This is a genomic window from Vibrio sp. 10N.222.52.C3, assembly GCF_041474195.1.
GTDB lineage: Bacteria > Pseudomonadota > Gammaproteobacteria > Enterobacterales > Vibrionaceae > Vibrio > Vibrio crassostreae_C.
The window spans coordinates 1-42,237 of sequence record NZ_JBFRTQ010000048.1 but is presented as its reverse complement, the minus strand read 5'-3'; the positions used below and the strand labels follow the sequence as shown (position 1 = coordinate 42,237).

The following is a 42,237-nucleotide window of genomic DNA, read 5'->3' as shown; positions in this document are numbered from 1 at the left end:
GACGTTATGTCAGCCCCTTCGGGTATCTATACAGTGCTGTCGTTTAGTTGATTACCAACCTTTAACGACGCCACCTTGGAAGATGTCAGAAGCTGCGTTGTACACTTCTTCAGTTTGGTAAGCTTTAACGAAGTTTTGTACGTTTTCAGCGTTTAGGTTGTCTTCACGAGAAACGATTAGGTTTACGTAAGGAGAATCTTTGTCTTCAACGAATACGCCATCTTTTTGTGGAGTCAGGTTGATAGAGCTCGCGTAAGTTGTGTTGATGATAGATAGAGCAACATCATCAAGAGAACGTGGCAGTTGAGCTGCGTCTAGTTCAACAATCGTTAGGTTCTTAGGGTTACCCACGATGTCACGAACGGTTGCTAGAAGACCTGCGCCTTCACGAAGTTCAAGAAGACCTTGTTGCTCAAGAAGAAGTAGAGAGCGACCTAGGTTTGTAGGGTCGTTTGGTACAGCAATACGAGCACCGTCTTGGATTTCGTCTACTGATTTCACTTCTTTAGAGTAACCCGCAATTGGGTAAACAAACGTGTTACCAGCGATAGTTAGCTTGTAGCCACGGTCAGCCACTTGCTGATCTAGGTACGGTGCGTGTTGGAATGCGTTGATGTCGATAGAACCATCATCTAGAGCTGCGTTTGGTGTTACGTAATCCGTGAAAGTAACCAGTTCAACGTCTAGGCCGTATTTCTCTTTCGCTACTTTAGCTGCCACTTCAGCAACTTGCGCTTCTGCACCTGCCATTACGCCAACTTTTACTTTAGAAGTATCCACTTCTTTGTCACCACAACCTGCTAGAACTAGCGCTGAAGCTGCTGCTGCGATAGTTAGTAAACCTTTAAGGTTAAATTTCATAATAATCTCCTTTTAATAAATCTATTTAATTAGGTTCAGACGACTCTAATCTTTATGTGTGAGTCTTTATCTGTGGTCAACGCGGCGAACTAATGAATCACCGATTGATTGAATAATTTGTACCAGCACAATCAACATCACTACTGTCACAGCCATGATGGTCACATCGTAGCGGTGGAATCCGTAACGAATCGCGACATCACCTAGGCCACCACCGCCTACAGTACCGGCCATTGCTGAGTAGCTCACCAGAGTCACTAGCGTAATCGTTACTGAGTTGATGATAGTCGGTAGTGCTTCTGGAAGCAGAACCTTATTGATGATTTGTGTTGGTGTTGCGCCCATTGATTGGGCCGCTTCCACTAGACCTGTTGGTACTTCAAGTAGTGCACTTTCGATAAGTCGAGCCACGAATGGGATAGCGCCAATCGTCAGTGGAACAATCGCTGCTGTTGTACCGATGAAGGTACCAATCAGCATCTTAGTCAGTGGAATAATCGCAACCATCAAAACTAAGAAAGGTACTGAACGACCCACGTTCACAATCGCACCTAGAATCTTGTTTACTTTGGTGTTCTCTAACAGGCCACCTTTTTTAGTCGTATGCAGAATCACGCCTAGTGGAATACCGACCGCGAAGCCAACAATGCCTGCAACAGCAACCATGTAAAGCGTTTCGCCTGTTGCGCCTAATAGAAGGTTACCGTTAAGGCTGATCCAGTCAGCAATCTCGTTGAAACTAAAGGACATAACCAAGCACCTCTACTTTTACATTGTTGTCGCGTAGGAATTGGATAGCAGCATTATCATCTGCTTCATTACCGAACAGTTCAGCGACCATCATGCCGAACTTCACGCCACCGGCGTAATCAAGGTCAGAACTTAAGATGCTGACATCGATATTGAATTTACGTGCGATTTGCGTCATTAGCGGAGCATCAACCGTTGCACCCGTAAACTCAAGACGCACCAGCGGGTAGCTGCTGTTTACGCGAGTCTCTTGCAAACGTGCTTGGTAATCTTCAGGGATCGTCAGATCCAACGTTGAGCGAATAAACTGATGCGCTAGCTCTGTCTTCGGATGAGCAAAGATGTCACCGACTGTACCTTTCTCTACCAATTCACCGCCGCCAATGATCGCAACCTCGTGACAAATGCTTTTAACCACATCCATCTCGTGTGTAATAAGCAGGATAGTGATGTTCAGCTTGCGGTTGATTTCACGCAGCAGCTCAAGGATAGATTGAGTTGTTGCTGGATCCAATGCGCTGGTGGCTTCATCACATAGCAGTACTTTCGGGTCAGAGGCCAGTGCGCGAGCAATCGCCACACGCTGCTTTTGACCACCACTTAGGTTTGCCGGGTAGGTGTCACGCTTATCAGCAAGGCCAACCAGTTCAAGTAACTCGCTGACTTTCGCTTCAATAATCGCTTTATCTTTACCAGCAAGTTCTAGAGGCAGTGCTACATTGTTAAATACAGTACGAGAAGACAGCAGGTTGAAGTGCTGGAATATCATGCCGATGTTACGGCGCGCTTCGCTAAGTTCTGATTTGCTGAGTTTTGTTAGGTCGATACCGTCAACAATCACTTCACCAGAGGTCGGAGCTTCCAACATATTTACACAACGGATCAGGGTACTTTTGCCTGCACCAGAAGAGCCGATGACTCCAAAGATTTGACCTTGAGGAATGTGGAGGTTGATATCAATTAAGGCATTGATTTCTTTAGTGCCTTGATAAAAAACCTTGTTGACTTGATTCACTTTAATCATAGAGAAACCCGTGCAGGTAGAACAGAATAATATGTCGATAGCTCGCTCGATTTACAGACGATGCTATGGTGTTCTATGATCTAAGTCAATAGATATTTTTACGTCTAGACGGCTAAACGTCGATTGTATGGCTAAGCTAGAAACAAATCGTTAACGAACGCAAAACTAAATAGATAGTGATGAAGCAAATAAAGCGTGTAATAATTAATGATTAATAGAGAGTTGATAGAGAACAAAATTTTGTCTAAACCTGCTGTTTTTTTAGATCGTGATGGAGTGATTAACGTTGATCACGGCTACGTACATGATGAGCATGACTTTGAATACATCGATGGTGTGTTTGAAGCGGCGAAAGCGTTTAAAGATATGGGTTATTTATTGGTGCTAGTGACCAACCAATCTGGTATTGCTCGCGGCATGTTTAGTGAAGACCGTTTTCTTTCTTTAACGCAGTGGATGGATTGGAACTTTGTTGATAATGGTGTCGAGCTCGATGGCATTTATTACTGTCCTCACCACGCTGAGCACGGTATTGGTGACTACAAGCAAGATTGTGAATGTCGTAAGCCAAAGCCAGGCATGTTCATTTCTGCTCGTGACTTTCTGAAGATTGATATGGCTAACTCGGTCATGATCGGCGATAAAGCGGAAGACATGATGGCTGCAGAAGCAGCAGGTGTTGGTACTAAAGTCTTGGTAAGAACGGGTAAACCCATCACTGAAAAAGGTGAAGCGTTGGCTAGCGTGGTACTTGATAGCATTAAAGACGTACCCGCTTTCTTAAAAGGCTAAACGTTTTATTTATCACTAAGGTATGGACCTATCATTAGGCACTTACATTAGGTTTGTTCGAACCTGTGAATAGGCTAAGTGTCGTTGACTATATAAAGATGAGGAACGAAGTATGAAAGCTATGTTGGTAGCATCTCTATGTACAGTAGCATTGGTTGGGTGCTCTAAATCAGCAGCCCCTGAGACTGATAGCGCAACATCGAATGATCAATTCGCGACTTATCAATGTGAGTCTGACGTCTCGTTTGATGTGTCTTACCTTGATAATGAAAAAGCGGTACTACGCTTGCCTGATAATGAATACCGCCTGACTCAAGTTCCAGCGGGCTCAGGAACCAAATACATCTTAGATGATGGCACTTCAGAGATGATTAACAGCATCACTTTGCGCACGAAAGGTGACAATGCGCGTCTAGAACTTGGTCGCGTAGTCTATCGAAATTGCCAAAAGTAAGTCATAGTAAGAACTGCTAGTATTTACAAACAGTTAAGTGAGGGAATCTACCCTCACTTTTTCTTCTCTTCCCTTTAACGTTAGACTTTTTATGAGCAAAAAACTCACTATTCTTGATATTGCAAAGCTGTCCGGTGTTGGTAAGTCAACCGTATCACGCGTTCTGACCAATGATCCAAAAGTGAAACCTGAAACCCGTGAAAGGGTAGAAAGAGTAATTCAAGAATCTGGGTACACGCCTTCAAAGTCTGCGCAATCGATGCGCGGTGGCAGCCAAAAAGTCATCGGCGTGATTATCTCTCGTTTGGACTCTCCCTCTGAAAACAAAGCCGTTAGCACGATGCTGGCCGAGTTGTATCGAGCGGATTACGATGTCGTGATCATGGAAAGCCAACTTGATAGAGATAAAGCCAATGAGCACCTGCAAGTTCTAAAGCGTCGTAACGTTGATGGCATTATTGTATTTGGTTTTACTGACTGCGATATTCCGGCAATCGAAGCTTGGGAACACAAAGCGGTGGTGATTGCTCTGGATACCGAGAACGTGACGTCGATTAACTATGATAACCAACAGGTGATCAATAGTGCGTTGGTGCATTTATCGGATCAAGGGATCTCTGACGTTGGCTTTATCGGGGTTGATCCTAGTGATAAATCAACCGGTGAACTGCGTCTTAAGGCTTATCTCGATTGGTGTGAAAACACAGGTTCAGTGGCAAACTATCGTACTGGTCAACTTCATCACGAAAGTGCTTATCAGCTGGTGGATGAGGTGTTAACTCCCGCGACTCAAGCGATCGTTTGTGCCAGTGATACGCTGGCTCTTGGTGTAATCAAGCGTCTGCAAGAACTACAACGTGAAGATGTGGTCGTCACTGGCGTTGGTGGTAATGATCTTCTCTCTTTCTTATTCCCACGAGTATTTAGCATTGATCCTGGTTACCAATCTGCAGGTAAGTTGGCTGCTAATCTATTGATCTCTCAGCTTTTAGGCAATTCAGAGATCTCTCATCATACGCAATCTCCTATTCTATAATCCACTCAATTAAGCGAAATTGAACGGCTTAGATTAAAATTAGAGTGTGATCTCTTTCAATTAATGGGATTGTTCCCATTTTAATTTATCATTCATACGGGCATTATAATAACCGCAATTGGGAATGTTCCCATAAATCTAAGTCTGAGTGATTATAGCTTGCATGGTTTAGATGAGTAATTGAATGAAACCAGGGTGGGGTAGTATGAGTAAGATAGCGAAGCAAGACGTTGCGCGTCTTATCGAGTTAGTCGGTGGTAAAGAAAACATTGCGAGTGTCAGCCACTGTCTGACTCGACTGCGTTTTGTATTGAACGATACAGAGCAGGCCAACAAAGCTGAACTCGAAAAACTGAAGCTAGTAAAAGGCTGTTTTACTAACGCAGGCCAATTCCAAGTTGTGATTGGCACTGAAGTTGATGAAGTGTACGCACTTCTGATTGAACAGACAGGTAAAGAGGCATCATCAAAAGATGAGGCGAAGCTGGCTGCTCGTCAAAATATGAACTTCCTTGAGCGTGGTATCTCCCATTTAGCCGAAATTTTCGTACCACTGCTGCCTGCCATCATTACAGGTGGTTTGATTCTTGGTTTCCGTAATGTGATTGGCGACATTCGCATGTTCGACGGCAAAACCTTAGTTGAAATCAGTCAATTCTGGGCAACCGTTCACTCTTTCTTATGGTTGATCGGCGAAGCTATTTTCTTCTTCCTACCGGTTGGTGTGTGTTGGGCTACGGTTAAGAAGCTTGGCGGAACCCCAATTTTGGGTATCACGCTCGGTGTGACCTTAGTTTCACCACAACTCATGAACGCATACATGATAGGTAAATCGGTACCTGAGGTATGGGATTTTGGACTGTTTGTGATTGAGAAGGTCGGTTATCAGGCTCAGGTGATCCCAGCAATGTTAGCGGGTGTGGCTTTGGCGTTCATTGAAACCAATCTTAAGCGCATCGTCCCTGCTTACTTGTACCTAGTTGTGGTGCCATTTGTATCGATTATTTTGTCTGTGATTCTAGCGCACGCTTTCATTGGCCCATTCGGTCGTATGTTAGGCGATGGTGTGGCATTCGCAGCTAAAGCGGCAATGACAGGTGATTTTGCGATTCTTGGTTCAGTGGTTTTTGGTTTCCTATACGCACCTTTGGTTATCACGGGTATTCACCACACCACCAACGCGGTGGATCTGCAACTGATGCAAGACTTAGGCGGGACACCAATTTGGCCTTTGATTGCACTATCAAACATTGCACAAGCATCGGCAGTAGTCGGCATCATTATCTTGAGTAAGCGTGAAGGTGAACGAGATATCTCGGTTCCTGCGGCAATCTCAGCCTACTTAGGTGTAACAGAGCCTGCGATGTACGGTATTAACCTTAAATACAAATTCCCAATGCTGAGCGCAATGATTGGTAGTGCTGTTGCAGCCGCAATCTGTGGTAGCGCGGGTGTGATGGCGAATGGTATCGGTGTCGGCGGCTTGCCGGGCATCCTATCGATTCAACCTCAATATTGGTCGATTTACCTAGTCGCGATGCTGGTGGCGATAGTACTGCCTATCACGCTAACCCTGTTTTTCTACAAGCGAGCCCAATCCAAGGGTGAGTTAGAAACCGCGAACGCGTAATGCATTGAATAAGCGATGACTCCAAAATGAGTTATCGCTTTTTCTCTTAGTTATAGCTTTTTCTTTTAGTTATAACGGCTATTCGACCATGATTCACATGGTGATTTTTATTTTATATTTTCTGGTAAGTGAGTGTTAGAGATGGCGATGACTGAACATGATGAAAGCTGGTGGAAAACCGCAACCATCTATCAAATCTACCCAAAGAGCTTCTGCGACAGTGGCAGTAAAGGTACTGGCGACATCAAAGGGATCATTTCGAAACTGGATTACCTCAAACATTTGAGTGTCGATGCGATTTGGCTAACCCCGGTTTACGCATCTCCTATGATCGATAATGGTTACGATATCTCAGACTACTACGCGATTAATCCTCAATTCGGCACCATGGAAGACTTCGACCTATTGCTGTCTGAAGCGCACCAACGTGGTATCCGTATCGTGATGGATATCGTGGTAAACCACACCTCGACAGAGCATGCATGGTTTCAATCTGCTTTGGGCGACAAAAACAGTCCGTACCGCGATTATTATATCTGGAAAGACCCAGTAAACGGTCAAGCACCAACCAACTGGCAGTCTAAGTTCGGTGGTAATGCATGGGAAATGGATGAAGCCACTGGTCAGTATTTCTTACATCTATTTGCGAAAGAACAGGCCGACCTCAACTGGGAGAACCCGGTTGTACGCGAAGAAGTAAAAGACGTTATCAGCTTCTGGGCAGAGAAGGGCGTCGATGGATTCCGTCTCGATGTCATTAACCTGATTTCAAAGCAGCAAGACTTCCCTAATGATGATATTGGCGATGGTCGTCGTTTCTATACCGATGGCCCGCGCGTACATGAATACCTAAAAGAGATCAGCGAAGCGGTATTCCAGAAGTACGGTAGCGTGACTGTAGGCGAGATGTCTTCAACCACGTTGGAGCATTGTCAGCAATATTCAAACGTTGATAACAGCGAGCTATCGATGGTGTTTAACTTCCACCACCTTAAGGTCGATTACACCAATGGTGAGAAATGGACCAACGCTCCCTTCGATTTCTTACAGCTCAAGTCAATCTTTAACCACTGGCAAACTGGCTTGAACGGAAAAGGTTGGGGTGCACTATTCTGGTGTAACCACGACCAACCAAGAGTCGTGAGCCGCTTAGGTAACGACCAGCAATATCGCGTTGAATCAGCCAAGATGCTTGCTGCGTCAGTCCACATGATGCAAGGCACGCCGTATGTCTATCAAGGTGAAGAGATTGGTATGACCAACCCAGGTTACACCGAGATCAGCCAGTATCGTGATGTAGAGAGTACCAATATGTACGACATCATGGTGAATCGTGATGGTGTGGCTCATGAAGATATGATGGCGATTTTAGCGCAGAAATCTCGTGATAACTCTCGTACACCAATGCAATGGAACAGTGAGACGTACGCTGGCTTTTCGTTAGCACAGCCATGGTTAGATGTTGCGAATAACTACACTGAGATCAACGCTGAGCAAGCGTTGGAAGATAAAGATTCTGTATTTTACTTCTACAAGGCTTTGATTGAGTTACGTAAACGAGTACCGGTGGTTACTCATGGTAGCTATCAAGACCTACTGCCTGAGCACCCGTCGGTATTTGCGTACTCTCGTGAGAGTGAAGGACAAACTCTGCTGTGCATTAACAACTATTATGGTGAAGAGGCTGAATGCGTTTTACCTGAACGTTTTGAGATGGCAAAGGCTAAGAGCTTGTTGTCTAATTATCAAGTGAGCGAGAGTTTAGTGGCGTCTCATCATCAAGTTTTACAACCTTACGAGACTCGTATTCTCTTGATTGAAGGGTAACCTTGTTTCATTTCAATGAGCCTAATTTTGATTCCCCTTAAAAGATTAGGCTTCTACAAAGGCTTTGGAGTGCTCCCCAAAGCCTTTTTTGTTTTAGTGATGGCTGGAATATCGTGCCTCGAGTCTACTTGCGAGAAGTTTGAGCATCGAGTGCCAGCAACGACAGAGCAGGTAATGAACTCTAAGACGCGTAATTCACCGAGTAGCGAGTTGGTTTGTGGTTCATTGCCAATACGATGTTCAATACTGCGGTGCCTAATACAGAAACGGCAATCACCCAAGGTGACACGAAGAAGAACGATGCAAACAGAATACATGCATCAATACCCATTTGTGTTTTACCTACCGAGATACCGTAGCGGTCTTGGATAAACAAGCACAGTACGTTGAAGCCACCCAGACTAGAGCGGTGACGGAATAGGATTAGCATACCTAAGCCCATTAATAAGCCGCCGGCAACAGCACAATAGATCTCGTTATGAACTTCTAGCGAGATAACTAAGTATAAATGATCGGCAAACACAGATACTAAAGCCCCTGAGATGGCACTGCTTATTGCGAAGTGACGGCCAAATCGTTTCCATGCTAATAAGTAGAATGGGCAATTAGCAATAAAGTACAAAATACCAAAGGTTACCGGCATAAATTGACTCAAAAGCAGAGCCAAGCCAGTAGTGCCACCAGTAAGCAGGTTCGCTGACTGTAAAAAGAAGACGCCTAACGCCACTAAAAACGTGCCAGTGAGGATTGCTACCCAATCTTCTTTACGTGAGTGTTTTTCCATCGTTTTTATAATTACCTAACCAATAAAGGCGTGCATAGTAGAGAAAAACCTTAGCTTTCGGTAGCTAGAGGGGCAAAATTAAGGTAAACCTATGTAATCTGCGTTTTACAGGGTGTAAATCGTAAAATTGACAGTAAGCGTCATCTTTGGTTGGATAAGCTTAATAACCATGATGAATCTTATTTGTGATTATGAAAAAACTGCATGATAAAATTGCAATTAGCTCTTTATGACCTAGATCAAATTATGTAGAATGCGTCACATCAAAACGGTGACGGAAACGTTTGCTTTCGGTCGTTGTGTGGTTTTTTTGAAACTTTCAGTACAATCTGAGTCAGGAGATACAGATGCTTAAGCGTGACATGAACATTGCTGATTACGATGCGGATCTATTCGCAGCTATCCAAGAAGAAACTCTTCGTCAGGAAGAGCATATCGAACTTATCGCTTCAGAAAACTACACAAGCCCACGTGTAATGGAAGCTCAAGGTTCTCAGCTAACAAACAAATACGCTGAAGGCTACCCAGGCAAGCGTTACTACGGTGGTTGTGAGTACGTAGACAAAGTTGAAACTCTAGCAATTGAACGTGCATGTGAACTATTTGGTGCAGAGTACGCAAACGTACAGCCTCACTCAGGTTCTCAAGCAAATAACGCTGTATACATGGCACTACTAAATGCAGGCGATACGGTTCTAGGTATGAGCCTAGCACACGGTGGTCACCTAACTCACGGTTCTCCAGTAAACTTCTCTGGTAAGCTTTACAACATCATCCCTTACGGTATCGATGAAGCGGGTCAAATCGATTACGAAGAGATGGAAAAGCTGGCTATCGAGAACAAGCCTAAGATGATCATCGGTGGTTTCTCTGCTTACTCTCAAATCTGTGATTGGAAGCGCATGCGTGAAATCGCTGACAAAGTAGGTGCTTACCTGTTCGTAGATATGGCTCACGTAGCAGGTCTAATCGCTGCAGGCGTTTACCCGAACCCAGTGCCACACGCTCACGTAGTAACTACAACGACGCACAAAACGCTTGCGGGTCCTCGTGGTGGTCTAATCCTTTCTAACGAAGGCGAAGATCTTTACAAGAAGCTGAACTCAGCAGTATTCCCAGGCGGCCAAGGTGGTCCTCTAATGCACGTTATCGCTGGTAAAGCAGTAGCGTTCAAAGAAGCTCTAGAGCCAGAGTTCAAAGAATACCAAGCACGCGTTGTTGCTAACGCAAAAGCAATGGTTGCTGAATTCCTAGCTCGTGGTTACAACATCGTTTCAGGTTCTACAGAGAACCACCTGTTCCTAGTTGACCTAATCAACAAAGACATCACAGGTAAAGAAGCAGATGCAGCACTAGGTGCAGCAAACATCACTGTGAATAAGAACTCAGTACCAAACGATCCACGTAGCCCATTCGTTACTTCAGGTATCCGTATCGGTTCTCCTTCTATCACTCGTCGCGGTTTCTCAGAAGCAGACGCGAAAGAGCTAGCAGGTTGGATCTGTGACATCCTAGATAACATGGGCGATGAGTCTGTTATCGAAGCAACGAAAGCAAAAGTACTAGAGATCTGTAAGCGTCTACCTGTTTACGCTTAATTTTTCTGGCTCAAATAGCTTAATTTCTGTGTCAAAGGTGCTCATTTACATTCGTAAACTCCGCGCCTTTTCCTTGAACTAAAGCTATTTGATTGAAAAATACGATTTGAAAGGCTCCTGTTGGGAGCTTTTTTTGTTTTTTTGGGTATTACGTTGTCGAGCATGCTCACTTACATTCGTAAGCTCCGCGTGCTCTCCTAGAATTTCAAACAACTACTTTGAAAAATATTGATACTAGAGACTCCTTAATAGGGGCCTTTTTTGTACTTGGAAGTTTTAAAATTGTTGTCGAGCATGCTCACTTACACCCGTAATCTCTGCGTGCTCTCTTAGAATTTCAAACAACTACTTTGAAAAGCAATGATACTAGAGGCTTCTTTAAAGGAGCTATTTTTTGTATCTGGTGGCTGGTGGATTTGGGATTAAGAGTAAAGAAAAGCGGGTATTAAAAAGGGTTAATGCTTTCACATTAACCCTTTGGTATTTGGTAGTGTCGATTCTACTTTTTGATGCTAAGTAGGGTGCCTGACTTACACTTGAAAGAGTAGTAGTGGCGGCTTTCACTGAACTTACCTAGGCCTTCGCCATCACAGTAGTCGATGTTGATGTCACGCATCACTTCTAATGTGTCTTCGCTGTTCAAAGCGAATTTAGAGCCATCAGAACAGACGATACGAACTCGTTCATCATGGCTTACAGAGTAAATATCGACTTCAGTATTACACAGCTCAAAAGAGGCTTCGCGAAAGTTGTCTTGCTGAGTATTTGAAGCGCAACCTGCGGTGAGTGCGGCTGCGATAACGGCTAAAAGTCCGAGTCTTTTCATTGTTAATCCTTCACTATCATCAAGTTGAGTGATGAGTTTTATATGCTAGTTTGGGTAGCCTATACAACAATACGCTTTGGTTCAAGGCGCGTTCGTTGACTCTAAGATATAAAAGTATAGGTGCATACAGATAATTTATAATGGGTTTGCTGCGTGTTTCCTTATTACGTATCACCAACAAAAAAAGACCAACACAGAGGTTGGTCTTTAAATAGGAAGATTTTTTAAACGACTATCGAAACTGTTTAGCTTCTGGAAGATACTCAAAACCAGCAGACGCGAGCTTAGCGATTAAGGCTGCTTTGTCGATTTCGTAGAAGTTGACCACTCGATCCAAATCACCACCGAAGTCGTCACGTAGCTTCATGTTGACGATACTCATCAACATTACAGGATCCATTTTTTCAAAGTTAGCGAGGTTCATATTAGTCCTCGAAATCTGAAATCAGTAAGTTAGCAGCGGCAAAGGCTGCACGTTCACGAGCTTCTTTAGGAAGAGACTCATCGGCAGCAAGGTCATTCAATGTTTTTACCGCGCAGGTGATCGCTTTAGGGATATAGCCTTGGTCGCCACTGCCAATTTGAGAATACAGTTCACGCACCAAATCACAACAATCGTATACTTTCATTTTTATACCTAACCAAATGATAATTGATCTCAATATACACATAGAGATAAGCAAAAACAAAGTGGATCTGATCAAGTTCAGAGTTAGTTTGTCCTTGCTCAATATCTCACTTGGTTAGCTCGCTGCTTAGGCCGTTCTTTACGGCTTCGTTTGGTACTTGCCGATTAGCCAGAGACTTGTTGTTCAAGTTGATAGGTGACTTCATCAGCAAGATTGAGCTGTTTCGCGAGCTCTTTCAGGTACGCCTTTTCCATGAAATTCTGTTCGTCGGCCACAATCAAAGAGGCTAAGTAGATCTCACTCGCCTGTTGAGGTGACGTTGCCAGTTGAGCGATTTCGCTTGGGTCGAGTGGCTTATGCAGTTCTTCAGAGACCAATTTAGTCAGTTGATAATCAGCGCCCATATTCTCGACGGCTTGCTCTATCTTAGCCATCTCTTCTTCATCAACATGGCCATCAGCTTTAGACGCGGCAATCATCGATCGTAGAATCAGCACGCTGTGGTTTGCATCATTTTCATCAAACTGAGCCTGTTCGGCGTTAGGTGTCTGGCCTTGTTTGGACTGGTAGTCGTTGTAGACTTTATAAGCCAAAGCGCCCAGTGCTGCTGCGCCGCCAATCCCAGCCGCTTTCTTACCGATTTTCTTAGTCTTCTTAGAGCCCATTAACGCACCTAACAGTCCTCCGCCAACTGCGCCTGCACCGAAGGCTCCGAGTGTACTTTTACTGCTACTCTTGCTATTGCTGCCTTGAGAAAGGCCACTTAAACTTGAAGACCCTTGTGAAAGTTTCTGAGTACCTTGTTTTACGAGATCTGATTTAAGTGCTTGGTTCAGTAAGCTTTTGATATCCATCGATACCTCCAATGGTGAGCATGTCCAAAAAGTTGATGACACCAATATACGGATTTAAAGATGAACAGGGGATTAACTTACGTTATTTACTCTACTGATAAATAGAAGGGAGTTTGAAGCGAAATGACAGGCACAAAAAAGGCCACCTAACGGCAGCCTTTCAATGTTTATCTAGTCAGTAATCGGATTACTAAGCTAGTTGAGCCTTAAGGTGCTCGATAACCGTGTCCATTGCGATAGCTTCTTTATCACCAGTACGACGGTTTTTGTATTCGAAGTTACCTTCGTCCATGCTGCGATCGCCGATAACGATAGTGTGAGGGATACCCACAAGCTCGATATCTTTAAACATAACACCAGGGCGCTCTTTACGGTCATCGAATAAAACTTCGATACCCATAGCTGTTAATTCAGCGTATAGCTTCTCAGCTGCTTCTTTAACGCGCTCAGATTTGTGCATGTTCATTGGTACGATAGCAACTTGGAACGGCGCTAGTGCGTCTGGCCAAGTGATACCGAATTTATCGTGGTTTTGCTCGATAGCAGATGCAACAACACGTGAAACACCGATACCGTAACAACCCATTTCTAGGATTACGCTCTTACCATCAGGACCAAGCACGTTACAGTTCATTGCTTTAGAGTAAGTATTACCTAGTTGGAAGATGTGACCAACTTCGATACCACGCTTAAGCTGAATAGTACCTTGACCACATGGGCTAAGGTCGCCTTCAACAACGTTACGTAGATCTTCAACTTGAGCAAGCTCAACGTCACGACCCCAGTTGATGCCGAAGTAGTGCTTACCATCTACGTTTGCACCAGCGCCAAAGTCGCTCATTACAGCAACAGAGCGGTCAACGATGAATGGTAGCTCTAGGCCAACAGGTCCAAGTGAACCAGGACCTGCACCAACAAGTGCGCGGATTTCTTCTTCAGAAGCCATCTCTAGCGGAGAAGCAACCTGTGGAAGGTTCTCTGCTTTCACTTCGTTCAGTTCGTGGTCACCACGGATGATTAGAGCAATGATATCTGCTTCTACTTCATCAGATGCTTTAACGAATAGAGTCTTAACTGTCTTCTCGATTGCTAGACCGTGTTGCTCTACCAATTCTGCGATAGTTTTCGCATTTGGTGTATCAACCAGTTCCATCTCTTGAGTTGGTGCTGCTGCATCTTCAGTAGGAGCAAGTGCTTCTGCTTTTTCGATGTTTGCTGCGTAATCTGACTCAGTTGAGAATGCGATTAGGTCTTCGCCGCTTTCAGCAAGAACGTGGAACTCTTGAGAGCCGCTGCCGCCGATTGCGCCAGAGTCTGCCAATACTGGACGGTATTCAAGGCCCATACGGTCGAATGCTTTACAGTAAGCATCGTGCATCGCTTGGTAAGACTTTTCTAAGCCTTCTTTGTCGATATCAAAGCTGTACGCATCCATCATAGAGAATTCACGTGCACGCATTACGCCAAAACGAGGGCGGCGCTCATCACGGAATTTAGTCTGGATTTGGTACAGATTTAGAGGTAGCTGTTTGTAAGAGCTGATCTCGTTACGTACTAGACTCGTTACCACTTCTTCAGCTGTTGGGCTAAGAACAAATGGACGAGAGTGACGGTCTGTGAAACGAAGTAGCTCAGGCCCCATCTTTTCAGAACGGCCAGTCTCTTCCCAAAGCTCAAACGGTTGAACTACGGGCATCAAGATTTCAACGGCACCTGCATTATCGATCTCTTGGCGAACGATATTTTCGACTTTACGCAGTACACGTAGACCAGTAGGTAGCCAAGTATATAAACCTGAAGCTAGCTTACGGATCATACCTGCACGTAGCATCAGCTGGTGGCTGATAACTTCTGCGTCGTTTGGAGTCTCTTTCAGAGTAGAAAGAAGGTAGTTACTGGTACGCATTCTATGGTATCCGTTTCATCATTGATAAAAGAAAACTTGCTGTCGTTCGTAACCACAGCAAATCTGATATAGCCGCATATAATATCAGCCTATTTGGGATCTCAAAAGCGTTCAATGTCAGTTACATTGATGAAAAGCGTTTCAACCACGAATTTCACGTTAAGATTGAACAAATTTACCGCATATTCCTTGTTGTCAGGCTTACCTTTCTTATAGGCAGGGCGAGGATCTTGGCCTAATACTTCTTTGATCACCTGAATGATATGGCGCGCTTGTGGATGGCTTGCGAGCTTACTTTGCGCTTGCTGCGAAAAGTTAACGTCGAGCACTTCTGGTTCATCGGCGGCAAACCCTCCCAATGCATCCGGAATCGAATCTGAATAGGGGATATAAGGCTTGATGTCGATGATCGGTGTACCGTCTACTAAGTCGACGCTGCCGAGATCCAACCAAGTCAGTCCTTTCTCTTGAGACACACCTTTTAGTTCAACCGCAGACATGCCAATTCCATTTGGTCTGAATGTGGCACGTGACGCGAATACACCAATACGTTCATTCCCGCCAAGGCGAGGTGGCCTCACAGTTGGTTTCCAGCCTGCTTCAAGGTTCTTGTCGAACAGAAATAGTAACCAAACATGGCTAAATTGCTCTATATCACGAACAGACTCAAGGCAGTTTGCTGCATCAACCAATCTGACTCTTGAGGTGGATGTGGGTACCAACCTGGGCTGCCTTGGCACAGCGAACTTCTCTTTATAAGGAGACTCAATAAAGCCAACAGGTTCAATTGTGTACATAGTTGGGTGTTCTCTGATTACGATTAAGACGGGAAAATATCATAAAATCGCTTGTTTTTCTTTTGATAACAATTGTCACTTGTAGTGTTATAACATATCAAGTTGGTTATTTAAGGGGAATACAATGAAACCGAATATCCATCCAGATTACCGTCCCGTGGTTTTTCATGACACCATTGTCGATGAGTACTTCTTAATCGGCTCAACGCTAAAAACAGACCGTACTATCGAATGGGAAGTCGGCAATACTTGCCCTTACTTCACGATTGAGGTGTCGCCAAAGTCGCATCCTTTCTATACGGGCAAACAACGAGTGCTACATAAAGAGGGACGCGTTGCGAACTTCACTCGTCGTTTTGGTCAATTAGGTAAGGGAGCGAAATAGAATGAAAGTTGTGAAATCACTTAAAAGCGCGAAAAGCCGCCATCCTGATTGCCAGATAGTAAAGCGCAGAGGTCGTCATTATGTTATCTGCAAAACCAATCCGAGATTCAAAGCGGTTCAGAATTAGTCAGTCAAATTGATGTGACGCGAGTGTAAAAACGAGGGGAAAGTCAAACTTCATTCATTTGTCTGTTTTTCTTTTCCCTTGAGAAGAACCTGACAGGATATTGTGTATTAACTTATCGTATGGTGTGTTTTATTTTCAAGTGAATCAATGGGTTATACTATCACTTATATTTGTAGTGAATGTGTAGTTGTGAATTATAAATCTAGATTTTGTATTTAATGTAGATTTATTTGCTAATTAATTGTTCAAATAGAGTTAAAAATCGTCGTTTGCTACACATTTTGTAACATTTTGAATTTCTAATTGATAATTTTGTCGCGTACCCTTCGCTGGCAATTTGAACATTTTTGTCACAATTGCATAGGAATCACTACAAGGAGGGAACTGATGAGTTCATCAGCTTCAATAAAAAACAACTCGCCAAAGAAACCTATTTTTACCCGTTTTCTCGATGGTGTTGAATATTTGGGGAACCTATTACCCCACCCGATCACTCTTTTCGCAATCTTCTGTGTCGCTATTCTAGTTACTTCAGGTATCGCTGGATATTTTGAAGTCTCTGTTATGGACCCTCGTCCAGAAGGTGCTCCAGGTCGTGCTGCTGACGGCATGATCTACGTTGTAAGCTTACTTAATGCTGAAGGCTTACAGCTCATTGTTACTAATCTAGTGACAAACTTTGTTGGCTTTGCGCCATTAGGTACCGTGCTTGTTGCAATGCTAGGTGTAGCGATTGCTGAGCACTCAGGTCTATTATCTGCGGCGATGCGTGGCATGGTAATGGGCGCATCTAAGCGCATGGTTACGGTAACCGTAGTTTTCGCAGGTATTATCTCTAACACGGCTTCAGAGCTTGGCTATGTAGTACTTATCCCGCTTGCAGCAATGCTTTTCCACTCTTTGGGTCGTCACCCATTAGCAGGTCTAGCGGCAGCATTTGCTGGTGTATCTGGTGGTTACTCTGCAAACCTTCTAATCGGTACGGTTGACCCGCTGCTTTCTGGTATTACTACAACAGCAGCACAAATGATTGACCCGACTTACAACGTTGGTCCTGAATCAAACTGGTACTTCATGTTTGTTTCTACTTTCTTCATCGCGATTACAGGTGCATTTGTAACTGAGAAGATTGTTGAACCAAAACTGGGTAAATACAACGACGAAGAAGCGTCTGAAGATTTATCAAATGATTCAATGGGCAAGCTAACAGACGTTGAGAAGAAAGGCCTTAAGTTTGCGGGTATCGCAGTGCTAGCGGTTTCAGCGCTTCTTGCTTGGACGATTGTTCCAGCTGATGGTGTTCTACGTTCAGCAGCAGGTACGGTTTCAGGTTCTCCATTCCTGAAAAGTATCGTAGCGTTCATCTTCGTATTCTTCGCAGTTCCTGGTTTTGTTTACGGTAAAGTTACCGGCACAATGAAAACAGACCGTGATGTAATCAATGCAATGTCTAAGTCTATGTCTTCAATGGGCATGTACATCGTACTTGTGTTCTTCGCTGCTCAGTTTGTTGCTTTCTTCAAGTGGACTAACTTCGGTCAAGTATTCGCAGTTGCAGGTGCTACTTTCCTACAGGATATCGGCCTAACGGGTCCAATGTTGTTCTTCGCATTCATCCTAATGTGTGGCTTCATTAACCTGATGATCGGTTCGGCTTCTGCTCAGTGGGCAGTAACAGCGCCAATCTTTGTTCCAATGCTAATGTTAGTAGGTTACGCACCTGAAACGATTCAAGCGGCTTACCGTATCGGTGATTCAACAACCAACATCATTACGCCAATGATGAGCTACTTTGGTCTTATCCTAGCTGTAGCGACGCGTTACATGAAGAACCTAGGTATCGGTACTCTGATTGCAACTATGCTTCCATACTCAATCGTATTCTTGGTTGGTTGGAGCTTAATGTTCTACGTTTGGGTATTCGTATTTGGCCTACCAGTAGGTCCAGGTGCTGCAACGTACTACACGCCTTAGTTGTAGAGTAGGGGAAACCTTCTTCTAATTGATATTAAAAAAACCTGCATTGTTTGCAGGTTTTTTGATTTTTTATGGAGAGATAGAACTAGGTTAAGCTCGGATGAGCCAGCTAGCGTTTGGCTAGAATTCTATCTAAGTGGTTGGCAAACTCACGACGGTCGGTTTGAGAAAGGGCACTTGGTCCACCCGTTTGGATGCCACTTGAGCGCATGGTATCCATAAAGTCACGAATGTTCAGACGCGCTTTAATGGTCTCTTTGGTGTAAAGCTCACCACGAGAGCTGAGTGCTTGCCCACCTTTAGTGATCACTTCGTCAGCCAGAGGAATGTCAGAGGTAATCACCAGATCGCCGGGTTCAGTGCGTTTTACGATTTCATCATCTGCAATATCAAATCCGCTTGGAACTTGAATTGAGTGAATGTTATTACGCTTGGGTACGGGAACCAAATGGTTCGCGACAAAGGTACATTCGACCCCTGTGCGTTCAGCTGCGCGTACGATTGTTTCACGGATAACCTTTGGACAAGCGTCCGCATCAACCCATATCTTCATAGTGTTCTATTTCTCTGTTAGCTTATTTATCGGTCAACTTATTGCTCAGTTGCCTTATTGGCCAGTTAACTTATTGTTCAGTTAACTTATTACTCAGTTAACTTAGCTTCAAGCGTGGCAACGCGAGCGGTAAGTTCAAGGATTTGCTTTTCCAGTTGGCTAACACGATCAAGTGTCGGCTCTTCTTGTGTCGCGACTTCAACTTTAGGGACGCGATTGGCGCTTTTCCAGCTTTTGATAGTCATGATTAAAGCTGGCATCGGAACGGATGTGCTCATACGAGCTTTAACTAAAGCAACTGTCGGCTCTTTCCCTTGTGCTTGCAGTCCTTCAAGCACTGATTTCAACTCTTCAGACACATCTTTTGTCAGCATGTTGACCTCCATTTTTAGTCTTTGGTCATTTTACTCGCTCCGGTGAATGATAGCGAATCATAAAACCGCCCATAGCTTGTGAGAGATCTCTTACAAAGGCTGTGAGATAACACGAATACATCACTAGAGAGATTTAAGTGCATATGGTTAAGTTTTTGAATTTTAATTGTTTTATATAATTAACAACTTTATTGAATTGAAAGTGTGATGCAAATCTATTGTCCAAAATCCTAAATCGCGTAAATTAAACCTTGTCGGAAGGATTCTGACACGGAACAGGAAAGCACCAAGGATTTGGTTATCTTCAGGATGAAGATTTGGTTACTTCGGATTGAGTAGTCAAGCATGGAGCGTAAGGACATTGTAGGGATACAGCCAGTTAACAGGAAGTTAGCTGCAACGGAATGACAATGGACACCTTTAGGATTTAAAGGGTTGGATTAGCATCAGGACGATGTAAAGGACACCGCTCACGGAACAAGTGATGTGCGCTAACTAGGATTGTTAGCTTTCAGGATGATTGGACACCGCTAGGACGGCGAAGTAAAGGAAAGAGCTGAAGGATTACAGCCACTATTATGGATGATGCATGGAGCATTTATTAGTAGCCGGACTGCTGCGAGTAAGACCCTAGCCCTGACACTTCGGTGTCGGGGCTTTTCTTTTCCTGAGGCTTTTCTCTATCTAGGAGGCTCTTTTTAATCGAGAGCTTATATCTAAGGGCGCGACACTGCTTTTCTGCTAATGGTCAACACAAGGAGTGTTTTATGACGATAGCAACCTCAAGAACGCTGTTGGTACCTTATACCGAACAGCTACAACACGACTTTATCAAGTTGAATTGCTGCCCCATTAATCGTGCTGAAATGAATGGGCCGCACTCTATTGCCTCTGCGAAGCTCTTATTTCAAGAGATACTGCAAGACAACGCCGGCTTCTGCCGAGCCATTATCCACAACCAAACCCGTGAATATCTTGGACATGTCTTTGTTTCATCAGAAGAGGGTCAGCATGAGCTTGGCTTTATTTTGGATAAAGAATTTTGGAATCAAGGTCTTGCTAGTGAAGTGCTAAAACCTTTCTTTAGTTTGGTTTGTTTTGAAGAGCACTTAACGAATGTTGTTGCGACCGTTAATGTCGGTCATAACCCATCGATTAAGTTACTCGAAAAGTTAGGCTTTGCATTTAAAGAGACCAAACAAGATCAGTTTGGCCCTTATCATGAATATCGTTATACCGAGTTTTGCGACGTTACATTCTATGAGGCTGTAGCTCAAACCGCATAGAGCGGAAGCCGACCATAGTCAGTTTTCCTTGGTACAGATCATCACCCAATGCTGAAAACTCAAATTGGTACACAGTGTGCCAGCGCCAAATGGTGGTTAGCTCATGGCGCATCTTAAATTTATGACCACTGAAGGCAACGCTTAGTAGCTGCAAGTCGAGCTCTTTACATTTTCTCGCAATGGCAGTTTTCGCAAGCTCTGATTGCCTGCGCTGCTGCCAAAAGAAAAAGCAAAAGAAGCACAGCATCAAAATAGCCAATAAGTTATCTATCATTTAATCCATACTTCCTTTTATCTTTCTATTCCAATCGTGTTTTGAGCATGCTCTTACGAGCTATTGAACTGGTCCGTTACTTGAGCCAGCATGTGCTTCAGTTAATCCGGGATTGATTTACCCTGCTATTGAGACTTAGCCGCTTGTTGTAACTCAATCAATGCGTTGGCGAGCTCAGGTGATGGGTTCGAATTCAACAAGGGTAAAAATACCATTCTTAGTGTCGGAATCATCACCAAATCTGCAAATAACTGATTGAACAGGTTTTGATTGCCCGTTTGTGCGAGACGTAGCAAGAATTGCTCAGCAATCGCAGGGTCTTGTAGCGCATGCCAGCTGCGACCTGCTAAACCAATCAACACTTCTTGGTGGCTCAAGCGTGGACTAGCGAGAACTTGGTTAATGATGTTATTCGCGATCCCTTGTTCTGCACCGGAAAGGGCACGAACCAAGGCTGAAAGTAAGAACAAATCAGGCTCTTTACTAGCGATCTCATTCTCTGCAAGCTCTTGTAAGCGTTGCGCGAGTTTGTCATTGATTTGTGTGTGCTCAAGCGCGCCTAACGTCGCGTATAGCGGTTCTGATGGCAGCTTATTGATGGCTTTGCGAATAGAGACACCGTTTTGTTGGCTGCCTAAACGCGCGCACATATCGGTGATGCCTTGTAGTCCAACCGTTTTCCAGTTATCCCAACCAAGCTCACCTGTGAAGTAATGCTGAGCGTGCTCGTAATATTGGCTCGTCGCAAGGTCTAAACCTGCTCTTACTTGGCTATGAAATACAGCCATTTTGTCTTCAGAAGGCTTGAAGGTATAAGGGTTGTTTGACAGCTTTTGCTGTTGCTCTTCGCTGATGTCACCGTTTAAACGCGTGCCCATCGCTTCGATAACAAACTTAAGGAAATTGCCGACATCACCTTGATGTAATAGGCCTCTTTCGTCCAGTTTGAATTTTAGGAACCAGATCCAAGGTTGCTTGTGTTCGTTCCAGTAACTAATCGCTAAGTGAGCTTGTTTCTGAAGTGGAAATGGGTACGGCTGTTTCCCTTGCTCAACATCAGAGAATAAGGTGTTGTCGATCTTCTGAATACGGCGACCTAGGTCGTAGATATCGTACTGGCAACCGCTATTCTTTAGTAACTGAGTGAGCGTGTGAATCGTTTCCATAGTAATAAAGCTCCTAACTTTCTTTCCTAAATAGATGGTACTCTATGCCCCAATTTCAAGGTCACTAGATAAATAACTTGGTGAAAAATGACAGCAGCCACAAAGTTACCTCTTTTACTTCAACAACTAGAAGAACAAATGCGCCAATGTTCGCTATGGAGCACGCTTCCGCCTTCGGATGAAGCTCTGGCGAGCGTTGAACCTTTCGGGATTGATTCGTTACAACCGGAAGAGTGGTTGCAGTGGATCTTTATCGTTAAGATCAACGCAATGATGGATGCCCAAATGAGCCTACCGAAAGGCTTTGCTATCCATCCTTATTTTGGTGAAGTGTGGAAAAATGAGGCAGACAAAGTCGAACTGCTAGTGACAATTCAGAGCATTGATGAGGTATATGCGTAATGTTAGAGATCATTTATCAAGATGAGTATTTTGTCGCGGTGAATAAGCCTGCAGGTATGCTAGTACATCGCTCATGGTTGGATAAACACGAGACTCAATTTGTTATGCAAACACTGCGTGACCAAATTGGTCAGCATGTATTTCCTTTGCATCGTTTAGACCGACCTACATCCGGTGTTTTGGTGTTTGCATTGTCGAGTGAGGTTGCCTCTGAAGTCATGCCGATGTTCGCCAACCATGAGATGCAAAAGACTTATCATGCGATTGTGCGTGGCTGGATAGAAGAGGGCGATACGCTCGATTATGCACTTAAGGTTGAGCTGGATAAGATCGCAGATAAGTTCGCGAAAGAAGACAAAGAAGCGCAAGAGGCAGTGACAGTCTATGAACCGCTAGTAAAAGTAGAAGTGCCATATTCAACAGGACGCTTTCCTACGAGCCGCTACTGCTTGGTTGAGATGATGCCAAAGACAGGTCGCAAACATCAGCTGCGTCGTCACATGGCTCATCTAAGACATCCGATTGTCGGTGATACTTCACATGGTGATGGTAAACACAATCGACTGTTCCGTGATGATTTAGATTCGCATCGTTTGTTGTTGCACGCTTCTGAGCTTCGCTTTATCCATCCTTTCACAAAAGAAGAGTTGGTGATGAAGGCCAACCTTGATGAAACTTGGCTAAGGTTGTTTGAAACCTTTGAGTGGGATACTAACTTAATCGATGCTCAAACTTGCTTGTCTAAGTAAGTCTCGCGTGTTTAGGCAATCTCCAGTCTAAGTGAATAGAGAAAATAGAATAAAAAACAAAGGGCTGATAGTGATATCAGCCCTTTTTGTATCTGTATAACCTTAACGGCATAACTAATGTTGGTTAGTTAACAGTAATAGTTAGTCGCGGGATCATTTTAGCTTTTCTAGATCAGCTTCGATCTCAGCGATCTTGCTTGATACCACTTTCTCTAGATGGCGTAAGTCGGTAAGGATCCTCTGCTTCACATCCACCTCAGCCGTTGGCGTCGGTTTGGTGATTTTGTTGAGTTCATCAATCACAAGAGTGAGGTTGCGGTTAATCTCTGTCACTTCTTTGTATTGATTATTGCCACCGCTAACAAGCACACTTTTTACTTGTCGTGGGTACTTAAATTTAACGCTTTTCGCGAACAGTTCCCCTTTCTGCTTACGAAAGTAAATCTTCAGGATATCTTTGTGCGCTTCTTGGCGAAGGGAGTAACGTTCAATCTGTTTAGGTTCGTGGATACCTAAGCCAGTGAGGTTTGGATACATAAGCGACCTCTAGGTTATGAATGTAATACTTTTATGTAATTGACTTGATCAATGTAGCAGCCTAACGACGAGCTAGATAGTTGATATCTGTGAATTGATTGTAAGTTGTGGGCAAGATCGCTCTCTATCTTTGCCCACACTTATTTGGTTATTAAACCTGTTTTTAGACTGAATTCGCTTTCTAAGGTGCGAGTTCAGAAACGTGCTCGGTTAATCGTTCTCTTAGTGCCTGTTCTTGTTCTTCAGACAGCCTTCCTCCCGCTTCACTGGTCAGAATAAACAGATCCTCTGCTCGCTCACCTATGGTGGTGATTTTGGCACCGTGCAAGTTGATGTCTAGCTCCGCAAAGGTTGCACCGACTTGAGCCAATAACCCCGGCGTATCAAGAGCTCTTAACTCCATCAAGGTACGTTTCTTGCTCTTGGTTGGTAGGAACTCAACTAAGGTTTTGACCTTAAAGTGTTGCAAGTTACGTGGCGTGCGACGCGTCTTAATCTTAGTCGGGCGGCCATCAGTCAATACATGAGTCAGATGTTTAGCAACGGCTTTGTGTCTTGCTTCATCAATCGCTTCGCCGTGCTGGTCTAGTACGATAAAGGTATCCAAAACATGACCATCTTTGCTAACCATGACCTGCGCGTCATGAACGTTAAAGTTACGTCTGTCGAGTTCGGCAACCACGGTCGCAAACAGTGCTGCTTGGTCTTTACAATAAACGAACACTTCTGTGCCACCGCGCGTCGCTTTCTTACTGATCAGCACTAACGGTTGGCTTGGGTCTTCTAGGCGAAGTAAGTGCTCACAGTGCCAAGCGATTTGTTTATGTGTGTGACGCAAGAAATAATCGGCCTTAAAGCGTTGCCACAACACTTCAATCTCACGAGCGGTGAAGCCTTCTTTACGCAGCAGTGCTGATGCCATTTGTTGGTTGTGACGAATACGGTCTCTGACATCGACAGGGTTTTCCAAGCCGCGGCGCAGTGCTCGCTGCGTTGAGTGGAACAGCTCAGCTAACAGGGTTCGTTTCCAACTGTTCCATAGCTCAGGGTTAGTCGCACAGATATCGGCAACGGTTAAACAAACCAGTAGCTCGAGTGATTCTTCATCACGCACTTTTTTGGCGAATTCGGTGATCACATCTGGGTCGTAGATATCACGACGTTGAGCCGTTACTGACATCAATAGGTGATTTTGTACCAACCACGCGACTTGTTTGGCTTCAGGCTTCGATAGCCCGTGTTCAATACAGAAAGAGTAAGCCTCAACCGCACCTATCTCAGAGTGGTCTCCGCCGCGGCCTTTGCCGATGTCATGGAAGATAGCGGCAAGGATCAGCAACTCTTTCTTCTGTACTCGAGGATAGACTTCACAGCAGATAGGGTGCTTATCGTGGTTTTCGATTTGACCAAAGCGGTTGATGTGCTTGAGCAGGCGGATACTGTGCTCATCCACGGTGTAAACATGGAATAGGTCAAACTGCATCTGACCAACGATCTGGCTCCACTGCGGTAAGTACGCAGAGAGCACGCCCAATTTGTGCATTAAGCTAAAGGCTTTGTGCAGGGCATTAGGGTGGCGAACTAGATCCATGAACTTGTCACGAGCTTCAGGAATGGTATGCAGGAATCGGTTCAATCGACGGCGTGCCGTACGCAGTTGTCGCAATGTTGGTGGACTTACCCCTTCGATAGTCGAGTCATTGGCGATATGGATGAACATATCGAGAATGGTTTCTGGTCTTGCTTGGAATAGGGCAGGCTTGCGCGCTTCGATCAACGAACCTCGACGTTGGAAATCACTATCGAGAATTTCAGCGTCTTGGGTTTGACCGCCATTGATGATCGCTTGATCGAACAGCTTAAGCAGCATCTTATTCAGTTCAGCAACACGACGAAGGGTTCGGTAGAACTCTTTCATCATCATCTCAACACCACGGTTTCCTTCACCCGTATAACCCAGATGTTCAGCGACTTGAGCTTGATGCGCGAACGTTAAACGGTTGTCGTAACGGCGCAGTTCAATATGCAATGCAAAGCGAACACGCCATAAAAAATCTTGGCACTCAACGAGCTCACGATATTCAGCATCGGTCAGAAAGCCGTATTTGCTCATCTCTAACAAAGAGGTCGCGCCGAAGTGGCGACGCGCAACCCAGCTCAGGGTATGGATGTCTCTGAGCCCTCCCGGAGTCGATTTGATGTCCGGTTCTAAATTATAGGTGGTGTCGTGGTAGCGAGCATGACGCTCTCTCTGTTCTTGAATCTTGGCTTTGTAAAACGTCTCACTTGGCCAAAATGAATCGGAATGAATCTTCAGTTTTAGTTCTTGGAAAGTGTCTTCACTACCACATAACAATCGCGACTCTTGTAGGTTGGTCGCGACGGTTAAATCATCGGTGCCGATATCGAGACACTCAGTAATAGTTCGCACAGCATGGCCAACTTCGAGCTTTAAATCCCAAAGTAGAGTAATGAATTGACTGACCTTTTCACCAAGAGCTGGTGGTAGTGTTTTTTGCGAGACAATGAGAATATCAATGTCAGACAAAGGATGCAGTTCGCCACGACCATAACCACCCACTGCGACAAGTGAAATATGAGGCAGTTTGTTGAATCCGAAATTTTCCCACAAACGATTGAGAAGTAAATCCATGTATTCGGAGCGCAGTAGAACCAAATCGGTGACGGGATGGTGGTTCAGAAATTCATTTTTTTGATACTGCGTGAAGATCTCGAGCTGATTTTTTAATTCGCAGATTTCAATTTGTTCGTCATTGAACGTAAGAGGGCATTGATAAGGCATAGTCTGCTATCCGTGCAAGCAAATGAGAATAGTAAACAATTTAACAGAAGCTGATGGAAAATCGAAATTGAGTGGATAAAAAATATCCTCGACAATGCGAGGATATTTTTAAAAGGCTGATGCGCTCAGTTCGGTGAACTAAGCGTTCTTCATGATACGTGGGATTGTATCATCGCTGCGCAGTGTTAGTACTTCACAACCAGTATCAGTTACAACCAGAGTGTGCTCCCATTGAGCCGAGTTCTTGCTGTCTGCTGTGTATACTGTCCAGCTATCTTCGTCATCAAGACGACAGCCAAACTTACCCGCGTTGATCATTGGCTCGATAGTGAAGCACATGCCTGCTTTTAGCACGGTGCGATCGCTGTTCTTGTAGTGAACTACTTGTGGATCTTCGTGGAATTCAGAACCAATGCCGTGACCACAGTAATCTTTAACAATAGAGAACTTAGCGCGTGGGTTGTTCTTGTTGTTTGTTTTGATGTACTTCTCGATAGCAGTACCGATTTGACCAAGTTGAACACCTGGCTTAACTTGGCGCATGCCTTCGTAAAGTGCTTCTTGAGCAACCATGCACAGACGCTTGTTTGCAGGTGAAACCTCACCCACTAGGAACATCTTAGAGGTGTCACCGTGGTAGCCTTGAGGGCGAGTACTAAGATCGGCATTTGCGTCATCAGGGATGATAACTGTGATATCAACGTTCAGAATGTCGCCATCTTTGAGTACCGCAGGTTTGAATTGACCTGTGCTACCCGTCTCGTCTTGTGACGCGGGAATGCCGTGACACACAATATGATTGATAGACGTACAGATAGACTTAGGGAAACCGTGGTAATCGAGTGGCGCAGAGTATGCACCTCTTTCTAGAGCGTACTCATGACAAAGCGTATTGAGCTCTTCCGTCGTGGTACCCACTTGGATGTGAGGTTCGATCATCTCAATAATGTCAGCGGCCAGCTTGCCGGCGACGCGCATTTTTTCAATTTCTTCAGCAGTTTTAATTTTTACAGCCATTGCATATCTCTTAATTTGGTAGCACCTAAGTGTGCATATTGGGGCTATTCTATCAGTGCAGCAATTTAGCGCAACATTCCCATGCCCATACATTGCTGGTGGATACTGCTCAACGTGAGTGAATCGTGATCAATTTATTGAGACAGAAGTGAATGAATAGCGACACTATTTATAGGTGAAATTCGCCGATAGGGATCAGTATAGCAGTCGCTATTTTTAGAATTTTTTCTAGCCATAGATAGACAAAATATGGTATAAAGCGCGCCGGACATCAGGACTGTTTTCTCCAATTGGCGAAACAAGCTTTATGTCCACTAACTTATTTCTTTAAATCACACACATTCCGACACATGTTCCGGGGTGCCTCAACAACACAGATAACGGCTGAAAAGTGGTTAGTTGTTAGGGGTCGGATTCATGGGGGATGTGGAGGCCTAACCCCATAGAGGATTTTAAAATGGCAACTGTATCAATGCGCGATATGCTTAAAGCTGGTGTTCACTTCGGTCACCAAACTCGTTACTGGAACCCAAAAATGAAGCCATTCATCTTTGGTGCTCGTAACAAAGTACATATCATCAACCTAGAAAAAACTGTACCAATGTTCAACGAAGCTCTAGCAGAAATCGCTAAAGTTGGTGAGAAGAAAGGTAAAGTTCTTTTCGTTGGTACTAAGCGCGCTGCATCTGAAGCTGTTAAAGAAGCTGCTGTAAACAGCAACCAGTTCTACGTTAACAACCGCTGGTTAGGCGGTATGCTAACGAACTACAAAACTGTTCGTCAGTCTATCAAGCGTCTGAAAGAACTTGAAGCGCAAGCTCAAGACGGTACTTTCGACAAGCTAACTAAGAAAGAAGCTCTAATGCGTACTCGTGAAATGGAGAAGCTAGAGAAGTCTCTTGGTGGTATCAAGAACATGGGCGGCCTACCAGACGCTCTATTCGTAATCGATGCTGATCACGAACACATCGCAGTTAAAGAAGCAAACAACCTAGGTATCCCAGTTTACGCTGTAGTTGATACTAACTCTAACCCAGACGGCGTTGACTTCGTTATCCCAGGTAACGACGATGCAATCCGTGCAGTACAGCTTTACCTAAACGCTGCTGCAGACGCGGTTAAAGAAGGTCGTAACAAAGACGTTGCTGCTGTAGCTGCTGAAAAAGATGGTTTTGTAGAAGCTGAATAATAGCGGCTCTGAATCACGCTTGGCTTAGCTAATATAGATTTTGAAATCTTTATTAAATGTAAGCTAAGTTATAGTTAGATCGGGGGCCTCATTTTGGCCCCTGATTTTTACCTTATTTTCGAATCAACCGAGGAATAGAGAATGGCAACTGTAACTGCTGCTCTAGTTAAAGAACTTCGCGAGCGCACTGGCGCTGGCATGATGGAATGTAAGAAAGCGCTTGTAGAAGCAAACGCTGACATCGAACTAGCAATTGAAAACATGCGTAAATCTGGCGCAGCGAAAGCAGCTAAGAAAGCTGGTAACGTTGCTGCTGAAGGCGCAATCATCATCAAAGAAGAGAACGGTGTAGCTGTTCTTCTTGAAGTTAACTGCCAAACTGACTTCGTAGCAAAAGATGCTAGCTTCACTGCGTTTGCAGAAGAAGTTGCAGCTGCAGCAGTAGCTTCTAAAGCTTCTGTAGAAGAGCTACAAGCACAGTTCGAAGAAACTCGCGTTGCTCTAGTTGCTAAAATCGGCGAAAACATCAACATCCGTCGCGTAGCTTACGTTGAAGGTGCTGCACTAGCTTCTTACCGTCACGGTGAGAAAATCGGTGTTGTTGTAGCTGGTGAAGGCGAAGCTGAAACTCTTAAGCACGTTGCTATGCACGTTGCTGCTTCTCGTCCTGAGTTTGTTAACCCAGAAGACGTACCAGCAGACGTAGTTGCTAAAGAGAAAGAAGTTCAAGTTGAAATCGCTATGAACGAAGGCAAGCCTCAAGAGATCGCTGAGAAAATGGTTATCGGCCGTATGAAGAAATTCACGGGCGAAATCTCTCTAACTGGTCAAGCTTTCATCATGGAACCTAAGAAAACTGTTGGCGAAATCCTTAAAGAAAAAGGCGCTGCAGTATCTAACTTCGTACGTCTAGAAGTTGGTGAAGGTATCGAGAAAGCTGCTGAAATGAGCTTCGCTGACGAAGTTGCAGCGGTACAAAAAGGTTAATCCTTAGCGTATTGTTTGAAAAAAGACCGTGGCAAATGCTGCGGTCTTTTTATGAATAGTGAACTATTTTTGAAGGCAACGTTAGTGGTTATGAATGCAAACTGACTTACTCAGTTTTTATCCATGACTGTTAATCATCAACTCTTTGGAAGGTAAACTCCATGACTACGAACCCTAAACCAGTGTATCAACGTATTCTGTTAAAACTTAGCGGTGAAGCGCTACAAGGCGAAGAAGGTTTTGGTATTGACCCAACGATCCTTGATCGTATGGCTCAAGAAGTAAAAGAATTGGTTGAACTAGGCGTTCAAGTTGGTGTTGTTATCGGTGGCGGTAACTTGTTCCGTGGTGCTGGTCTTGCTGAAGCTGGCATGAACCGCGTTGTTGGTGACCACATGGGTATGCTTGCAACGGTAATGAACGGCCTTGCAATGCGTGACGCTCTTCACCGTGCTTACGTAAACGCACGTGTAATGTCTGCAATCCCTCTTAAAGGTGTGTGTGACGACTACAACTGGGCAGATGCAATCAGCCAACTACGTCAAGGTCGCGTTGTGATCTTCTCTGCTGGTACGGGTAACCCATTCTTCACTACGGATTCTGCTGCATGTCTACGTGGTATCGAAATCGAAGCTGACGTAGTTCTAAAAGCGACAAAAGTAGATGGTGTATTTACTTCTGACCCTGTAGCAAACCCAGACGCAGAGTTGTATGATACGTTGTCTTACAACACGGTTCTTGATAAAGAACTTAAAGTAATGGACTTGGCTGCATTTACGCTAGCACGTGATCACAAAATGCCAATCCGTGTATTTAACATGAATAAACCAGGCGCACTACGTCGCGTGGTTATGGGTGAAACTGAAGGTACATTAATCAGCGACGCTGACTAATTTTTCGGGCTTACTGAGGTGTTGTACCTTGGTAAGCTTATCCTTATCACTCCAAATAAAAAGCTTTCTTGAAGAAAGAACATAATCAAGGTGAAATTGTGATTAACGAAATCAAAAAAGACGCTCAAGAGCGCATGGTAAAAAGTGTTGATGCACTAAAAAACAGCCTGCAAAAGATTCGTACAGGCCGTGCTCACCCGAGCCTACTTTCTGGTCTTACTGTTGAGTACTACGGTGCTCCAACGCCTTTGACTCAAGTAGCTAACGTTATCGCTGAAGATGCACGTACACTAGCTATTACAGTGTTTGATAAAACACTGACTCCTCTAGTTGAAAAAGCAATCCTGACATCTGACCTAGGCCTAAACCCTATGTCTGCTGGTACGGTTATCCGTGTTCCACTTCCACCGCTAACGGAAGAGCGTCGTAAAGACCTAGTTAAAATCGTTCGTGGCGAAGCTGAAGGTGGCCGTGTTGCTATCCGTAACATCCGTCGTGACGCGAATGGCGATCTAAAAGCACTTCTTAAAGATAAAGAAATCTCTGAAGATGAAGATCGTAAAGCACAAGACGAAATTCAAAAGCTAACTGACGCTGCGGTTAAGAACGTAGACGAAGTTCTAGCTGTTAAAGAAAAAGAGTTGATGGAAGTTTAATTTTCCATATTCTTTTCTTTCCGGAAAAACGCTGTACTCACGGTGCAGCGTTTTTTTATGCTACTCTGTTCGACTATTAGAATTTGATTCACTCTTTTATGCATAATTCTCAAGCGTTCACAGACTCTCTTCCTAAACACATTGCTATCATTATGGATGGTAATGGTCGCTGGGCAAAAGCTCAGGGCAAGCCTCGCGTCTTTGGCCATAAAAACGGTGTTCAAGCCGTTCGTAAAACTATCTCTTCTGCAGCCAGACTTGGCATTAAAGCCGTTACTCTTTTTGCATTTAGTAGCGAAAACTGGCGTCGTCCTGAAGAAGAAGTCGGTATCTTGATGGAACTGTTTATTTCAGTGCTGTCGAGTGAAGTTAAAAAGCTTCATAAAAATAATCTACAACTTCGTGTTATTGGTGATAAAAGTCGTTTCAATGATCGACTACAAAAGAAGATAGAAGAAGCGGAAGCTTTGACTAGCACCAATACGGGTATGGTTATTAATATTGCAGCTAACTACGGCGGTAAGTGGGATATTCAGCAAGCAATGACCTCTATTGCTCAACAGGTAAAGTCTGGTGATATTAATGTAGATGACATTGATGAAGCTATGATTACACAGCACCTGACAATGGCAGATATTCCTGAAGTCGATCTACTTATCCGTACCAGTGGCGAATGCCGCATTAGTAATTTTATGCTTTGGCAGTTGGCTTACGCCGAAATGTATTTCACTGAACAATTCTGGCCAGACTTTAATGAAGACAGCTTAGTAGAAGCTGTGACTTGGTTTGTTAACCGTGAGCGTCGTTTTGGATGCACCGGTGAGCAAATTAAAGCTCTGATGGACAGTTAATAAGGATTTTTTGGTTTGAAACAACGAATTATTACGGCGTTGATTTTAGCTCCCCTAGTTATTCTAGGTATTTTCGAGTTATCACTTCCTACATTTATTCTTTCACTAGCGGTAATCTCGCTATTGGGTTTTTGGGAGTGGACTCAGTTTGTTGAAAGCAAATCACGTTATGTAGCGTTGATTCCAACGGTTGTGGTAAGTGCTGCAAGTTTTGCTTTTATCCCTTTTGATGCATTTAGCCTTAATAACTTGTCTACTGCTCACTACGCCATTCTAACGATTGGCTCGATTTGGTGGGTAATCGCGAGTGGCATGGCGGTGACTTATCCTAAGTCTATGCCTGCATGGAAAGACTCTTCTCTTCTTCGTCACGCCTTTGGTGTGCTGACTCTGCTGCCATTCTTCTGGAGTGTGGTTATCCTGCGTGCTAACGGTATCGATGCTGATCCTTACCACGGTGCTAAACTGGTGATGTTTGTTTGCTTGCTTGTTTGGGCTGCAGATAGCGGCGCATACTTTTCAGGAAAGAGTTTTGGTAAGCGTAAAATGGCACCAGCGGTAAGCCCTAATAAGACGATTGAAGGTCTTATCGGTGGCATTATTACTGCGGTGATCGTGGCTTGGATCTTTGCTGACTTGTTTGACATCCAATTCACAAGCCCACTTCACATGATTGTTATTACCCTTGTGACCGTTGTTATTTCTGTTCTAGGTGACCTTGTTGAAAGCATGTTTAAGCGTGTTTCTGGGGTGAAAGACAGCAGTAATCTGATTCCTGGTCATGGTGGTATACTAGATAGAATAGATAGCTTAACGGCTGCATTCCCTGTCTTTGCTCTGCTTTATTTAGCATTCTAATAAAAAAGGGCAGTGATTCTGCCCTTTATTACATTTCTACGGTCATATGTGATGCGAAATCTAACTATCCTTGGCGCTACCGGCTCAATTGGTGCAAGTACACTAAAAGTCGTTGAGCAAAACCCAGATCTCTATTCAGTGGTTGCACTGGCTGCAGGCTCGAATGTTGAAAAGATGCTGGCGTTAGTTGAAAAGTGGCAACCAAGCTATGTTGCTATGGCTTGCTCTGATGCAGCGTCTCAACTGACTGAAGTGTTGTCCGTGAGTTACCCTAACGTAAAAGTACTTTCAGGCACTGAAGGCATGTGTCAGGTTGCTTCTCTAGAGGAAGTGGACACGGTAATGGCCGCGATTGTTGGTGCCGCTGGTTTACTTCCTACTATGTCTGCGGTTAAAGCGGGCAAGCGTATCTTGCTTGCAAACAAAGAAGCTTTGGTGATGTCTGGGCAGTTGTTTATCGACGCCGTGGAAAAATACGGTGCAGAGCTGCTTCCTGTCGATAGCGAGCATAATGCTATTTTCCAATGCCTTCCGCAGAACGTACAAACTAACCTAGGCCGCTGTAACCTTGAAGAAAACGGCATTAACCATATTCTTCTGACTGGTTCTGGTGGTCCTTTCCGTTATACCGATGTGGCTGAACTCGAATCAGTGAATCCTGAACGCGCAATTGCACACCCTAACTGGTCTATGGGGCCTAAGATCTCTGTCGATTCTGCGACTATGATGAATAAAGGGCTAGAGTACATTGAAGCGAAATGGCTATTTAATGCTTCTCAGGAGCAGTTAAAGGTCATCATTCACCCGCAGTCTGTAATTCACTCGATGGTTCAGTACAAGGATGGCTCTGTGCTTGCTCAAATGGGCGAACCAGATATGGCAACGCCAATCGCTTTGACGATGTCTTACCCTAATCGTACCGAGGCGGGTGTTAAGCCTTTAGACTTTACTAAAGTGGGTGAGCTTACCTTCTTAGAACCAGATTTCAGTCGTTACCCGTGTTTGAGGTTAGCGATTGAAGCGTGCTACTTAGGTCAGCATGCGACAACAGCCATTAATGCAGCAAACGAGATCGCGGTCGATGCTTTCTTGAACAATCAGGTGAAGTTTACCGATATTGCTGTCATTAACGAACACGTTATGAGCAAAGTATGTGAACAACATAACTCTGAGGGTTTAGATAGCTTGGAAAGCCTTCTCGAGCTCGATAATATGTCTCGTCAAATAGCCATTCAATTTATTAAAGAGCAGCTAGCATGAGTGGAATTCTGTGGAACTTCGCATCTTTTATCGTAGCGCTTGGCATTCTGGTTGCTGTTCATGAGTTTGGACACTTCTGGGTCGCTCGTCGTTGTGGTGTGAAAGTTGAAAAATTCTCGATTGGTTTTGGTAAATCAATCTGGAGTAAAGTTGGCCGTGATGGTACTGAATACAGCTTGTCAGTGATTCCACTGGGCGGCTACGTTAAGATGCTCGATGGTCGTGTTGACGATCTTTCTGAAGATCAACAGCAATACGCTTTCGACAAGAAGCCGCTTTGGAAACGAACGGCGATTGTGGGTGCAGGCCCTACATTCAACTTTATCTTTGCGGTGTTCGCGTATTGGTTAGTATTTTTGATTGGCGTACCCGCGGTTAAGCCCGTGATTGGTGAAGTCACTCCACAATCTATTGCTGCACAAGCCGGAATTGAAACTGGAATGGAACTTAAATCTATTTCAGGAATCAAAACCGCAGATTGGGAATCAGTCAATATGGGGTTGATATCGCACATTGGTGATCAATCCATGACAGTGACGGTTGCTTCTCAAGACGACATCGGCTTTGAGCAACAAATGACATTGGATATTTCAGACTGGTCGTTCAACCCAGAAACTGAATCTGCAATGACAACGCTGGGCTTTAGACCGTATTCTCCAGAGATATCGACCGTACTGGCTCAAATCATTGATGATGGCGCTGCATACGATGCAGGTCTTGAAGCTGGCGATAAAATTGTTGAGATTAACGGGCAACCTATTGAACAGTGGCAGTCGGTTGTTGAGTTAATTCGTGCTAATCCAATGACATCATTGGACTTGGTCGTATTGCGAAATGGTGCCGAGCAGTCATTGGTTATGACACCAAAAAGTCGAGAGCTTTCTGATGGTTCGACAATCGGCTATGCAGGTATTGCTCCGGAAGTCGCAGAATGGCCAGAAGATTATCGCTTTGAGTTACAATTTGGTGTAATTGAGTCTGTAGGAAAAGCATTTGATAAAACAGGTCAAATCATTGGATTGACACTGACAATGCTTAAGAAGCTCATCGTTGGTGATGTTGGCTTAAACAACTTGAGTGGCCCTATTTCAATCGCTAAAGGTGCAGGTACAACCGCCGATTACGGTTTGGTTTACTTCTTAGGCTTTTTGGCTCTGATTAGTGTTAACTTGGGGATTATTAATTTGGTTCCGCTGCCTATGCTTGATGGCGGACATTTGCTCTTTTTCGCTATTGAGGCCGTTACTCGTAAACCGGTGCCTGAAAAAGTTCAGGAAATGGGATACAGAGTGGGAGGTGCAATCCTCTTCTCTTTGATGGCTCTGGCAATATTTAATGATTTTACTCGTCTGTGAATGGTTTCTCACAGGCATTGGTAGTAGCAAGGAATAATTAGAATAAGTATGGCGATTAAGCAAATTCTGTTCGCAAGTCTATTGGCCACTAGTGTGGCTGCGAACGGAGCACAAAATTTTGTGGTTCAAGATATCAAGATCGAAGGTTTACAGCGTGTTGCACTTGGTGCAGCTCTACTGAAAATGCCAGTGCGTATTGGCGATGAAGTGGATGAAAGCGATGTATCTGAGATCATTCGTGCATTGTATGCTTCAGGTAACTTCGAGGACGTTAAAGTTCTTCGCGATGAAGGTGTTTTAGTTGTTCAAGTAAAAGAACGACCGACCATCGCGAGCATTTCATTCTCGGGTAACAAAGCGATCAAAGAAGAGCAACTTCAGCAGAACCTAGATGCGTCTGGTGTTCGTGAAGGTGAGGCTCTTGACCGTACTACGCTGAGTAACATTGAAAAAGGCCTTGAAGATTTTTACTACAGTGTTGGTAAGTACAACGCGACAGTAAAAGCGGTTGTGACACCTCTGCCACGTAACCGTTCTGACCTTAAGTTTGTGTTTACTGAGGGCGTATCCGCTAAGATTCAGCAAATCAACTTTATCGGTAATGAAGTCTTCTCTGACTCTGAACTGCTTAGTCGTTTCAATCTGAATGTTGATGTTGCATGGTGGAATTTCCTTGCGGATGAAAAATACCAAAAGCAAGTATTAGCCGGTGATATCGAAGCGCTGAAATCTTACTACCTTGACCGTGGTTACCTTAAGTTTAAGGTTGACTCTACGCAGGTGGCGATCTCTCCAGACAAAAAAGGTGTTTACATCACGCTTGGCCTCGATGAAGGCGAAGCCTACACCGTTAAAGATGTCTCTTTCCGTGGTGAATTAATCGGTCGTGAGGCTGACTTCGAAGCGTTAGTGCCATTCGAAGACGGCGATACGTACAACGGTTCTTCGGTAACGTCTTTGGAAGAGAACGTAAAACGAATTCTTGGTGAATCTGGCTACGCGTACCCACAAGTTCGCACGATTCCTGAATTTGACGATGAGACCAAAGAAGTGTCGTTGGTTATCAATGTAGAAGCGGGCAGCCGTATCTATGTTCGTGATATTCGATTCACGGGTAACAACTCAACGAAAGACGAAGTACTGCGTCGTGAAATGCGTCAAATGGAAGGCAGCTGGCTTAACTCTAAGTCCATTGATACCGGTAAGAGCCGTCTTAACCGTTTAGGTTTCTTTGAAACGGTTGATGTACAAACAGTGCGTGTTCCTGGCAGTGAAGACCAAGTTGATTTGGTTTACAACGTTAAGGAAGCGAACTCAGGCAGTATCAACTTTGGTGTCGGCTACGGTACTGAATCTGGTGTGAGTTTCCAAGTTGGCCTGCAACAAGACAACTTTGCGGGCTCTGGTAACCGTGTTGGCGTAAGTGCCATGATGAACGATTACCAAAAAAACGTGAGCTTAGACTACCGTGACCCATACTGGAACCTGGATGGTGTGAGCTTAGGCGGTAAGATCTTCTACAACGAATTTGAAGCCTCTGAAGCGGGCATCGTCGACTATACCAACCAAAGTTATGGTACGAGCTTAACCTGGGGTTTCCCTATGGATGAGCTGAACCGCATTGAGTTCGGTGTTGGCTATACGCACAACAAGATCGGTAACGTACCGACTTATATCCAGGTTGAACAGTTTGCGAGAAGTATCGACCAATACGGTGATGAGCACATCTTAACTGATGACTTCGATATCAATATCTCTTGGACGCGTAACAACTTGAACCGTGGTTTCTTCCCAACAGAGGGTAACCACCAACGTGCTTTCGCTAAAATGACGGTACCAGGCTCTGATGCTCAGTACTTCAAAATGCAGTACGATGTAAAACATTACATCCCGCTGACCAAAAAGCATGAGTTCACACTATTGATGCGCGGCCGATTAGGCTATGGTAATGGTTATGGTCAAACAGATGGTAACGATAACTTGTTCCCATTCTACGAGAACTACTACGCAGGTGGTTTTACAACCCTACGTGGTTTTGGCTCTAACTCAGCTGGCCCGAAAGCCGTTTACGGCAGCAGCACAGGTAATAACCCAACCTATGATACCGCTACTGATGATTCAGTGGGTGGTAACGCGGTTGCCTTAGCAAGCTTAGAGTTAATTGTACCAACGCCGTTTGCTTCTGATGAAGCGCGCAGCCAAATTCGTACCAGTGTCTTCTTCGATATGGCAAGTGTATGGGATACCGAGTTCGTAGACCGTGGCGCACCTAACAGTGGCGGCCAGTACTACTACGATTACTCTGATCCAACAAATTACCGTTCATCTTATGGTGCAGCCCTTCAATGGATGTCACCGATGGGCCCACTGGTTTTCTCTCTAGCGAAACCAATTAAAGTTTACGAAGGTGATGATGAGGAATTCTTCACATTCACCATTGGTAGAACTTTCTAATATTTAAAGGACAATATTTTGAAAAATATGATTAAAGCAGCAGGTTTAGGCCTTGTAGTTCTTAGCTCTTCTTTCTTTGCAACAGCTGCTGAAGCTGCGCAAAAAGTGGGTTATGTAAACACTGCACAAGTATTCCAGGCTCTACCTCAGCGTGAAGTTGTTCTTCAAAAAATGCAGGAAGAGTTCAAAGACAAAGCAGCTGAGCTACAGAGCATTCAAGCTGAAGCTAAAACGAAGATTGAAAAGCTTAAGCGTGATGGCGAGCTACTAGGTCCTGACGAAGTTGAGAAGCTACGTATCGAAGTAGGCCAACTAGACAGCAAGTACAAAATCAAAGCTCAAGCACTAGAAAAAGCAAGCCAACGTCGTGAAGCACAAGAGAAGCAGAAGCTATTCAAAGTGATTCAAGATGCTGTAACGAAAGTTGCAGAGAAAGAAGGCTACGACATGATCGTTGATATTCAAGCTCTGCAATACGGCAAGCCAGAATACAACATCTCTGAGAAAGTAATTAAAGCACTGAAATAAGTTTTATGAAGAATCTGACTTTAGCCGAATTGGCAACGATTACCGGGGGAGAGCTACACGGAGATGGTACAATTACCGTTTCAGCAGTCGCTCCGATGGATAAAGCGCAAGAAGGTAACATTACGTTCCTTTCTAACGTGAAGTACAGCAAGCACCTAGGTGACTGTAAAGCGTCCGCTATTATGGTTAAAGAGAGTGAGCGTCAACTGTGCAAGACTAACGTGATTGTGGTTAATGACCCTTATGTTGCTTTTGCTAAAGTTGCTCAAGCGCTTGATACTACTCCTGCTCCCGCAGCGGCTATTGCTGATTCTGCTTCAATCTCTAGCGAAGCAACCATTGGACAAAATGTGTCTATTGGCGCGAACGCTGTGATTGAGTCTGGTGTAGTACTTAGTGATGATGTGATCATCGGTGCTGGTTGCTTTATTGGTAAAAATGCAAAAATTGGCGCAGGCACTAAGCTGTGGGCTAACGTAAGTGTTTACCATGAAGTTGTGATTGGTGAAGGATGTCTGATCCAATCAAGTACTGTTATTGGCTCTGATGGCTTTGGCTATGCGAACGAGAAAGGTGAGTGGGTTAAGATCCCGCAAGTGGGTTCTGTTCGCATTGGTAACCGCGTAGAAATCGGCGCGTGTACTACCATTGACCGTGGTGCATTAGATGACACAATCATTGAAGATAACGTTATCTTAGATAACCAACTTCAAATTGCTCACAATGTTCACATCGGATATGGTTCTGCTCTTGCGGGTGGTACTATCATCGCAGGCAGCACGACGATAGGTAAGTACTGTATTATTGGTGGCGGCAGTGTGATTAATGGTCACATTGAAATCGTTGATGGCGTTACAATCACCGGTATGGGGATGGTAATGCGCAGCATCACTGAGAAAGGCATGTACTCTTCGGGTATTCCTTTACAGCCAAATAAAGACTGGCGTAAAACAGCGACGCGAGTTCATCGTATTGATGAAATGAACAAGCGTTTGAAAACCGTTGAAAAACTTATTGAGAAGAGCGCGGAATCATAATTCCAGCATTTCTAATAAAAGGCTCGCGTACAGCGAGTCTTTTTCGTTTATAATCCTTCTAATTAAATAAAGAATATACATAGGAATACGACTTTGACTACTGAACAGACAACGATGAACATTACTGAAATTCAGGAACTACTACCTCATCGCTACCCATTCTTAATGGTTGATCGTGTGACTAGCTTTGAAAAAGAAAAAACACTGACCGCAATTAAGAATGTTTCTGTCAACGAACCTCAGTTCACAGGCCACTTCCCTCAGCTTCCTGTATTCCCAGGCGTGTTGATCTTAGAAGCAATGGCACAAGCAACAGGCCTTCTAGCATTCAAATCTTTCGGTGCGCCTTCTGGCAACGAGTTGTACTACTTTGCTAGCGTAGATAAAGCTAAATTCCGTAAGCCAGTAGTACCAGGTGACCAACTGGTTATCGAAGTTGAATTCTTAAAAGAACGTCGTGGCATCGCATCGTTTAATGGTGTTGCTAAGGTTGACGGCGTAGTTGTATGTTCAGCTGAACTTAAATGTGCTCGTAGAGAGTTTTAATATGATTCATGAAACAGCGAAAATTCACCCGGCAGCAGTAATCGAAGGTGATGTAACTATCGGTGCTAACGTGACGGTTGGGCCTTTCACTTACATTGCTGGTAATGTGACAATTGGTGACGACACTGAAGTGATGTCGCACGTTGTGATCAAAGGTCACACAACCATTGGTAAAGAAAATCGTATCTTCCCACACGCTGTTATCGGTGAAGAAAACCAAGATAAGAAATACGGCGGCGAAGACACAACAGTTGTAATCGGTGATCGCAACGTAATTCGTGAAGCGGTTCAAATCCATCGTGGTACGGTTCAAGACAAAGCAACCACAGTGATTGGTGATGACAACTTACTTTGTGTTAATGCTCACGTAGCGCACGATGTTATTGTTGGTAACCACACTCACATTGGTAACAACGCTATTCTTGGCGGTCATGTAACGGTTGGCGACTACGCTGGTGTTATGGCACTTTCTGCGATTCACCCATTCTGCTCAATTGGTGCTTACGCATACATTGGTGGTTGTTCTGCAGTTGTTCAAGATGTACTGCCGTACGTGCTTGCACAGGGTAACCACGCGGCTCCATTCGGTCTTAATCTAGTAGGTTTGAAGCGTAACGGATTTGAAAAACCTGAAATTCGTGCACTACAGAAGGCGTACAAAGAGCTATACCGTTCAGGTAAAACACTTGAAGAAGCGAAAGCGGCTTTAGTTGAAATGGCAAAAGAGTTTACTTCGGTAGCGCCTATGCTTGAAATGCTAGAGAACTCTGAGCGCGGTATTATTCGTTAATACTCGATATGGTTATGTACCAATCAATGTGAGTATGGCAATAACTACTTCATCAGAATGGTATAACAAAAAGATCGCTACTCGTTAGGCGGTCTTTTTTGTTTTAGGCAACAAGGGAATTGAAAAACTATGGCACAGCAAGAAGCAGCAACCAATAGCTCGGACTTCGTTTCGAATGAACCATTGCGCGTAGGCATTGTTGTCGGCGAACTGTCTGGCGATACGCTTGGTGAAGGCTTTATCAAAGCGATCAAATCACAATACCCGAATGCAGAGTTCGTTGGCATTGGCGGGCCGAAAATGAAAGCCCTAGGTTGTGAGTCTCTTTTCGAGATGGAAGAGCTGGCCGTTATGGGCTTAGTTGAAGTGCTTGGCCGTTTACCTCGCTTGTTAAAAGTAAAAGCAGAGCTGGTTAAGTATTTCACTCAAAATCCACCCGATGTCTTTGTCGGTATCGACGCGCCCGATTTCAACCTAAGGCTTGAGTTAGACCTTAAGAACGCTGGTATCAAAACGGTGCATTACGTGAGCCCTTCAGTGTGGGCTTGGCGTCCAAAGCGTATCTTTAAAATCGACAAAGCAACCGACTTAGTCTTGGCTTTCTTGCCGTTCGAAAAAGCGTTCTACGATAAATATAACGTTGCCTGTGAGTTTGTTGGTCACACGTTGGCAGACGCGATTCCTTTAGAGCCTAGTAAACAAGATGCTCGAGAGCTGTTAGGTCTTGATCAAGACAAGCAGTGGTTAGCCGTATTACCGGGTAGTCGTGGTGGTGAGATGGGTTTGATTGCTCAGCCATTTATCGAAACTTGCCAACGTATCAAGCAGAAGTATCCGGATATCAATTTTGTTGTTGCGCTCGTTAACGAGCAGCGTAAAAAGCAGTTTACTGAAATCTGGCAATCGACCGCACCTGAGCTTGAATTCACGTTAGTCGAAGATACGGCAACCAACGTGATTACCGCCGCTGATTCTGTGCTCTTGGCTTCAGGTACCGTGGCTCTTGAATGTATGTTGCTTAAACGCCCTATGGTGGTTGGTTACAAAGTAAATAAGCTGACGGGTTACATTGTTAAGAAGTTGGCGATCACTGAGTTTGTGTCACTGCCGAATATTTTGGCTGGTGAAGAGATCGTGAAAGAGCATATTCTTGAAGAGTGCCACCCAGACTTTTTGTTCCCGTCTGTCGATAAAATGCTATCAGCCGATAACAGTGCCTTGATCAAACGCTTTACCGAGATGCATCACTGGATCCGCAAAGACGCAGACAAACAAGCCGCTAACGCAGTATTGAAATTGATTGACCGACCTTTTGTTGAAGCATAAAGCGCTTATTTACAGAACATTAAGAGATTAGTTATGGCAGTAAAAGAAAAAAAAAGAGCTTCCTCCATTTGAATACCCGCAAGGTTACC

The 42,237-nt window shown here is 44.3% G+C and carries 43 protein-coding genes; 26 read left to right on the top strand and 17 right to left on the bottom strand.

The annotated features are described in order from the left end of the window. Nucleotides 1-51: 51 nt before the first annotated feature. The 3 genes from AB4517_RS09155 to metN all read right to left on the bottom strand — a co-directional run bounded on the left by AB4517_RS09155 (nt 52) and on the right by metN (nt 2,635). Complete coding sequence (locus tag AB4517_RS09155) at nt 52-861, bottom strand: MetQ/NlpA family lipoprotein (protein ID WP_017060765.1); 810 nt, start codon at nt 859-861, stop codon at nt 52-54. Nucleotides 862-927: 66 nt separating this feature from the next. Next, nucleotides 928-1,611, bottom strand: a complete 684-nt coding sequence (locus AB4517_RS09150; protein ID WP_017060764.1) for a methionine ABC transporter permease — start codon at nt 1,609-1,611, stop codon at nt 928-930. Continuing rightward, nucleotides 1,601-2,635, bottom strand: coding sequence for a methionine ABC transporter ATP-binding protein MetN (metN, locus tag AB4517_RS09145; RefSeq protein ID WP_017060763.1), 1,035 nt, complete (start codon nt 2,633-2,635; stop codon nt 1,601-1,603). Before metN ends, AB4517_RS09150 begins: the two co-directional genes overlap by 11 nt. A gap of 207 nt (nt 2,636-2,842) precedes the next feature. Between metN and gmhB the strand changes: the two genes are divergently transcribed. The 5 genes from gmhB to treC all read left to right on the top strand — a co-directional run bounded on the left by gmhB (nt 2,843) and on the right by treC (nt 8,374). Beyond that, nucleotides 2,843-3,427: a D-glycero-beta-D-manno-heptose 1,7-bisphosphate 7-phosphatase gene (gene gmhB, locus AB4517_RS09140; RefSeq protein WP_017060762.1), complete on the top strand. Its 585-nt coding sequence runs from the start codon at nt 2,843-2,845 to the stop codon at nt 3,425-3,427. A gap of 112 nt (nt 3,428-3,539) precedes the next feature. Beyond that, nucleotides 3,540-3,881: an MliC family protein gene (locus AB4517_RS09135; RefSeq protein WP_017060761.1), complete on the top strand. Its 342-nt coding sequence runs from the start codon at nt 3,540-3,542 to the stop codon at nt 3,879-3,881. Between the two features lie 91 nt (nt 3,882-3,972). Next, nucleotides 3,973-4,917 carry a trehalose operon repressor TreR gene (gene treR / locus AB4517_RS09130; protein WP_017060760.1) on the top strand — a complete coding sequence of 315 codons (945 nt, stop codon included), beginning with the start codon at nt 3,973-3,975 and terminating at the stop codon, nt 4,915-4,917. Between the two features lie 205 nt (nt 4,918-5,122). After that, nucleotides 5,123-6,547, top strand: coding sequence for a PTS trehalose transporter subunit IIBC (treB, locus tag AB4517_RS09125; protein ID WP_017063347.1), 1,425 nt, complete (start codon nt 5,123-5,125; stop codon nt 6,545-6,547). Between the two features lie 141 nt (nt 6,548-6,688). Then, the gene (gene treC, locus AB4517_RS09120) at nt 6,689-8,374 is read left to right on the top strand and encodes an alpha,alpha-phosphotrehalase (protein WP_372148233.1); all 1,686 of its coding nucleotides are present in this window, start codon (nt 6,689-6,691) and stop codon (nt 8,372-8,374) included. Between the two features lie 181 nt (nt 8,375-8,555). On the opposite strand, the gene AB4517_RS09115 is transcribed toward treC, so the two are convergent. Then, entirely contained in the window at nt 8,556-9,158 is a 603-nt protein-coding gene (locus AB4517_RS09115; protein ID WP_017069490.1) for a YitT family protein, read from the bottom strand. 347 nt (nt 9,159-9,505) lie between these two features. On the opposite strand from AB4517_RS09115, the gene glyA reads away from it, so the two are divergent. Next, nucleotides 9,506-10,756, top strand: a complete 1,251-nt coding sequence (gene glyA, locus AB4517_RS09110; RefSeq protein ID WP_017066387.1) for a serine hydroxymethyltransferase — start codon at nt 9,506-9,508, stop codon at nt 10,754-10,756. 499 nt (nt 10,757-11,255) lie between these two features. On the opposite strand, the gene AB4517_RS09105 is transcribed toward glyA, so the two are convergent. The 6 genes from AB4517_RS09105 to tsaA form a co-directional block, all read right to left on the bottom strand. After that, the gene (locus AB4517_RS09105; RefSeq protein WP_017072003.1) at nt 11,256-11,582 is read right to left on the bottom strand and encodes a hypothetical protein; all 327 of its coding nucleotides are present in this window, start codon (nt 11,580-11,582) and stop codon (nt 11,256-11,258) included. 232 nt (nt 11,583-11,814) lie between these two features. Further along, on the bottom strand, nt 11,815-12,006 hold the full coding sequence (locus tag AB4517_RS09100) for a DUF4250 domain-containing protein (protein WP_004738555.1): 192 nt from the start codon (nt 12,004-12,006) through the stop codon (nt 11,815-11,817). Nucleotide 12,007: 1 nt separating this feature from the next. Beyond that, on the bottom strand, nt 12,008-12,211 hold the full coding sequence (locus tag AB4517_RS09095; protein ID WP_008222923.1) for a YaeP family protein: 204 nt from the start codon (nt 12,209-12,211) through the stop codon (nt 12,008-12,010). Nucleotides 12,212-12,375: 164 nt separating this feature from the next. Beyond that, the gene (locus tag AB4517_RS09090) at nt 12,376-13,065 is read right to left on the bottom strand and encodes a tellurite resistance TerB family protein (protein WP_372148232.1); all 690 of its coding nucleotides are present in this window, start codon (nt 13,063-13,065) and stop codon (nt 12,376-12,378) included. Nucleotides 13,066-13,255: 190 nt separating this feature from the next. Further along, entirely contained in the window at nt 13,256-14,971 is a 1,716-nt protein-coding gene (locus tag AB4517_RS09085; protein ID WP_060982540.1) for a proline--tRNA ligase, read from the bottom strand. A gap of 101 nt (nt 14,972-15,072) precedes the next feature. After that, nucleotides 15,073-15,768, bottom strand: coding sequence for a tRNA (N6-threonylcarbamoyladenosine(37)-N6)-methyltransferase TrmO (tsaA, locus tag AB4517_RS09080; RefSeq protein ID WP_372148231.1), 696 nt, complete (start codon nt 15,766-15,768; stop codon nt 15,073-15,075). 124 nt (nt 15,769-15,892) lie between these two features. On the opposite strand from tsaA, the gene AB4517_RS09075 reads away from it, so the two are divergent. The 3 genes from AB4517_RS09075 (at nt 15,893) to AB4517_RS09065 (ending at nt 18,254) form a co-directional block, all read left to right on the top strand. Next, nucleotides 15,893-16,153, top strand: a complete 261-nt coding sequence (locus AB4517_RS09075; protein WP_372148230.1) for a type B 50S ribosomal protein L31 — start codon at nt 15,893-15,895, stop codon at nt 16,151-16,153. Between the two features lies 1 nt (nt 16,154). Beyond that, nucleotides 16,155-16,280, top strand: coding sequence for a type B 50S ribosomal protein L36 (gene ykgO / locus AB4517_RS09070; RefSeq protein WP_083190210.1), 126 nt, complete (start codon nt 16,155-16,157; stop codon nt 16,278-16,280). 387 nt (nt 16,281-16,667) lie between these two features. Next, complete coding sequence (locus AB4517_RS09065) at nt 16,668-18,254, top strand: AbgT family transporter (RefSeq protein WP_017069391.1); 1,587 nt, start codon at nt 16,668-16,670, stop codon at nt 18,252-18,254. A gap of 112 nt (nt 18,255-18,366) precedes the next feature. Here the strand turns inward: AB4517_RS09065 and AB4517_RS09060 are convergent, their stop codons facing one another. Then, nucleotides 18,367-18,810 (bottom strand): YaiI/YqxD family protein, encoded by a 444-nt coding sequence (locus tag AB4517_RS09060; RefSeq protein ID WP_017063355.1) that lies wholly within the window; start codon nt 18,808-18,810, stop codon nt 18,367-18,369. A gap of 89 nt (nt 18,811-18,899) precedes the next feature. After that, nucleotides 18,900-19,184 (bottom strand): hypothetical protein, encoded by a 285-nt coding sequence (locus AB4517_RS09055; protein WP_016800689.1) that lies wholly within the window; start codon nt 19,182-19,184, stop codon nt 18,900-18,902. A 767-nt stretch (nt 19,185-19,951) separates the two neighbouring features. Here AB4517_RS09055 and AB4517_RS09050 point away from each other — a divergent pair. Beyond that, nucleotides 19,952-20,470 (top strand): GNAT family N-acetyltransferase, encoded by a 519-nt coding sequence (locus AB4517_RS09050; protein ID WP_054547594.1) that lies wholly within the window; start codon nt 19,952-19,954, stop codon nt 20,468-20,470. On the opposite strand, the gene AB4517_RS09045 is transcribed toward AB4517_RS09050, so the two are convergent. Both AB4517_RS09045 and AB4517_RS09040 read right to left on the bottom strand, forming a co-directional pair. Next, nucleotides 20,436-20,744 (bottom strand): DUF3301 domain-containing protein, encoded by a 309-nt coding sequence (locus AB4517_RS09045; protein WP_004734358.1) that lies wholly within the window; start codon nt 20,742-20,744, stop codon nt 20,436-20,438. The two genes, AB4517_RS09050 and AB4517_RS09045, sit on opposite strands and share 35 nt — an antisense overlap. Nucleotides 20,745-20,869: 125 nt before the next feature. Next, the gene (locus AB4517_RS09040) at nt 20,870-21,910 is read right to left on the bottom strand and encodes a DUF3549 family protein (RefSeq protein WP_017079398.1); all 1,041 of its coding nucleotides are present in this window, start codon (nt 21,908-21,910) and stop codon (nt 20,870-20,872) included. An 87-nt stretch (nt 21,911-21,997) separates the two neighbouring features. On the opposite strand from AB4517_RS09040, the gene AB4517_RS09035 reads away from it, so the two are divergent. Next, the gene (locus tag AB4517_RS09035) at nt 21,998-22,312 is read left to right on the top strand and encodes a YqcC family protein (RefSeq protein WP_372148229.1); all 315 of its coding nucleotides are present in this window, start codon (nt 21,998-22,000) and stop codon (nt 22,310-22,312) included. Further along, nucleotides 22,312-23,061 (top strand): tRNA pseudouridine(65) synthase TruC, encoded by a 750-nt coding sequence (gene truC / locus AB4517_RS09030; protein WP_372148228.1) that lies wholly within the window; start codon nt 22,312-22,314, stop codon nt 23,059-23,061. Before AB4517_RS09035 ends, truC begins: the two co-directional genes overlap by 1 nt. Nucleotides 23,062-23,214: 153 nt before the next feature. Here the strand turns inward: truC and AB4517_RS09025 are convergent, their stop codons facing one another. The 3 genes from AB4517_RS09025 to map all read right to left on the bottom strand — a co-directional run bounded on the left by AB4517_RS09025 (nt 23,215) and on the right by map (nt 27,418). Beyond that, complete coding sequence (locus AB4517_RS09025; RefSeq protein WP_372148227.1) at nt 23,215-23,598, bottom strand: DUF3461 family protein; 384 nt, start codon at nt 23,596-23,598, stop codon at nt 23,215-23,217. A gap of 181 nt (nt 23,599-23,779) precedes the next feature. Beyond that, entirely contained in the window at nt 23,780-26,401 is a 2,622-nt protein-coding gene (gene glnD / locus AB4517_RS09020) for a bifunctional uridylyltransferase/uridylyl-removing protein GlnD (protein WP_017060744.1), read from the bottom strand. A 138-nt stretch (nt 26,402-26,539) separates the two neighbouring features. Next, nucleotides 26,540-27,418 carry a type I methionyl aminopeptidase gene (gene map / locus AB4517_RS09015; protein ID WP_017060743.1) on the bottom strand — a complete coding sequence of 293 codons (879 nt, stop codon included), beginning with the start codon at nt 27,416-27,418 and terminating at the stop codon, nt 26,540-26,542. A 457-nt stretch (nt 27,419-27,875) separates the two neighbouring features. Between map and rpsB the strand changes: the two genes are divergently transcribed. The 14 genes from rpsB to lpxB all read left to right on the top strand — a co-directional run bounded on the left by rpsB (nt 27,876) and on the right by lpxB (nt 42,148). After that, nucleotides 27,876-28,607 (top strand): 30S ribosomal protein S2, encoded by a 732-nt coding sequence (rpsB, locus tag AB4517_RS09010; RefSeq protein WP_032546326.1) that lies wholly within the window; start codon nt 27,876-27,878, stop codon nt 28,605-28,607. A gap of 141 nt (nt 28,608-28,748) precedes the next feature. Beyond that, complete coding sequence (tsf, locus tag AB4517_RS09005) at nt 28,749-29,594, top strand: translation elongation factor Ts (RefSeq protein ID WP_017063361.1); 846 nt, start codon at nt 28,749-28,751, stop codon at nt 29,592-29,594. Nucleotides 29,595-29,755: 161 nt separating this feature from the next. Beyond that, on the top strand, nt 29,756-30,487 hold the full coding sequence (pyrH, locus tag AB4517_RS09000) for a UMP kinase (protein WP_017060742.1): 732 nt from the start codon (nt 29,756-29,758) through the stop codon (nt 30,485-30,487). A gap of 98 nt (nt 30,488-30,585) precedes the next feature. Then, complete coding sequence (frr, locus tag AB4517_RS08995; protein WP_017060741.1) at nt 30,586-31,143, top strand: ribosome recycling factor; 558 nt, start codon at nt 30,586-30,588, stop codon at nt 31,141-31,143. Nucleotides 31,144-31,241: 98 nt separating this feature from the next. Then, entirely contained in the window at nt 31,242-31,994 is a 753-nt protein-coding gene (locus AB4517_RS08990; protein ID WP_017063364.1) for an isoprenyl transferase, read from the top strand. 15 nt (nt 31,995-32,009) lie between these two features. Beyond that, nucleotides 32,010-32,852: a phosphatidate cytidylyltransferase gene (locus AB4517_RS08985; protein ID WP_017063365.1), complete on the top strand. Its 843-nt coding sequence runs from the start codon at nt 32,010-32,012 to the stop codon at nt 32,850-32,852. Between the two features lie 51 nt (nt 32,853-32,903). Beyond that, entirely contained in the window at nt 32,904-34,112 is a 1,209-nt protein-coding gene (ispC, locus tag AB4517_RS08980) for a 1-deoxy-D-xylulose-5-phosphate reductoisomerase (RefSeq protein ID WP_102394423.1), read from the top strand. Then, nucleotides 34,109-35,467 carry a sigma E protease regulator RseP gene (gene rseP / locus AB4517_RS08975; RefSeq protein ID WP_372148226.1) on the top strand — a complete coding sequence of 453 codons (1,359 nt, stop codon included), beginning with the start codon at nt 34,109-34,111 and terminating at the stop codon, nt 35,465-35,467. The genes ispC and rseP overlap by 4 nt, the downstream gene beginning before the upstream one ends. A gap of 48 nt (nt 35,468-35,515) precedes the next feature. Continuing rightward, on the top strand, nt 35,516-37,921 hold the full coding sequence (gene bamA, locus AB4517_RS08970) for an outer membrane protein assembly factor BamA (RefSeq protein ID WP_102394424.1): 2,406 nt from the start codon (nt 35,516-35,518) through the stop codon (nt 37,919-37,921). Nucleotides 37,922-37,948: 27 nt separating this feature from the next. After that, nucleotides 37,949-38,449 (top strand): OmpH family outer membrane protein, encoded by a 501-nt coding sequence (locus AB4517_RS08965; protein ID WP_017056311.1) that lies wholly within the window; start codon nt 37,949-37,951, stop codon nt 38,447-38,449. 5 nt (nt 38,450-38,454) lie between these two features. Continuing rightward, on the top strand, nt 38,455-39,486 hold the full coding sequence (gene lpxD / locus AB4517_RS08960; RefSeq protein ID WP_017063368.1) for a UDP-3-O-(3-hydroxymyristoyl)glucosamine N-acyltransferase: 1,032 nt from the start codon (nt 38,455-38,457) through the stop codon (nt 39,484-39,486). A gap of 93 nt (nt 39,487-39,579) precedes the next feature. Then, complete coding sequence (gene fabZ / locus AB4517_RS08955) at nt 39,580-40,032, top strand: 3-hydroxyacyl-ACP dehydratase FabZ (RefSeq protein ID WP_009847408.1); 453 nt, start codon at nt 39,580-39,582, stop codon at nt 40,030-40,032. A 1-nt stretch (nt 40,033) separates the two neighbouring features. Beyond that, the gene (lpxA, locus tag AB4517_RS08950; protein WP_050644950.1) at nt 40,034-40,822 is read left to right on the top strand and encodes an acyl-ACP--UDP-N-acetylglucosamine O-acyltransferase; all 789 of its coding nucleotides are present in this window, start codon (nt 40,034-40,036) and stop codon (nt 40,820-40,822) included. Between the two features lie 129 nt (nt 40,823-40,951). Beyond that, nucleotides 40,952-42,148, top strand: a complete 1,197-nt coding sequence (gene lpxB / locus AB4517_RS08945; RefSeq protein ID WP_017066406.1) for a lipid-A-disaccharide synthase — start codon at nt 40,952-40,954, stop codon at nt 42,146-42,148. Nucleotides 42,149-42,237 lie beyond the last annotated feature (89 nt).

Bases quoted from the DNA above. Each gene is read 5' to 3' on its own strand.
- AB4517_RS08990 (WP_017063364.1), top strand. From the start codon at position 31,242: ATGCATAATTCTCAAGCGTTCACAGACTCTCTTCCTAAACACATTGCT.
- AB4517_RS09135 (WP_017060761.1), top strand. From the start codon at position 3,540: ATGAAAGCTATGTTGGTAGCATCTCTATGTACAGTAGCATTGGTTGGG.
- treR (WP_017060760.1), top strand. From the start codon at position 3,973: ATGAGCAAAAAACTCACTATTCTTGATATTGCAAAGCTGTCCGGTGTT.
- AB4517_RS09100 (WP_004738555.1), bottom strand. From the start codon at position 12,006: ATGAACCTCGCTAACTTTGAAAAAATGGATCCTGTAATGTTGATGAGT.
- map (WP_017060743.1), bottom strand. From the start codon at position 27,418: ATGGCTGTAAAAATTAAAACTGCTGAAGAAATTGAAAAAATGCGCGTC.
- treB (WP_017063347.1), top strand. From the start codon at position 5,123: ATGAGTAAGATAGCGAAGCAAGACGTTGCGCGTCTTATCGAGTTAGTC.
- lpxB (WP_017066406.1), top strand. From the start codon at position 40,952: ATGGCACAGCAAGAAGCAGCAACCAATAGCTCGGACTTCGTTTCGAAT.
- ykgO (WP_083190210.1), top strand. From the start codon at position 16,155: ATGAAAGTTGTGAAATCACTTAAAAGCGCGAAAAGCCGCCATCCTGAT.
- tsaA (WP_372148231.1), bottom strand. From the start codon at position 15,768: ATGTACACAATTGAACCTGTTGGCTTTATTGAGTCTCCTTATAAAGAG.
- treC (WP_372148233.1), top strand. From the start codon at position 6,689: ATGGCGATGACTGAACATGATGAAAGCTGGTGGAAAACCGCAACCATC.
- rpsB (WP_032546326.1), top strand. From the start codon at position 27,876: ATGGCAACTGTATCAATGCGCGATATGCTTAAAGCTGGTGTTCACTTC.
- AB4517_RS09055 (WP_016800689.1), bottom strand. From the start codon at position 19,184: ATGCTGACAAAAGATGTGTCTGAAGAGTTGAAATCAGTGCTTGAAGGA.
- bamA (WP_102394424.1), top strand. From the start codon at position 35,516: ATGGCGATTAAGCAAATTCTGTTCGCAAGTCTATTGGCCACTAGTGTG.
- AB4517_RS09095 (WP_008222923.1), bottom strand. From the start codon at position 12,211: ATGAAAGTATACGATTGTTGTGATTTGGTGCGTGAACTGTATTCTCAA.
- AB4517_RS08965 (WP_017056311.1), top strand. From the start codon at position 37,949: ATGATTAAAGCAGCAGGTTTAGGCCTTGTAGTTCTTAGCTCTTCTTTC.
- rseP (WP_372148226.1), top strand. From the start codon at position 34,109: ATGAGTGGAATTCTGTGGAACTTCGCATCTTTTATCGTAGCGCTTGGC.
- AB4517_RS09075 (WP_372148230.1), top strand. From the start codon at position 15,893: ATGAAACCGAATATCCATCCAGATTACCGTCCCGTGGTTTTTCATGAC.
- lpxD (WP_017063368.1), top strand. From the start codon at position 38,455: ATGAAGAATCTGACTTTAGCCGAATTGGCAACGATTACCGGGGGAGAG.
- AB4517_RS09090 (WP_372148232.1), bottom strand. From the start codon at position 13,065: ATGGATATCAAAAGCTTACTGAACCAAGCACTTAAATCAGATCTCGTA.
- lpxA (WP_050644950.1), top strand. From the start codon at position 40,034: ATGATTCATGAAACAGCGAAAATTCACCCGGCAGCAGTAATCGAAGGT.
- AB4517_RS09025 (WP_372148227.1), bottom strand. From the start codon at position 23,598: ATGTATCCAAACCTCACTGGCTTAGGTATCCACGAACCTAAACAGATT.
- glnD (WP_017060744.1), bottom strand. From the start codon at position 26,401: ATGCCTTATCAATGCCCTCTTACGTTCAATGACGAACAAATTGAAATC.
- AB4517_RS09085 (WP_060982540.1), bottom strand. From the start codon at position 14,971: ATGCGTACCAGTAACTACCTTCTTTCTACTCTGAAAGAGACTCCAAAC.
- glyA (WP_017066387.1), top strand. From the start codon at position 9,506: ATGCTTAAGCGTGACATGAACATTGCTGATTACGATGCGGATCTATTC.
- AB4517_RS09105 (WP_017072003.1), bottom strand. From the start codon at position 11,582: ATGAAAAGACTCGGACTTTTAGCCGTTATCGCAGCCGCACTCACCGCA.
- metN (WP_017060763.1), bottom strand. From the start codon at position 2,635: ATGATTAAAGTGAATCAAGTCAACAAGGTTTTTTATCAAGGCACTAAA.
- AB4517_RS09115 (WP_017069490.1), bottom strand. From the start codon at position 9,158: ATGGAAAAACACTCACGTAAAGAAGATTGGGTAGCAATCCTCACTGGC.
- ispC (WP_102394423.1), top strand. From the start codon at position 32,904: ATGCGAAATCTAACTATCCTTGGCGCTACCGGCTCAATTGGTGCAAGT.
- AB4517_RS09040 (WP_017079398.1), bottom strand. From the start codon at position 21,910: ATGGAAACGATTCACACGCTCACTCAGTTACTAAAGAATAGCGGTTGC.
- AB4517_RS09050 (WP_054547594.1), top strand. From the start codon at position 19,952: ATGACGATAGCAACCTCAAGAACGCTGTTGGTACCTTATACCGAACAG.
- AB4517_RS09035 (WP_372148229.1), top strand. From the start codon at position 21,998: ATGACAGCAGCCACAAAGTTACCTCTTTTACTTCAACAACTAGAAGAA.
- AB4517_RS09060 (WP_017063355.1), bottom strand. From the start codon at position 18,810: ATGAAGATATGGGTTGATGCGGACGCTTGTCCAAAGGTTATCCGTGAA.
- AB4517_RS09045 (WP_004734358.1), bottom strand. From the start codon at position 20,744: ATGATAGATAACTTATTGGCTATTTTGATGCTGTGCTTCTTTTGCTTT.
- pyrH (WP_017060742.1), top strand. From the start codon at position 29,756: ATGACTACGAACCCTAAACCAGTGTATCAACGTATTCTGTTAAAACTT.
- tsf (WP_017063361.1), top strand. From the start codon at position 28,749: ATGGCAACTGTAACTGCTGCTCTAGTTAAAGAACTTCGCGAGCGCACT.
- truC (WP_372148228.1), top strand. From the start codon at position 22,312: ATGTTAGAGATCATTTATCAAGATGAGTATTTTGTCGCGGTGAATAAG.
- AB4517_RS09065 (WP_017069391.1), top strand. From the start codon at position 16,668: ATGAGTTCATCAGCTTCAATAAAAAACAACTCGCCAAAGAAACCTATT.
- AB4517_RS09150 (WP_017060764.1), bottom strand. From the start codon at position 1,611: ATGTCCTTTAGTTTCAACGAGATTGCTGACTGGATCAGCCTTAACGGT.
- gmhB (WP_017060762.1), top strand. From the start codon at position 2,843: ATGATTAATAGAGAGTTGATAGAGAACAAAATTTTGTCTAAACCTGCT.
- AB4517_RS09155 (WP_017060765.1), bottom strand. From the start codon at position 861: ATGAAATTTAACCTTAAAGGTTTACTAACTATCGCAGCAGCAGCTTCA.